This is a genomic window from Streptomyces sp. MGP-P1, from assembly GCF_057766565.1.
This window is the reverse complement of the sequence record NZ_JBYMEM010000005.1, coordinates 446,722-501,922: the sequence shown is the minus strand read 5'-3', so window position 1 is coordinate 501,922 and position 55,201 is coordinate 446,722. Positions and strand designations below refer to the sequence as shown.

At 71.6% G+C, this 55,201-nt stretch carries 51 protein-coding genes, 2 pseudogenes and 1 riboswitch (1 of these 54 cut by a window edge); of the genes and pseudogenes, 27 read left to right on the top strand and 26 right to left on the bottom strand.

All coding sequences use genetic code 11. The features are described from left to right. On the bottom strand, positions 1–618 hold the 5' portion of the coding sequence (locus AC3CH1_RS11690; protein WP_488463480.1) for a glucosyl-3-phosphoglycerate synthase. The gene continues 333 nt to the left of window position 1, outside the view; the window shows 618 of its 951 coding nt (coding positions 1–618); the start codon lies at positions 616–618; the stop codon falls past the left edge of the window. Between the two features lie 154 nt (positions 619–772). Then, positions 773–900, top strand: a riboswitch (SAM riboswitch). Positions 901–919: 19 nt separating this feature from the next. Here AC3CH1_RS11690 and thrC point away from each other — a divergent pair. From thrC to AC3CH1_RS11645, 9 genes are all read left to right on the top strand, one after another. After that, on the top strand, positions 920–2,221 hold the full coding sequence (gene thrC / locus AC3CH1_RS11685) for a threonine synthase (protein WP_488462835.1): 1,302 nt from the start codon (positions 920–922) through the stop codon (positions 2,219–2,221). Between the two features lie 29 nt (positions 2,222–2,250). Continuing rightward, the gene (locus AC3CH1_RS11680; protein WP_003967347.1) at positions 2,251–2,529 is read left to right on the top strand and encodes a MoaD/ThiS family protein; all 279 of its coding nucleotides are present in this window, start codon (positions 2,251–2,253) and stop codon (positions 2,527–2,529) included. A 442-nt stretch (positions 2,530–2,971) separates the two neighbouring features. Next, positions 2,972–3,178 carry a cold-shock protein gene (locus AC3CH1_RS11675; RefSeq protein ID WP_003967346.1) on the top strand — a complete coding sequence of 69 codons (207 nt, stop codon included), beginning with the start codon at positions 2,972–2,974 and terminating at the stop codon, positions 3,176–3,178. Between the two features lie 388 nt (positions 3,179–3,566). Next, positions 3,567–5,189 (top strand): chaperonin GroEL, encoded by a 1,623-nt coding sequence (groL, locus tag AC3CH1_RS11670; RefSeq protein ID WP_265600218.1) that lies wholly within the window; start codon positions 3,567–3,569, stop codon positions 5,187–5,189. Positions 5,190–5,865: 676 nt separating this feature from the next. After that, entirely contained in the window at positions 5,866–5,988 is a 123-nt protein-coding gene (locus AC3CH1_RS11665) for a keywimysin-related RiPP (RefSeq protein ID WP_018958807.1), read from the top strand. A 50-nt stretch (positions 5,989–6,038) separates the two neighbouring features. Further along, positions 6,039–8,006, top strand: a complete 1,968-nt coding sequence (locus AC3CH1_RS11660) for an asparagine synthase-related protein (RefSeq protein WP_488462834.1) — start codon at positions 6,039–6,041, stop codon at positions 8,004–8,006. Positions 8,007–8,024: 18 nt separating this feature from the next. Next, on the top strand, positions 8,025–8,276 hold the full coding sequence (locus AC3CH1_RS11655; RefSeq protein ID WP_488462833.1) for a lasso peptide biosynthesis PqqD family chaperone: 252 nt from the start codon (positions 8,025–8,027) through the stop codon (positions 8,274–8,276). After that, positions 8,273–8,746: a lasso peptide biosynthesis B2 protein gene (locus AC3CH1_RS11650; protein ID WP_488462832.1), complete on the top strand. Its 474-nt coding sequence runs from the start codon at positions 8,273–8,275 to the stop codon at positions 8,744–8,746. The genes AC3CH1_RS11655 and AC3CH1_RS11650 overlap by 4 nt, the downstream gene beginning before the upstream one ends. Beyond that, positions 8,697–10,664 carry an ABC transporter ATP-binding protein gene (locus AC3CH1_RS11645; RefSeq protein WP_488462831.1) on the top strand — a complete coding sequence of 656 codons (1,968 nt, stop codon included), beginning with the start codon at positions 8,697–8,699 and terminating at the stop codon, positions 10,662–10,664. The genes AC3CH1_RS11650 and AC3CH1_RS11645 overlap by 50 nt, the downstream gene beginning before the upstream one ends. Before the next feature lie 4 nt (positions 10,665–10,668). On the opposite strand, the gene AC3CH1_RS11640 is transcribed toward AC3CH1_RS11645, so the two are convergent. Together AC3CH1_RS11640 and AC3CH1_RS11635 are read right to left on the bottom strand one after the other, a co-directional pair. Beyond that, positions 10,669–11,256, bottom strand: coding sequence for a Uma2 family endonuclease (locus tag AC3CH1_RS11640; RefSeq protein WP_488462830.1), 588 nt, complete (start codon positions 11,254–11,256; stop codon positions 10,669–10,671). 56 nt (positions 11,257–11,312) lie between these two features. Continuing rightward, on the bottom strand, positions 11,313–12,131 hold the full coding sequence (locus AC3CH1_RS11635) for a hypothetical protein (protein ID WP_488463479.1): 819 nt from the start codon (positions 12,129–12,131) through the stop codon (positions 11,313–11,315). A gap of 342 nt (positions 12,132–12,473) precedes the next feature. Here AC3CH1_RS11635 and AC3CH1_RS11630 point away from each other — a divergent pair, with 342 nt between their 5' ends. From AC3CH1_RS11630 to AC3CH1_RS11615, 4 genes are all read left to right on the top strand, one after another. Beyond that, a complete protein-coding gene (locus AC3CH1_RS11630; protein WP_488462829.1) occupies positions 12,474–13,319 on the top strand; it encodes a hypothetical protein in 846 nt (281 codons plus the stop codon). 101 nt (positions 13,320–13,420) lie between these two features. Next, positions 13,421–13,921, top strand: a complete 501-nt coding sequence (locus AC3CH1_RS11625) for a SigE family RNA polymerase sigma factor (RefSeq protein ID WP_488462828.1) — start codon at positions 13,421–13,423, stop codon at positions 13,919–13,921. Further along, on the top strand, positions 13,914–14,405 hold the full coding sequence (locus AC3CH1_RS11620) for a hypothetical protein (RefSeq protein WP_488462827.1): 492 nt from the start codon (positions 13,914–13,916) through the stop codon (positions 14,403–14,405). Before AC3CH1_RS11625 ends, AC3CH1_RS11620 begins: the two co-directional genes overlap by 8 nt. A 236-nt stretch (positions 14,406–14,641) precedes the next feature. Then, positions 14,642–15,916, top strand: coding sequence for a mannosyltransferase family protein (locus AC3CH1_RS11615; protein WP_488462826.1), 1,275 nt, complete (start codon positions 14,642–14,644; stop codon positions 15,914–15,916). Positions 15,917–16,078: 162 nt separating this feature from the next. Here the strand turns inward: AC3CH1_RS11615 and AC3CH1_RS11610 are convergent, their stop codons facing one another. Further along, positions 16,079–17,008 carry an NAD(P)-dependent oxidoreductase gene (locus AC3CH1_RS11610; RefSeq protein WP_488463478.1) on the bottom strand — a complete coding sequence of 310 codons (930 nt, stop codon included), beginning with the start codon at positions 17,006–17,008 and terminating at the stop codon, positions 16,079–16,081. A 148-nt stretch (positions 17,009–17,156) separates the two neighbouring features. Between AC3CH1_RS11610 and AC3CH1_RS11605 the strand changes: the two genes are divergently transcribed. Continuing rightward, positions 17,157–17,483: a winged helix-turn-helix transcriptional regulator gene (locus tag AC3CH1_RS11605; RefSeq protein ID WP_488462825.1), complete on the top strand. Its 327-nt coding sequence runs from the start codon at positions 17,157–17,159 to the stop codon at positions 17,481–17,483. 81 nt (positions 17,484–17,564) lie between these two features. On the opposite strand, the gene AC3CH1_RS11600 is transcribed toward AC3CH1_RS11605, so the two are convergent. Continuing rightward, positions 17,565–17,951, bottom strand: a complete 387-nt coding sequence (locus AC3CH1_RS11600) for a cupin domain-containing protein (RefSeq protein ID WP_488462824.1) — start codon at positions 17,949–17,951, stop codon at positions 17,565–17,567. 70 nt (positions 17,952–18,021) lie between these two features. Between AC3CH1_RS11600 and AC3CH1_RS11595 the strand changes: the two genes are divergently transcribed. Then, positions 18,022–18,972: a GlxA family transcriptional regulator gene (locus tag AC3CH1_RS11595; RefSeq protein ID WP_488462823.1), complete on the top strand. Its 951-nt coding sequence runs from the start codon at positions 18,022–18,024 to the stop codon at positions 18,970–18,972. Between the two features lie 60 nt (positions 18,973–19,032). On the opposite strand, the gene AC3CH1_RS11590 is transcribed toward AC3CH1_RS11595, so the two are convergent. Further along, positions 19,033–19,641: a DUF6879 family protein gene (locus AC3CH1_RS11590; protein ID WP_488462822.1), complete on the bottom strand. Its 609-nt coding sequence runs from the start codon at positions 19,639–19,641 to the stop codon at positions 19,033–19,035. Further along, entirely contained in the window at positions 19,634–19,903 is a 270-nt protein-coding gene (locus AC3CH1_RS11585) for a hypothetical protein (protein ID WP_488462821.1), read from the bottom strand. Before AC3CH1_RS11585 ends, AC3CH1_RS11590 begins: the two co-directional genes overlap by 8 nt. A gap of 665 nt (positions 19,904–20,568) precedes the next feature. On the opposite strand from AC3CH1_RS11585, the gene AC3CH1_RS11580 reads away from it, so the two are divergent. From AC3CH1_RS11580 to AC3CH1_RS11570, 3 genes are all read left to right on the top strand, one after another. Further along, positions 20,569–21,222, top strand: a complete 654-nt coding sequence (locus AC3CH1_RS11580) for an ABC transporter ATP-binding protein (protein ID WP_488462820.1) — start codon at positions 20,569–20,571, stop codon at positions 21,220–21,222. Next, complete coding sequence (locus AC3CH1_RS11575) at positions 21,222–23,387, top strand: permease (protein ID WP_488462819.1); 2,166 nt, start codon at positions 21,222–21,224, stop codon at positions 23,385–23,387. The genes AC3CH1_RS11580 and AC3CH1_RS11575 overlap by 1 nt, the downstream gene beginning before the upstream one ends. A 244-nt stretch (positions 23,388–23,631) precedes the next feature. Next, entirely contained in the window at positions 23,632–25,095 is a 1,464-nt protein-coding gene (locus AC3CH1_RS11570; protein ID WP_488462818.1) for an MFS transporter, read from the top strand. 73 nt (positions 25,096–25,168) lie between these two features. Here the strand turns inward: AC3CH1_RS11570 and AC3CH1_RS11565 are convergent, their stop codons facing one another. The 5 genes from AC3CH1_RS11565 to AC3CH1_RS11545 all read right to left on the bottom strand — a co-directional run bounded on the left by AC3CH1_RS11565 (position 25,169) and on the right by AC3CH1_RS11545 (position 31,962). Then, positions 25,169–25,765: a DUF417 domain-containing protein gene (locus tag AC3CH1_RS11565; RefSeq protein ID WP_488462817.1), complete on the bottom strand. Its 597-nt coding sequence runs from the start codon at positions 25,763–25,765 to the stop codon at positions 25,169–25,171. A gap of 920 nt (positions 25,766–26,685) precedes the next feature. Continuing rightward, the gene (locus tag AC3CH1_RS11560; protein WP_488462816.1) at positions 26,686–28,110 is read right to left on the bottom strand and encodes a GH1 family beta-glucosidase; all 1,425 of its coding nucleotides are present in this window, start codon (positions 28,108–28,110) and stop codon (positions 26,686–26,688) included. 201 nt (positions 28,111–28,311) lie between these two features. Next, positions 28,312–29,229 carry a carbohydrate ABC transporter permease gene (locus tag AC3CH1_RS11555; protein ID WP_488462815.1) on the bottom strand — a complete coding sequence of 306 codons (918 nt, stop codon included), beginning with the start codon at positions 29,227–29,229 and terminating at the stop codon, positions 28,312–28,314. After that, on the bottom strand, positions 29,226–30,203 hold the full coding sequence (locus tag AC3CH1_RS11550; RefSeq protein ID WP_488462814.1) for a carbohydrate ABC transporter permease: 978 nt from the start codon (positions 30,201–30,203) through the stop codon (positions 29,226–29,228). Before AC3CH1_RS11550 ends, AC3CH1_RS11555 begins: the two co-directional genes overlap by 4 nt. Before the next feature lie 454 nt (positions 30,204–30,657). Further along, positions 30,658–31,962: an ABC transporter substrate-binding protein gene (locus AC3CH1_RS11545; protein ID WP_488462813.1), complete on the bottom strand. Its 1,305-nt coding sequence runs from the start codon at positions 31,960–31,962 to the stop codon at positions 30,658–30,660. Between the two features lie 233 nt (positions 31,963–32,195). On the opposite strand from AC3CH1_RS11545, the gene AC3CH1_RS11540 reads away from it, so the two are divergent. Next, a complete protein-coding gene (locus AC3CH1_RS11540) occupies positions 32,196–35,018 on the top strand; it encodes a glycosyl hydrolase (RefSeq protein ID WP_488462812.1) in 2,823 nt (940 codons plus the stop codon). Positions 35,019–35,238: 220 nt separating this feature from the next. On the opposite strand, the gene AC3CH1_RS11535 is transcribed toward AC3CH1_RS11540, so the two are convergent. Then, on the bottom strand, positions 35,239–36,282 hold the full coding sequence (locus AC3CH1_RS11535; protein WP_488462811.1) for a LacI family DNA-binding transcriptional regulator: 1,044 nt from the start codon (positions 36,280–36,282) through the stop codon (positions 35,239–35,241). A gap of 289 nt (positions 36,283–36,571) precedes the next feature. Next, the gene (locus AC3CH1_RS11530; protein WP_488462810.1) at positions 36,572–36,829 is read right to left on the bottom strand and encodes a hypothetical protein; all 258 of its coding nucleotides are present in this window, start codon (positions 36,827–36,829) and stop codon (positions 36,572–36,574) included. On the opposite strand from AC3CH1_RS11530, the gene AC3CH1_RS11525 reads away from it, so the two are divergent. Beyond that, positions 36,828–37,064, top strand: coding sequence for a hypothetical protein (locus AC3CH1_RS11525; RefSeq protein ID WP_488462809.1), 237 nt, complete (start codon positions 36,828–36,830; stop codon positions 37,062–37,064). The genes AC3CH1_RS11530 and AC3CH1_RS11525 overlap by 2 nt on opposite strands. Positions 37,065–37,150: 86 nt before the next feature. Here AC3CH1_RS11525 and AC3CH1_RS11520 read toward each other — a convergent pair whose 3' ends face one another. Then, positions 37,151–37,504, bottom strand: a complete 354-nt coding sequence (locus AC3CH1_RS11520) for a PRC-barrel domain-containing protein (RefSeq protein WP_488462808.1) — start codon at positions 37,502–37,504, stop codon at positions 37,151–37,153. A 192-nt stretch (positions 37,505–37,696) separates the two neighbouring features. Then, complete coding sequence (locus AC3CH1_RS11515) at positions 37,697–37,867, bottom strand: DUF5670 family protein (RefSeq protein WP_488462807.1); 171 nt, start codon at positions 37,865–37,867, stop codon at positions 37,697–37,699. A 235-nt stretch (positions 37,868–38,102) separates the two neighbouring features. Here AC3CH1_RS11515 and AC3CH1_RS11510 point away from each other — a divergent pair, with 235 nt between their 5' ends. Beyond that, positions 38,103–38,714, top strand: a complete 612-nt coding sequence (locus AC3CH1_RS11510) for a Uma2 family endonuclease (RefSeq protein WP_488462806.1) — start codon at positions 38,103–38,105, stop codon at positions 38,712–38,714. Between the two features lie 9 nt (positions 38,715–38,723). On the opposite strand, the gene AC3CH1_RS11505 is transcribed toward AC3CH1_RS11510, so the two are convergent. The 4 genes from AC3CH1_RS11505 to AC3CH1_RS11490 all read right to left on the bottom strand — a co-directional run bounded on the left by AC3CH1_RS11505 (position 38,724) and on the right by AC3CH1_RS11490 (position 43,252). Further along, entirely contained in the window at positions 38,724–39,359 is a 636-nt protein-coding gene (locus AC3CH1_RS11505; protein ID WP_488462805.1) for an NADPH-dependent F420 reductase, read from the bottom strand. Positions 39,360–39,636: 277 nt separating this feature from the next. Continuing rightward, entirely contained in the window at positions 39,637–41,226 is a 1,590-nt protein-coding gene (locus AC3CH1_RS11500; protein WP_488462804.1) for a PTS transporter subunit EIIC, read from the bottom strand. A gap of 50 nt (positions 41,227–41,276) precedes the next feature. Continuing rightward, a complete protein-coding gene (gene murQ / locus AC3CH1_RS11495; RefSeq protein WP_488462803.1) occupies positions 41,277–42,248 on the bottom strand; it encodes an N-acetylmuramic acid 6-phosphate etherase in 972 nt (323 codons plus the stop codon). 86 nt (positions 42,249–42,334) lie between these two features. Further along, positions 42,335–43,252 (bottom strand): MurR/RpiR family transcriptional regulator, encoded by a 918-nt coding sequence (locus AC3CH1_RS11490; protein WP_488462802.1) that lies wholly within the window; start codon positions 43,250–43,252, stop codon positions 42,335–42,337. Between the two features lie 158 nt (positions 43,253–43,410). Here AC3CH1_RS11490 and AC3CH1_RS11485 point away from each other — a divergent pair, with 158 nt between their 5' ends. Next, a complete protein-coding gene (locus AC3CH1_RS11485; protein ID WP_488462801.1) occupies positions 43,411–43,782 on the top strand; it encodes a hypothetical protein in 372 nt (123 codons plus the stop codon). Next, positions 43,779–44,060 (top strand): DUF4031 domain-containing protein, encoded by a 282-nt coding sequence (locus AC3CH1_RS11480; RefSeq protein ID WP_488462800.1) that lies wholly within the window; start codon positions 43,779–43,781, stop codon positions 44,058–44,060. Before AC3CH1_RS11485 ends, AC3CH1_RS11480 begins: the two co-directional genes overlap by 4 nt. Here AC3CH1_RS11480 and AC3CH1_RS11475 read toward each other — a convergent pair. The 5 genes and pseudogenes from AC3CH1_RS11475 to tnpA form a co-directional block, all read right to left on the bottom strand. Then, complete coding sequence (locus AC3CH1_RS11475) at positions 43,993–45,273, bottom strand: Cmx/CmrA family chloramphenicol efflux MFS transporter (RefSeq protein ID WP_488463477.1); 1,281 nt, start codon at positions 45,271–45,273, stop codon at positions 43,993–43,995. The two genes, AC3CH1_RS11480 and AC3CH1_RS11475, sit on opposite strands and share 68 nt — an antisense overlap. A gap of 183 nt (positions 45,274–45,456) precedes the next feature. After that, positions 45,457–46,692, bottom strand: a complete 1,236-nt coding sequence (locus AC3CH1_RS11470) for an outer membrane protein assembly factor BamB family protein (RefSeq protein WP_488462799.1) — start codon at positions 46,690–46,692, stop codon at positions 45,457–45,459. 201 nt (positions 46,693–46,893) lie between these two features. Continuing rightward, positions 46,894–47,592: an HD domain-containing protein gene (locus AC3CH1_RS11465; RefSeq protein ID WP_488462798.1), complete on the bottom strand. Its 699-nt coding sequence runs from the start codon at positions 47,590–47,592 to the stop codon at positions 46,894–46,896. A 158-nt stretch (positions 47,593–47,750) separates the two neighbouring features. Continuing rightward, positions 47,751–48,957, bottom strand: a pseudogene (locus tag AC3CH1_RS11460) (RNA-guided endonuclease InsQ/TnpB family protein); the annotation flags it as partial. Continuing rightward, positions 48,954–49,214: pseudogene (gene tnpA / locus AC3CH1_RS11455) on the bottom strand (IS200/IS605 family transposase); the annotation flags it as partial. The pseudogenes AC3CH1_RS11460 and tnpA, both read right to left, overlap by 4 nt. Before the next feature lie 156 nt (positions 49,215–49,370). On the opposite strand from tnpA, the gene AC3CH1_RS11450 reads away from it, so the two are divergent. The 3 genes from AC3CH1_RS11450 (at position 49,371) to AC3CH1_RS11440 (ending at position 51,828) form a co-directional block, all read left to right on the top strand. Next, complete coding sequence (locus AC3CH1_RS11450; protein WP_488462797.1) at positions 49,371–50,120, top strand: LamB/YcsF family protein; 750 nt, start codon at positions 49,371–49,373, stop codon at positions 50,118–50,120. Then, entirely contained in the window at positions 50,117–50,836 is a 720-nt protein-coding gene (locus AC3CH1_RS11445) for a 5-oxoprolinase subunit B family protein (RefSeq protein WP_488462796.1), read from the top strand. Before AC3CH1_RS11450 ends, AC3CH1_RS11445 begins: the two co-directional genes overlap by 4 nt. Positions 50,837–50,958: 122 nt before the next feature. Further along, positions 50,959–51,828, top strand: coding sequence for a 5-oxoprolinase subunit C family protein (locus AC3CH1_RS11440; RefSeq protein WP_488462795.1), 870 nt, complete (start codon positions 50,959–50,961; stop codon positions 51,826–51,828). A gap of 51 nt (positions 51,829–51,879) precedes the next feature. On the opposite strand, the gene AC3CH1_RS11435 is transcribed toward AC3CH1_RS11440, so the two are convergent. Continuing rightward, complete coding sequence (locus tag AC3CH1_RS11435; protein ID WP_488462794.1) at positions 51,880–54,180, bottom strand: heavy metal translocating P-type ATPase; 2,301 nt, start codon at positions 54,178–54,180, stop codon at positions 51,880–51,882. Positions 54,181–54,474: 294 nt separating this feature from the next. On the opposite strand from AC3CH1_RS11435, the gene AC3CH1_RS11430 reads away from it, so the two are divergent. Continuing rightward, complete coding sequence (locus AC3CH1_RS11430; RefSeq protein ID WP_488462793.1) at positions 54,475–55,164, top strand: copper homeostasis protein CutC; 690 nt, start codon at positions 54,475–54,477, stop codon at positions 55,162–55,164. Positions 55,165–55,201: the final 37 nt, after the last annotated feature.

The window sequence follows — 55,201 nt, the reverse complement described above, 5'->3', positions numbered from 1 at the left end:
GGACCGCCGCACCGCGTACTCGCCGCCCAGCGGCTGCACGAACCCGGCCAGCTGGGGCCAGTGCAGATTGAGCAGCGGGCGTGCCACCAGCTCGGTGACCCGACCACCCTGGCCTGCGCTGTCGCCGAGCGGGCGGTCGTACATCGCCTTGACGAACTGTAGGGACGGGTCGGTGAGCAGCGGTCCGACCGTGCCCGAGACGAAGTCCGCGGAGAAGTCCCTGAGGTCGGCGTCGATGAAGCAGACGATCTCACCGCTGGTCACCAGGAGTGACCGCCACAGCACCTCGCCCTTGCCGGGCAGGGCCGGGACGCGGGGCAGGATGGCGTCCCGGTGGACCACCCGGGCACCCGCCGCCCGGGCCACGGCGGCGGTGGCGTCGGTGGAGCCGGAGTCGATCACCACGAGTTCGTCGACGAGCCGGACCTTCTCCATCAGCTCGCGGCGGATCGTCGCCACGATGCGGCCGACCGTGGCCTCCTCGTTCAGCGCCGGCAGCACCACGCTCACGGACGTGCGGTGCGGATCGGCGTCCCGGGCGTCGGTGAGCCGGTTCAGCGGGCGGTCCCCGGACGACCAGGAACGCCTGGTCAGCCAGCGTTCCACCTCTTCGAGCACGGTCGGCACTCCCTGTGTGTGATCCATCTCGCGGTTCGGACGACTATCTCAACGGTCCGGTGCTTCGGTTACAGTCTTGAACAACGCGTATGGCCGTCGCATGTCGGGGTCGGAGCGCACATAAACGCCTGGATCGAAGATCCAGCGCCATAAGAGCTCATCCAGAGGGACTGAGGGAACGGCCCGTTGAAGTCCCGGCAACCCTCCTGCCGACCGCGAGGTCACGGTGGGGAAGGTGCCAATTCCGTCTTGCGGCGAAATGCGTCGTAGGGAAGATGAGGAGAAAGGGACCTCCGCCATCATGGCTGTTCAGACCGTTGCAGGCAGCACCGCTTCTTCCGCCCCGACCGTCGATCTCGGCCCCGCCGCGGCGCTTTCCTGCCGCGAGTGCGGCGAGCGTTTCGAGCTCGGCCCCCTTTTCGCCTGTGCGTCCTGTTTCGGGCCGCTGGAAGTGGCCTACGACCTGCCCACCGGCTCCCCGGAGGAGCTGCGCAAGCGCATCGAGGCCGGCCCGAACAACATCTGGCGCTACGCCCCGCTGCTGCCGGTGCCCGCGGACGTCGCGGAGAAGCCCAACATCAACCCCGGCTTCACCAAGCTCGTCAAGGCCGACAACCTCGCCCGTGAGCTGGGCGTCACCGGCGGCCTGTACGTGAAGGACGACTCCGGCAACCCGACGCACTCCTTCAAGGACCGCGTCGTCGCCATCGCCGTCGAGGCCGCCCGCGCCTTCGGCTTCACCACCCTCTCCTGCTCCTCCACGGGCAACCTGGCCGGAGCCGTCGGCGCCGCCGCCGCCCGGGCCGGACTGCGCTCCTGCGTGTTCATCCCGCACGACCTGGAGCAGGGCAAGGTCGTCATGGCCGCGGTGTACGGCGGTGAGCTGGTCGGCATCGAGGGCAACTACGACGACGTCAACCGCTTCTGCTCCGAGCTCATCGGCGACCCGCTCGGCGAGGGCTGGGGCTTCGTCAACGTCAACCTGCGCCCGTACTACGGCGAGGGCTCCAAGACCCTGGCGTACGAGATCTGCGAGCAGCTCGGCTGGCGGCTGCCCGACCAGATCGTCATCCCGATCGCGTCCGGCTCCCAGCTCACGAAGATCGACAAGGGGTTCCAGGAGCTGATCAAGCTCGGCCTCGTCGAGGACCGCCCGTACAAGATCTTCGGCGCCCAGGCCGAGGGCTGCTCCCCGGTCTCCGCCGCCTTCAAGGCGGGCCACGACGTGGTGCGCCCGCAGAAGCCGAACACCATCGCCAAGTCGCTGGCCATCGGCAACCCGGCGGACGGCCCGTACGTCCTGGACATCGCCCGCCGCACCGGTGGCGCGGTGGAGGACGTGACCGACGAGCAGGTCGTCGACGCGATCAAGCTGCTGGCGCGCACCGAGGGCATCTTCGGCGAGACGGCGGGCGGCGTGACGCTCGGCGTGACGAAGAAGCTCGTCGAGGCGGGCGTCCTCGACCCGACGCTCACCACCGTCGTCCTGAACACCGGCGACGGGCTCAAGACGCTGGACGCGGTCTCCGCGACCTCGCAGGCCACGGCCACCATCAAGCCGAGCCTGGACGCGTTCCGCGCCGCGGGCCTCGCCGCCGGCTGATCACCCGAGACTTCAGGAAGGCATCCACCATGAGCGTCAAGGTCCGCATCCCCACCATCCTCCGTACGTACACGGGCGGTCAGGCCGAGGTCCCGGCGGAGGGCGCCAAGCTCTCCGAGGTCATCGAGTCCCTGGAGAAGGACCACCCGGGCATCGCGGCCCGTGTCCTGGACGACCAGGGCAAGCTGCGTCGCTTCGTGAACGTGTACGTCAACGACGACGACGTGCGCTTCGAGGGCGGCCTGGACGCGGCCACGCCCGACGGCGCGGGCGTCTCGATCATCCCCGCGGTCGCCGGCGGCTGCTGAGCCGCCGAGGCCGCTCCACGGCGGCCCATCGCACCTCTGTGTGACCACAGTTGCCCCCTCCGCGAGAGAAGCGGAGGGGGCAATTCTGTATGGTTGAGCACGGTAGAGTTGGGGAAGCCCCACCCGCTGCTCGTGCCGCCCGCATATGTGAATGCGCCTGGCCCCGATAAGAAGCAGCCAAAGTACGTGAACCTCTTGCGGCATAAGTGCCCTTTGCCTGGCCCGACTTGCCCGTAAATCTCAGCAAACCCGCATATTCGCGTGTTCTGCTGTGCCCGGAATTCTCGTCCGATTGACCTGTTGCAGAGGGCAGTTGGGCGGATACATTCGGCCGCGGTCGACGCGCTGCGGCGCCGCGCACCCCCTCCTGTCGGGGGGTGAGTTCCGACCCGGGTCCGCGAAGTGCGGTCCCGTGCAAGGGCCAGTAATAGGGGAGTTAGGCATGGCTCAGGGCACCGTCAAGTGGTTCAACGCGGAGAAGGGGTACGGCTTCATCGCGGTCGACGGTGGTGCGGATGTTTTCGTCCACTACAGCGCGATCCAGATGGACGGGTACCGCACCCTCGAAGAGGGTCAGCGAGTTGAATTCGAGATCTCGCAGGGCCAGAAGGGGCCCCAGGCCGACATGGTCAAGCTCGCCGTCGGCTGAGTTCGGCGCGGTCGTCCGACGACACTACTCACGCACGTAGGGCCCGGCCCCCGGATCAGGGGACCGGGCCCTACGCGCGTCCCGGGGGCCCCGCGGAGACGCGTCGCCGCCCGCATCCGACGCGCGCCGCTGTCCCCGTCCGAAGCGCGTCGACGCCCGCCTCCGAGGCGCGCCGCTGTCCACATCCGGAGAGGGACGCTTGCACTCGCAGGGGTCGAGTGCTAATCATTGGCGTTAGCACTCTCCAGGTGAGAGTGACAGAAACTTGGACCGGGCCGGTGAGGCCCGCAGGCGCGGTGGGGCAAGGAACCACCACGCAGGCAGGCCGTCCGTCGCGGGCGCCTCTCGGTCCGGAGAAATCCACCCCTGTCCGGGAGGACCACTTCACATGGCCAAGATCATCGCGTTCGACGAGGAGGCACGGCGCGGTCTCGAGCGCGGGATGAACCAGCTCGCCGACGCCGTCAAGGTCACCCTCGGCCCCAAGGGCCGTAACGTCGTCCTCGAGAAGAAGTGGGGCGCGCCCACGATCACCAACGATGGTGTTTCCATCGCCAAGGAGATCGAGCTCGAGGACCCGTACGAGAAGATCGGTGCGGAGCTGGTCAAGGAGGTCGCCAAGAAGACGGACGACGTCGCCGGCGACGGTACGACCACCGCCACCGTTCTGGCTCAGGCTCTCGTCCGCGAGGGTCTGCGCAACGTTGCCGCAGGCGCCAACCCGATGGCCCTCAAGCGGGGCATCGAGAAGGCCGTCGAGGCCGTCTCCGCCGCTCTGCTGGAGCAGGCCAAGGACGTGGAGACCAAGGAGCAGATCGCTTCGACCGCCTCCATCTCCGCCGCCGACACCGAGATCGGCGCCAAGATCGCCGAGGCGATGGACAAGGTCGGCAAGGAAGGCGTCATCACCGTCGAGGAGTCCCAGACCTTCGGTCTGGAGCTTGAGCTCACCGAGGGTATGCGCTTCGACAAGGGCTACATCTCGGCGTACTTCGCGACCGACATGGAGCGTATGGAGGCGTCGCTCGACGACCCGTACATCCTGATCGTCAACTCGAAGATCGCCAGCGTCAAGGACCTGATCCCGCTGCTGGAGAAGGTCATGCAGTCGGGCAAGCCCCTGCTGATCATCGCCGAGGACGTCGAGGGCGAGGCGCTCTCCACCCTGGTCGTCAACAAGATCAAGGGCACGTTCAAGTCCGTCGCCGTCAAGGCTCCGGGCTTCGGCGACCGCCGCAAGGCCATGCTCGCGGACATCGCCATCCTCACCGGTGGCACCGTGATCTCCGAGGAGGTCGGTCTCAAGCTGGAGAACGCCGGCCTGGACCTGCTCGGCCGTGCCCGCAAGGTCGTCATCACCAAGGACGAGACCACGATCGTCGACGGCGCCGGTGACAGCGACCAGGTGCAGGGTCGCGTCAAGCAGATCCGTGCCGAGATCGAGAACTCCGACTCGGACTACGACCGCGAGAAGCTCCAGGAGCGTCTGGCGAAGCTGGCCGGCGGCGTGGCCGTCATCAAGGCCGGCGCCGCCACCGAGGTGGAGCTCAAGGAGCGCAAGCACCGCATCGAGGACGCGGTGCGCAACGCCAAGGCCGCCGTCGAGGAGGGCATCGTCGCCGGTGGTGGCGTGGCTCTGCTCCAGGCCTCGGCCGTCTTCGAGAAGCTCGACCTCACGGGCGACGAGGCGACCGGCGCCAACGCCGTGAAGCTCGCGCTGGAGGCCCCGCTCAAGCAGATCGCCGTCAACGGTGGTCTCGAGGGTGGCGTCGTCGTGGAGAAGGTCCGCAACCTGCCGATCGGTCACGGCCTCAACGCCGCGACCGGTGAGTACGTCGACATGATCGCCGAGGGCATCATCGACCCGGCGAAGGTCACGCGCTCCGCTCTGCAGAACGCCGCGTCCATCGCCGCGCTCTTCCTCACCACCGAGGCAGTCATCGCCGACAAGCCCGAGAAGGCCGGCGCGGCCGCCCCGGGCGGCATGCCGGGCGGTGACATGGACTTCTGATCCGCCGCGGAGTCCCCGGGCCCGCCCGGAAGCCCTCCGGCTGATCGAAGTTCGCCGTACGTCCCACAGGGGCGGTATCTCCTTCGCGGAGGTGCCGCCCCTGTGGCGTTCCCCGCCGGGCCTACGCGGGGCGATGCGGGTCGACGCGGGGCGATGCGGGGCGCCCGGTGTGCGGGCGCATGGCCGAATGACTACTTGCCGCGTCCTTCCCGGTGCGGCAGCACGCGTCGGCGCGGTGGCGCCGATCGCGGTGGCGCGCCCGCGACCCCCGAGGCAGGGCGGACGCGGAGCCGCCCGGAGGCCCGTCCCGGCTGGTTCCCCTGTGTCCCGGTGGGCCGCTCCCTCTCCTGGCAGCTCACCGCCCGGTCCGGCGACCGCAACCGATCAGTGGTCCAGTCCACCTCGCCCGCGCGCCCCGGCGGTGTGCGACTGCACACGGCGCCCGGCCGACGTTCCCGGCTTCGGCGGAGACGGCCAGGAGCGGCCCGCCCCGGACCTCGCCGCTCGCGCTATCCAGCCAACTTCGGACGGTAAGTCGGAATCATGCGTACCGGTGGAACTGCGGGACATGATGGCTCTCGTGTTCACGTGGTGAACACCAGTCGCATAGACAACTTCCGTTATGCGGAAATCGCTTGGGCATAACGGACGTCAACCGCACAGAAGGGGAGGTGTCATGAAGCTGCGGAAGAAGGCTTACGTGAAGCCGTCGCTGTTCAAGCAGGGCGATTTCTCGAAGAAGACCGCCGGTTACTTCTACGGCTCGTACAAGGAGTACTGGGTCCGTCGCATCAGCTGATCCGACCCTCGGTTTCCTGTGCGCTGTATGAGAACTTCCGGAAGGTGAACATGCCCGGCCACCCGCGTGACTACTTCCTCGTCCTGCCGGACAGCGCGGCGGGAGCGGCGGTGGCCGGGCAACTCCCGCCGGGCACGGGGCTTTCCCCGGGCACGGGCCTTCCCCCGGGCACGGGCCTTCGCCCCGGTACGGGCGGGACGCCGGTCGTCACCCACGCTTCCGGGCGGCCCTGGGTCATCGCCCGCCCGCTGGTCCGCGAGGTGAGCCATCTCCGCCGGGGCCACGACGCCCTCGTCCTCATCGGCCCGGACCGGGTCCCCGAGGCCGTGCTCGCCGGTCTCCTGGAGGGCGCCCGCGACCGGGCCGGCCTGGAACGCCGCCTCGCCCGGCTGCCCGGCCTCCACCACGTGATCGCCCGGCTCTCCGGCGAGACCTGGATCCGGGGCACCGCCTCCGGGCTGCGCCGGATCTACCACGCCCGGCACCCGGAGGCCGGAACCATCGCCTCCGACCGTCCCGCCGTCCTCGCCCGCCTGACCGGCGCGCCCCTGGACGACGGCGCGCTGGCCCTGCGCATGCTCGACTTCCTGCCGCACCCGCTGAGCCGCCGCGTCGTGTGGCGGGGCGTGTACGAGACCGGCGCCGGGTACGGCCTGGCCCTGCCCGTCGCAGCACCGGGCACGGCCGCCGCCCCGGGCCCCACGGAGCACCGCTGGTGGGAGCCGCCGCCCGCCGAACTCTCCCTGGCCGAGGGGTCCCGAAGACTCGGTGACGCCGTCGCCGCCTCCGTACGGGCCCATGTCGGCGGCCTGGACCGGATCAGCTGCGAGCTGTCCGGCGGCCTGGACTCCACCGCGCTCACGTTCGCCGCCCGTGCGACCGGGCCCGCCGAGCTGGCCCTCCTCACCGTGGCCGCCCGGGACCGCTACAGCGAGGACGAGACCTGGGCGCGGCGGGCCGTGGAGGCGGCCGGGAAGAGCGAGGCGGCGGCCGGGCGAAGCACGAACACCGCGTCCACCGCCCTGGAGCACCAGATCATCCCCGCCGACGACGCCCCCTACTTCTACGCGGATCTCGCCTCCTGCGCCGACGAGTTGAACGACGAACCGCTCCCCGTCGCCCCCGGCCGGGCCCGCGCGCACCTCCTGCTCGGCCGCGCCCACGCCACCGGATCGCGCTACCACCTCACGGGCTACGGCGGCGACGAACTCTTCCTCGGTCTGCCCCACGCCTACCAGGACCTCTTCCACGGCAACCCGTTCACCGCCTGGAGCCACCTCGGCGGGCTGCGCCACCAGCTCGGCTGGCCGCTCCTGCCCACGGTGCGGGCCCTGCTGAACCGCTCCACGTTCCCCCGTTGGCTCGCCGGGGCGGTCACCGCCGAACCCCAGCCCGTCGCCCGGACCCCGCTGCTCTCCTGGGGTGTACGGCAGTCGCTGCGGCCCTGGTTCACCGACCACGCGAACACCCTGATCACCGAGGAGTTCCGGGCCGCCGCCGAGCACGCCGAGCCGATCGACCCCTGGCGCGGACGGCACGTCGACATCGACGCCGTACGGATGGGGGCTCGGCACTTCCAGGCGATGGAGGACATCGGCATGACGATCGGACTGCCGGTCGCCGCGCCCTTCTACGACGACCGCGTCCTGGAGGCGACCCTCGCCGTCCGCCTGCCGGAGCGGATCAGCCCCTGGCGCTACAAACCGCTGCTCGTCGAGGCGATGCGCGGCGTGGTCCCGGAGACGCTCCTGACCCGGACCACGAAGGACCACATGTCCTCCGACGAATACCAGGGCCTGCGCGAACACGCCCCGGAACTGGCCGCTCTGTGGACCGGCTCCCGGCTGGCGGAACGCGGTCTGGTCGACCCCCGCCGACTGCTCCGGCTCGCCGCCGAACCCTTCTCACCGGTCCTGGTCGAGCATTCCATCAGCTCCACCGTGGCCGGGGAGACCTGGCTCCGCACGGCCGAGGACGCCTGGCCGGCCCCTCGGACACGTACGACGTCCCCCATCTGACCACCAGCGAGGCATCCGATGAAGCTCAGAAAAGGCATCGCCGTCACGACCACCGAGTACGGCGGCGTCCTTCTCGACGAGAAGGACGGCAGCTACTGGCAGTTGAACGACACCGGCGTCATCGTCGTCGACACGCTCGCCTCGGGGCACACCCCCGAGATCGCCGTGGAGCGGATCCTCGCCGACTTCGACGTCGAGCGGGCCGAGGCGGAGTCGGACGTGGCGGAGCTGACCCGACGGCTGGTCGAGGCGAGGATCCTGCACCCATGACCACCGAGATGACGATGCCGCGCCGGGGCGCGGGAGCGGGTGGGTTACGGCTGCGCACGGCCATCGCCGCCGCGTTCGTCCTGGCCCGCCTCAAGCCGGGGCGACTGCGCCGGGTGCTGGCCGGGTGCGCCCGGGGTGCGCGCCCGGCCTCGTACGCGGAGACGCTGGAGGTGTTGGAGGCGGTCGTCGCCACCAGCCGCCGCTGCGCTGGCCGTTACGGCTGCCTGCCCCGCTCGGTCGCCGTCGCCCTGGCCTGCCGGATGTCCGGTGTCTGGCCCGACTGGTGCGCGGGGGTGCGGGCGGCTCCGCCGTTCTCCCCGCATGCTTGGGTGCAGGCGGGGGGTCGTACGGTCGGCGAGCAGGCGGAACCGGCGGATCTGCGTCCCTTGATGGTGGTGACGGCAGACGGAGGAGGCCCGGGTGAGCACGGTGACGGGGACGACGGAGGCGGACGAGGGTTGCGGGCCTGAGGGGAGGCCGGTCGGGGGCGGCGGACCTGAGGGGACCGCCGGGCCGCCCGCGCGGGATCCCGAAGGGAGGCCGGCCGGGAAGCAGCCCGCCGGGAAGCAGCCCGCCGGGGACACCGCAGAGAGGTCCGTCGAGGAGCCCGTCGAGGAGCCCGCCGAGGGTTCCGTCAAGGGCGAGCCGGGTGCGGGCCCGTCTCCTCTCCGGCTCCTCCTCTCCCGGGTCCGCCCGCACCGGGGCGTCCTCGTCCGCGCGGGGCTGCTCTCGCTCGCCGGATCCGGGGCGGGCCTCGCGATGCCGCTGATGGCGAAGCACGCGGTCGACGCGTTCGCAGCGGACCGCTCGCCCGCGGGACCGCTCGTCGCGCTGACCGCGCTCGTCCTGGTGGGAGCCTGCCTCTCCGCGTACGGGCGCTATCTCATGTCCCGTACGGGAGAAGGCGTCGTGCTGCGCGCACGCGAGCAACTCGTGCGCCGCATCATGCGGTTGAAGGTCCCGGCGGTGGACCGGCTGACCCCGGGCGACCTCCAGTCACGCGTGACCAGCGACACGACCCTCCTGCGGACGGTTCTCTCCAGCGGCCTGGTCGAGTCGTTCAACAGCGTGCTGATGCTGCTGGGGACGATCGGCTTCATGGCGTACATGGACCTGACGCTGCTCGGCGTGACGCTGGTGGTGATCGTCGGCATCGGAGCCGTGACCTCGCTGCTGATGCCGCGCATCCAGCGGGCCCAGCTCCGCGCCCAGGAGGCCGTGGGCGCGATGGGCGCGGCACTGGACCGGGTGCTCCAGGCGTTCCGCACGGTCAAGGCGAGCGGGGCGGAGGAGCGGGAGACGGCGGCCGTCGCGGAGGCCGCCCGGCACGCGCACGACCGGGGCGTCTCGGTGGCGCGGTGGTCATCGGTCTCCGACGTCACGATGGCGATGTCGATCCAGCTGGCGTTCCTGGCGGTGCTGGGCGTGGGCGGCGCACGGGTCGCGTCCGGCTCGCTGGAGATCTCGTCGCTGATCGCGTTCCTGCTCTACCTCTTCTACCTGATGGGCCCGATCGGCGGTCTGGTCGAGGGCTGGACGGGCTTGCAGAGCGGGCTCGCGGCGGTCCGCAGGATCGACGAGGTCGAGTCCCTGCCCGGCGAACCGGCCGCCGTGTCCGGTGCCGTGGCGCGGGAGATTCCCGCGACCCCGCTCGGCGTCACGTTCCAGGACGTGACGTTCGGTTACGGCGACGAGCGGGCCCCCGCCCACAAGGGGGTGACGTTCGACGTCCCGACCGGCGGACTCGTCGCGCTGGTGGGCCCGTCCGGGGCGGGCAAGTCGACGGTGTTCAGCCTGCTGGAACGCTTCTACGACCACGACGGCGGCACGATCACGGTCGCCGGCCGGGACATCCGCGACTGGCCGCTGGCCGAGCTGCGGGGCTCGCTGGCGTATGTGGAACAGGACGCGCCGGTCCTGGCCGGGACGCTGCGGGAGAACCTCCTCTTCGCCGCCCCGGACGCCGAGGAGAAGGCGGTGGCTCAGGCGGTGGCCCGCACCCGGCTGGACAGCCTGGTCGACCGGCTGCCGGAAGGGCTGGACACGGCGGTGGGCCACCGCGGCGTCACCCTCTCCGGCGGCGAACGCCAGCGGATAGCCATCGCCCGGGCCCTGCTGCGCCGCCCCCGTCTGCTGCTGCTCGACGAGGTGACCTCGCAACTGGACGCGGTCAACGAGCAGGCGCTGCGTGACGTTATCCTCGAACTGGCCGAGCACACCACGGTGTTGGTCATCGCGCACCGCCTCTCCACCGTCCGGCACGCGGACCGCATCGTGGTCCTGGAGGACGGCCGGGTCCGCACAGCGGGCACGCACGAGGAGCTGATCGCCGGGGACGACCTGTACCGCGAGCTGGCGACCACGCAGCTCGCGGCGGACGCGCGATGAGGCTTCAGCGGGCGTAGTTCTTGAGCTCCTCGGTGTCCAGGGTGATGTCGACGGGGCCGGGGAGGGGGACGGCGTCGCCGTAGTCGTACGAGTGCTGCTGCCGGTAGCGCCCCTTGTCGGGCTCGCTGTGGACGACGAGGGTGTCCGACTCGCGGTCGATCAAGAGGTACACCGGGATGTTCGACGCCGCGTATCCGTCACGCTTTTCCGTGCGATCACGGCTGTCGGTGTCGTGGTCGTGCGAGGTCACCTCGACGGTCATGAGGATGCGGTCCGGGCTCGACCACTCGCCGTCACCCGCGAAGCGGCCCGCGCGGGCAAGAGTGCCGTCCGGGCGGGCGCGGCCGTTGCGGTATCCGCCGATCCGCAGTCCGCGTTCGCGGTACAGCCGCAGTTCCGGCTGCTGTCGCATGCACTGCATCGCGACCCACATGATGATCTCGTCGTGGTCCCCGTCCGGCACGGGCTTGACCTCCAGCTTTCCGTTGATGAGCTCAAGCGTCACGGTCTCGGGGGACGTGCGGGCGAGCTGCTCGAAGTCCTCGACGGACAGCTGAGCGTGCGGGACGTGATCGGCGGTGCTGGGGGTCATGGCGTCGCCTCCTCCCCTCCATCGTGCCTTGTCCGGTCTGTGGGTGAGCTGCAAGGTCATCGGTATGTCCTCTCGGATCGGGGAGTCAGACCCGCCCGGACCGCGTTCATCCGGTCGCGTACGCCAGGCGGCTGTACGGCCCCGGGCGGGCCGACCGGCGGTTGCGGGGACGGCCCCCGGCACGGCCGGCAGAGGCCGCCGAGCAGCGCTTCGGGCGCGCCGGGGGCCCCGCACTCGCCGCACTCCAGGGTGCGCAGGACCGTACGGGGAGCGGGCAGGACCCGCTCGGGCGGCAGCTTGTCGCGCAGGCGCCGTTCGACGAGGCGGGCGGCGCAGTGGACCGGCCACGGCAGCCCGCCGGTGAGCGCGTGCAGCAGCTCGGCCTCCGTGGCGCCCCGCGCGAACCACTCGCTGACCTGCGGTTCCAGCTGTACGCAGTCGGCGGCGGACAGCGTCAGCGCGGGGGCGGTCCGGCCGAGCGCCGCCAGCAGGATGAACGCCCGCGAGCGGGTGGGGCGTTGGGGTTCGTCCGGCGGGGCGTCACCCCGGGTGTAGGCGTTCCACCAGTCGTCCTCGCGTGCGGTGCGGGAGAAGAAGGTGCGGGTCACCCAGAGCATGACCTCGTCGGTGATCACGCACTCGCTGCCGCGCCGCAGGTGCCCCGCGTCCTGGAGCCGGTTGAGGGTCGTGCCCAGGGCGCACTGACCGTACGGCAGGTGCTTGGCCAGGGTCTTCACGGAGATGTCGGAGCCGTCGGGCAGCCGGTCGATGTAGGCGGCGACGGCGGCGTCGCGGGGGAGGAGGTGGGCGAAGTCCCGATCGGTGCGCGGGCGTTCGCCGGGGGCGGAGCGCTTGCCGTAGCCGGGGTTGGCCAGGGGATGGGGGCTTGCGGAGGTGCTCGTGGGCGGGGTCTCGTGCGGGGCGCGGCGGGCTTCACTAAACTGGCTGGCAGCCATGGGGATCGTGTCTTTCTGAGTGGGGCGATCTTCGGTGGTCAGACCCCTGTCGGTGTTGGAGCACCGGTGGGGGTCGACTTTTTGGTCCAGGTCCTCCGCACGCTAGAGCCTGGCGACCGTGTGTCGCAACTCGATCACAAATTGTCAACTTCGTAGCCAGGGTGGGTGGGTGGGTCATCTGACCCACCCACCCCATCCTTGTTAAGAGGGCTCGGATCTCACGGCTTGAGCTTCGGGAGGTCGAAGCGGAACGGGGGCGGTATGAAGGACACGGAGGGCGCGGGCGCAGGTGCGCATGCGAGCGCGGATGCGGGCGCGGGCGTGGGTGCGGGCGCGGGTGCGGAGCTGACGGGCCGGTTCGTCGCGGAGGTCGACTGGGCGAAGGTGGTCGACCCCTCCATCCCCAAGCCGGACGGGCAGTACGGTCCGGACCTGCTGGAGCGGCTCTGGTCCCCCGATCCGCGAACGGCCGATGACGCCCAGGTCACCCTGCACTTCGTGTGCTGCGGCGACGGCGGTTCGGTGCGTCCCGCGGCACCCGAGGTGCTTCCGTTCCTCGTCGAGGCCGTCCGGGACCCGGCCGTGCGGGTGCGTCCGCAGATCCTGGAGACGCTCGCCGTTCTCGCCCGCGCCGGGAACGAGGCCCGCGCCGCGGGGCCCGGGCCGGGGCCCGGCGGATGGTGGCGCACCGCACCCGCCGCCTGGCCCGCCGCCTGGGAGCGGGCGGTCGACGCGCTGTTGCCGCTGCTCGCCGACGACGTGGAGGAGGAAGAAGCCGTCCGGGGCGGGGTGGCCGCCGTACTCGCACGGGACACCTACCGGGCGGACGGCCTCGTCGACCGCTTCCTGGCCCGGTTCGCAGACGAGCCCCACCTGGCGGCGGCGGAGCAACTCGTGCTGGCCGTCGGCGAGCTGGCCCCTCATGCGGTGGAGCGGCGCGAGAACGCCCTCGCGTGGCTGCGGGAGCGGACGACCGACGCCGGGAAGGGCGCGGAGCCCGACATGGACGACGACATCGACGCGTGGCTCGCCTGGATGGACCAGCACGGGCACGACGTCCGGCCGACCGCGATCGTCGCGCTGCGCCGCGCCCTTCGACCGCTGTGACGCTGTGACGACCGTCACCCCCGATTCCTCCTGGGTAGTGTCGACCGGATGACCTGCGGCGGGCGTATACCCGGTGAAGCGAAAGAGTCCGGGAGCAACTTTTGACCGTCGAGGAGTTCGAAGAGTTCTACGCCCAGGCGGTCGCACGCCTCACGGGCCAGCTGTACGTGATGACCGGCGACCTCCAGGAGGCGCAGGACGTGGTGCAGGAGGCGTTCGTCAAGGCGTGGGTGCGGCGCGGCCGGCTGGACCGCGACGGCAGCCCCGAGGCGTGGATTCGTACGGTCGCCTGGCGACTGGCGGTGAGCCGTTGGCGCTTCCGGCGGCGTTCGGTGGACGCCTGGAGCCGGGGGAGCGGCACGCCCGGGCACGTGGAGCCGCCGGACCCGGGCCATGTGGTCCTGGTCGACGCGCTCCGGGAACTGCCCCCGCAGCAGCGGCGGACGCTGACCCTGCACTACCTGTGCGACCTCACGGTCGAGCAGATCGCCGGGGAGACGGGGCTTTCCGGCAGCACGATCAAGACGCATCTGGTTCGCGGACGGGCGGCGCTCGCCCACCGTCTGCGGGACCCCCGCATCGAGGAGGCCCCTGATGTCTGACCCGCGGGATCCGTTGCGGTCCCTGTTCCGGGAGGCCGGTGAGTTCGGGCAGGCCCGCTCCGACGCGGACGACGCGTCGAGCATCACGCGACGAGGAATGCGCGCGCAGCGACGCCGGATGGCCGTGGTGGCGGTGGGTGTGTGCCTGGTCGTCGGCGGGGGCGGCGCGGTCGCGGTGGGCCTGCTGCCGGTCCGGCCGCAGCCGGTCGCCCCGGCCACGGACCCGTCGCCCAGCTACCCGTCACCCGTACCGTCGGACCGGCTGTCGACGCAGCCGCCGTCCCTGCCGCCGACGCCGAGCACCACGCTGCCGGGGGGCGGGTCCACCGGGCCGGGCGGAGCGCCGACAAGCATGAGTACGGGTAGGGGTACGGGCAAGGGCACGGGTACGGGTACGAGCAGGGAGACGAGCCCGGGTACGACGCGGCTGTCGCCCACGTCCACGCCGTCGGCGACGACCGATGGGACGACGTCGATGCCCTGACACCCCGGCTGACACTCCCGCTGACGCCGCGCCGCCGCCGTACCTGATGACCCGGGCCCGTCCGGGCCCGTCCGGGTCCGTCCGGGTACGTCCTGGTCCGCCCGAGTCGGCCCGTCTCCGTTCGTCTCAGCCCGTCTCCGTCTCCGTTTCCTTCCCGCCCCGGCGACCTCACCGGGCGAACCCGTACGCCTCGACGTATCCGCGTATCCGCGAGGCACGCCCGAAAGGTGCCTCAGTTGTCCACGCTCTCCCCCGGGCTGCGGCCTCCTGCCGACCGCCCCGAACCACCCGAGCCCCGGACGCTCTCCCGCCCCGGGCACCGGATCGCCGAAGCGGCCGAGCGCCGGGCGGGGCGGCTCCGCCGGGCGGCGGCCCGCCTGACCCCTGCCGACCGGGCCGTGCTGTGGCTCTACCTCCTGACCCGAATATCCCTGTGGATCACGGCCCACTTCGCCCGCTGGCTGTTCCCGGCCCGCTCCGGCACGCGGGAGGCGACGCCCGTACTCGCGTCCTTCCAGCGGTGGGACGCGAACCACTACCTCCACATAGCGCGCGACGGCTACTTCCCCGCGGGCACGGGTCCGTGGACGAGCGGTTGGGACAACCGGGAGGCGTTCTTCCCGGGCTATCCCTTCCTGCTCCGTGCCGTGCACACGGTGGTGCCGGACTGGACGGCGGCCGGGCTGCTGATCTCGTTCGTCGCGGGGGCGGTGGCCGTACTGGCCCTGGCCCGTATCGCGCGGGCGTATCTGCCGGAGGACGCGGCGGGCCGCCGTACGGCTGTTCTCTTCCTGCTCTCGCCCTGCGCGGTGTTCCTGGCCGCCGGCTACACGGAGGCGCTGTTCCTCGCGTTCGCCCTGCCCGCCTGGCTCGCCGCCGTGCGGCACCGCTGGGCGCTCGCCGCCGTGCTGACGGCGCTGGCGACGACGGTGCGCGTCAGCGGCCTGTTCCTCGCCGCCGCCATCGCCCTGCTCTTCGTGCTGACCGCCAGGGAGAAGCGGGACCGGCGGAGCTGGCGAGCGGCCGGCTGGACGCTGCTCCCGGCGCTGCCCCCGGCCGCGTACAGCTGGTACCTGCACGCGCGGACCGGCGACTGGATGGCCTGGAAGCACGCGCAGGAACGCGGCTGGTACCGGACGTTCCACACCCCGTGGGAGGCGTGGTCGAACACGTGGAACGGGGCGTTCGGTCACACGCAGACGACCGGCTACGCGCTCATGTTCCAGGCCGAACTCGTGGCGATGCTGGTGGGGCTCGCGCTGGCGGCCGTACTTTTGTACCGCCGCCGCTGGCCCGAGGCGCTGTACGTGGCCCTCAGCCTCTGGGCCCTGGGCACCTCGTACTGGTACACGTCGATCCCGCGCGCGACGCTCCTGTGGTGGCCGCTGTGGATCGGCCTGGCGGCGCTGAGCCTGCGGAGGCCGTGGTTCAGGACGGCGTACCTGAGCGTGGCCGCGCCGGTGACGACGCTCGTCGCGCTGACGTTCCTGACGGGGAGGTGGGCGGGGTGAGCACGTCCCGCCTGCGGCACCCGCGCCGATGACGAGCCCCGCTGGGCTTGTGCGGCCCGCCGGGGCTCTATGCGGCTGCGGCCCGGCGGGGGCTCTATGCGAACCGGCGGGGCTCTATGCGGCTGCGGCCCCGGCGGGGCTCTATGCGGCCGGCGGGGGGCTCTATGCGGCTGCGGCCCGGCGGGGCTTCTTGAGGATCTCCGTCAGCGCTGCGATGCTCTGCGTCCCGTAACCGGCCTCCACCGCCCGCTCCAGCAGCTCGTGGAACGGCTTGTGCCACTCCACGTCGAGGCCCGCCTCCTTCCCGAGCTCCGCGTCGTGCGCGGCCCCGGCCACGAAGACGTTCACCGACGACAGCGGTTCGCTGTAGTCGCCGCTGTCGATCTCCCGGGCCAGCACGGGCAGCACCGAAGCGATCATCTGCAACCACTGTTCGCTGAACCGGACCATCGAAGCCGCCTCCAGGCCACGTGCCCGCAGCGCCGCCGCCCCCTGGAAGAAGCCGACGAGGGCGGGCAGCAGCGTGCCGCCCACCGCCATTTCGTACAGGGCGGCGAGGTCCGGGTCGGCGCCGAGGTACACGGTGTCCCCACCCAGCACCCGCAGTACCGGTTCGTGAGCGGTGAAGACCGTGGCATCGCCGCTGTAGTAGAGAAGTGTGTCCTCGGCGCCCACCGCCGGCGGTACGTTCTTGATCGCGCCGCCGAGATAGCGTGCGCCGTGCCCTCGCGCCCACTCCGCCGTGCGACGGGCACCGGCCGGGGACCCGCTGTTGAGAGTCACGAGATCCCGCCCCTTCAGCTCGGCGGCCGCCGGCTCCAGGGCCTCGATGGTGTCCTCGTACGTCGTCAGGCAGGTGATCACGAGCGGGCTCGCCGCGACGGCCTCCGCCACGGTCTCCGGATGCGCGGCGCCCTTGGCGACGAGCGGGGCAGCCCGCGACGCGGTTCTGTTCCACACCGTGGTCGGGTGCCCCGCCGCTATGAAGGCCGCCGCCAGTGCGCTGCCCATCGCGCCCAGGCCGACGACGGTCACGGGGGCCCGGTGCCGGCGCTGGTGGTGGTGATGGTGCTGATCGTGCTGCGCGGCCATTGTCCGCTCCTGTTCCGGGAGTTGGAGGGGGTTACGGAAGGCCCGTTGGTCCCGGGCTCCGGTGATCTCCATGCTGTGACGGCACGATAGATTGCACAAGTACCGACATTTTTGTTCGGTACCCACATTCTTGTCAGTGGGAGAGGTCATGGCGAAGTACACCTGCGGATTCGACGCCGCCATCGCCGTCATGGGCGGAAAATGGAAAGGGCTGATTCTTTTCTGGCTCGGTGAGGAAGAGCGTTTGCGCTTCGGGGAGTTGCGGCGGACGGTCACCGGAATCAGCGAGCGGATGCTGACGCTGCAACTGCGCGAGCTGGAGGCGTCCGGGCTTGTCCACCGAGAGGTGCACGAGCAGGTGCCGCCCAAGGTGGAGTACTCGCTGACCGACTTCGGCCGCTCACTGGTGGCCGCGCTGATGCCACTCGGCGAGTGGGGCGAGGAGCACATGGAGCGCCTCGAAGACCTGCCGTGACCGACCGCATCAAGCCCTCAAGCACCCAAGCACCCAGGCACCCAGGCACCCAGGCACCCAGGCACTCAGGCACTCAGGCACTCAGCCTTCGGGGTAGAAGACGAAGAGCGTGCACCCCGACGTCGTCTGCGGGATGTGCCAGGAGCCGGCGGGAGCGTGGATGAACGAGCCTGCGGGATAGTCCCGTTGGCCGTCGTTGAAGACGCCGGAGACGACGAAGACCTCTTCCGGCCCCGGTCCGTGCACGTCGATGCCCTCCCAGCAGGTGTGCGGATCCATCTCCAGCAGCTGGGCCTTCGCGCCGTTCCCGCCGCTCCACAGGGGGCGCACGCGGATGCCGGGGAAGATCTCCTGCGTGGGTGCGTCGTGCACGGCGGACCAGGCATAGCCGGGCAGCTGTCCGCCCGCCCGCGCCGAAGCGTCCTCTGCCTGCGTCTTCTGTGCCGTTCGTGGCTTCTGCTTCGTCATGGGTCAAGCCTCGTCGACCACCGACGCCTCGCCCAGTGTCTCGATTGACGTTCTCCGGTACTTTCCTGCCATGCACCGTGTAGCGGCACTCGTCCACGCACCCCAGTCGACCTTCGAACTCGCCTGTGCCGCCGAGGTGTTCGGCATCACGCGACGCGAGCTGCCCACCCGTTACAGCTTCGGCGTATGCACCGAGACCCCGGGCCCGGTCGCCACGCGCGCCGGATACGACATGCTCGTCACGGAGGGCCTTGACGCCCTGGACCGGGCGGCCACCGTGATCGTCCCCGGCTGGCTGCCCACCGGCGAACCCCCGTCGCCCGCTGTCGTACGGGCTCTGCGCCGTGCGCACGAGCGGGGCGCACGCGTGGTCAGCATCTGCTCCGGCGCCTTCGCCCTGGCCCACGCCGGTCTGCTCGACGGCCGCGTGGCGACAACTCATTGGGCGCTGGCCGACGAGTTCGCCGCGCGGTTCCCGGCCGTCCGCCTCGATCCGGACGTGCTGTACGTGGACCACGGCGACGTCGCCACGAGCGCGGGCGCCGGGGCCGGGGTCGATCTGTGCCTGCACCTGGTCCGGGCCGACCAGGGCGCCGAGTACGCGGCGCACGTCTCCCGGAACATGGTCATGCCGCCGCACCGCGAAGGGGGCCAACTGCAGTACGCCGCGCCGCCCCACCCCTCCCAGGTCGACGGCTCGCTCGCGCCGCTCGTCGAGTGGGCGACGGGCCGCCTCCACGAACCGCTGGCCGTCGAGGACCTGGCCGCACACGCCGGTTGCTCCGCTCGAACCCTGGCCCGTCGCTTCACCGAGCAGCTCGGCACCAGCCCGGGACGGTGGCTGCTCGCACAGCGGATCGTCGTGGCCCGGCAGCTCCTGGAGTCCTCGGATCTCCCGGTGGACACCGTCGCCCGCCGCGTCGGGCTCTCCTCGGCCACCAACCTCCGCAGGCGTTTCCTCGACGCCCTGGGCACGACGCCGGGCGCCTACCGCCGGGCGTTCCGGGCAGAGCCGAGATGACAGCCCGAGGGGTGCCGCCGACTGACCGCTGCTGCGGGGGACCCGGTCAACGGGCGGCGGTCAGCGGACGGTGGGCGGGCCGAGCGGGGCGATCTCCCGCTCGAAGAACTCCGGGAACCCCTCGCCCATGGCGTACAGGGCCTCGAACTCCCGGGTCGTCCGGCTGATCTGGCCGGGGTCGGTGAAGCGACGGGCCCCCGCCCCCTTCAGTTCGTCGTCGTAGATCACGGCGTACATCACCGACCGCCCGAGGACGATGATCTCGGGCACCGACGCCTCTCGTTCCAGGTCGGAGATCTTCCGGGCATCCAGCACGCGGATCTCCTCGCCCATCTCCGACCTGAGCCGGAAGACGTTCATCTCCCACTGCAGATACGGAGACACCGGGAACTCCACGACACGAACCCTGCGGAAGGCGAGGCCGCGTCGGGCGGCGTCCCGGAAGTAGGCGGCCATCGAATCCCGCTCGTTCTCGATCAGCCGGAGGGCCCCGGCCCAGTCCCCGGAGGCGAAGGCGTCCCAGCTGGGGGAGCCTTGCTCCTTGAACGTCTGGCCGCGCTCGATCTTGGCGAGCAGGTTGATGTCGCCCTGGTGGACTCGACGGAAATCGGCGAGGTAGTCGGCGCGTGTGAGGAGCTCGCCGGCACCGCTGCGGAAGCACTCAAACATCAGGGATGTCCGCCTTCGCTGCGACGAGCATCCTGCGGGGGATGACCACGAGACGCTCATCGGGGCTGATGGAGACCCCGTCGGGCAGGCGCGCCCCCAGAGAGCCGGTGAGATCGCGTCCGATCACGGCGATGTCGCCGTTGTCCAGCTCCCAGATATCCGGGCATTCGGGTCCGGTGCTGGTCGCGCGCAGCTCCAGGGCCGACTTGCCGAGGCGTCGCTTGAAGCCGGTGTCAGGATCGGCTTCCCAGGGTCTGCCCATGCTGCCGCCCTCTCTCCTGAGTGGTCCAACGTACTAGTGACGCCCAGGGCAACGACGGTGTCAAGCAGGCTATTCGGCCTGTTCGAGTGGGCTGTGAGGCACTGGAGCTCCGTCGGCACGCATCAGCACGTTGCCGGGCTGCACGTCGCGGTGCGGAATGGCCGCGCCGTGCGCGGCCCGCAGCCCGGACCGCACGCCCCGGCCCAACCCCGCCCGCCGTCCCGGTGGGCGTGCACGACCCGCGCGCTCCAGCCGGTGAACACCGGGCGGCAAAAAGCAGTGCCCGTTAAGCGTGGTCCATTTTGAGACCTATATTGCGCAACCCTGGTTGCTCGCAGATCACTTGCCTAATGTGATCACCGTGTCGCCCGAGGCCTTGGCCGCAACGCCTTCCGAGCAGATCTGCGTTTCCGGGCGGTGACTCATGACGCTCACTGTGGTGCCTGCGATTCCTATGGTCACCGCGGTTGACGCTTATGCCTTCGGGGCGGCGTCCATGCCTGTTACTACGGAAGCCCGGACGACTGCTCGGGCTGGGTCGTCCCGTAAATCTTCTCTCCCTGGCTGATGTGCCGCACCGACCCGTTTCGGGGCCGGTGCGGCACATCCACTTCTCTGACAAGAGGCACATTTCTGTGAACCGAAGCGATTCTCCGGGGCTCCGTGTGAGCGGCCTCTGCTATCGGGTCGAGGGACGGACTCTCCTCGACGATGTGAAGCTGTCCGTGGCCCCCGGCGAGTCGGTCGCGGTGACCGGCCCCAGCGGGTCCGGCAAGTCGACGCTGCTCATGTGTGTCCTCGGGCTCATCAAACCGCAGGCGGGCACTATCACCGTCGCGGACCGGGAGATCACCGGCCTCGGGCCCAGGCAGCTCGCTCGGGTACGGCGGGAAGCCCTCGGCATGGTGTTCCAGTTCGGAGAACTCCTTCCCGAGCTCAGCCCGGTGGAGAACGTCGCCCTGCCGGTCCTGCTCGACGGAGGCCGCCACCATGACGCGTACCGGCGCGCGCAGGAACTCCTCCAGGAGCTGGGTGTTCCCGCCGGCTCCACCCCGACCGGCATGCTCTCCGGCGGTGAGCGGCAGCGCACGGCGGTTGCCCGCGCCCTGATCACGGAGCCCGCCGTCCTGCTCGCTGACGAACCCACGGGCGCGCTGGACCCCGAAGCCAAGGAGGGAGTCGCCGAGCTGCTGTTCACGACGGCCCGTTCGCGGGGCTGCGCGCTGCTGGTGGTCACGCACGACCTGACGGTGGCTGCTCGGGCCGACCGCCGGCACGAACTCGTCGGCGGGACGCTGTCCGGAGTGGGAGCCTCCTGATGAAGGAAAGGGTCTGGACAGCAGGAAAGTTGTTCAGGATCGGTCTCGCCGCAGGCCGGTCCGCACCGGGCGACAGGCTGCGGTGGTGGGGTCTTTTCGGTGCCGCCGTCGCGGTCGCCTTCGTCGTCCTGGCGACCGTTGCCACGGTGGCGACGTATCACGGCCGCGAGTCCAGAGCGGACGCCAGGGGACCCGTGATCACCTTCGGCAAGGGCGCCGAACTGCTGTGCCGGGAAGGCATCGACGCCGTTGGCACCAGGCCCGTATCCGTCGTGTTCGTCCACCCGCTCACACCTGACGCGCCCCTTCCCGCCGGTGTGGCCCGCTGGCCGGAACCGGGCGAGGCGTTGCTCTCTCCCGAGCTCGTCAGGACCGGACGCGGTGAGGGGGTTCTGGAGCGGTACGGGCGGTTCGCCGGAACCATCACCAACGACGGACTGGTAACCCCCTCCGAGCGGATGGCCTACATCCGGGTGGCCGAACCACCCCCGAAGGACGATCCCCGGTGGATGGGCGTGTCCGCCTTCGGGAGCGGCGGCGGAGCGACCGGAGAGATGGTCGACCAGTCACCCGTGACCTCCACCGCCCTGGCTCTGTGGGCGTTGACCGGGCTACCCGCCCTCGCCCTGGCCGTGGTCGCCGCGCGGGTCGGCTCCCGTACCCGTGACCGGCGCAGCAGCCTGTTGCAGGCCTTGGGAGGGGCATGGTGGCACCGGGCGACCGTCAACGTCGGTGAAGCGGCGATTCCCACTGCCTTGGGGACTGTCACCGCGTTCATCCCGTATGCCGTGGCCTCCGTGACCGATATCCGTCTCGCGCCCACCGGGTACATCCTCGACCATCTCGACGTCCGGACGGCGTGGCCGGCCGCCGTCGCAGCGGCGGTGGTGTCCCTGGTGGTCGTTCTGGGGCTGGTCGTGGGCACGCACCGTGTTCACCGGGACGGCAGGTCCACCCGTCCCGCCTCCTTCTCTTCCCGGGTTCCCTCGTGGCGTCTGGCCGCCTGTGGCGTCGGCGTCGCGCTGGTCCTGACGAGTCAGTACATGCCTCAGAAGGCCCAACTCGCGGTGTTCACCTGCGGGACCGTGGTGATGTGGGCCTTTCTGTCCTCCGTCGTGGCTCTCCTCACCCGTCATCTGGGGTCCTGGCTCGCTGCCACGGGGAAGCGCTCGGGCCATGCGGGTCGCATGATCGGCGGACGGTGGACGCACGCGCATCCTGGCGTGATCGTGCGCCTCGCTCTGGCCATGGTGATCGGCATCGGTATCGTCGCCCAGATGCAGGTGTGGACCAGCAGGCTGGGAGTGCATTCGCACGCGGCAGCCGCCACACACCACCGGATCAAGGACACCGTGATCGAGGTGACCGCCGGTGGCATGACCGCGCCCCAGGCGGATCGCTTCCGCTCGTCGCTTCCGTCCGGTTCGATACTTCTGAGCCGTACTCTCCACGACCCGTCCGGCTCCGGAAACCCCTGGGTGACCATCGGAGGTTCCTGCCGGGACCTGCGTACGCTGGACCTGAGTTGCGACGGACCCGGGCCGGTCGCCGGAGGCGGCGCCGGGTCGGTCAAGGTGGCAGAGATGCGCCGCTGGTACGGCGACGTGAGGTTTGCGCAGGAGCCCCGGATCAGTGTGAAGCCCGACGGTACGCAGTCCCTTCTCGTCGTGACTCCGACACCGGGCCGGCTCGCCGCGGTGAAGCAGGCCGCCTTCACGCTCCCCAACCCTTCAGTGCAGGTGCAGGCCCTGAGCGGGAACTGGCTGGGGTCCTCGCGTTCCCGCCTGCCGAACTGGATACAGCTGTTCGGGGTCACCGGCATCCTGTTCGTCCTCGGGGCCGGTGCGGTGAGTGCGGCGGCCGAGTTCGTCCGGGTCCGCCACGCACTCGCCCCGCTCTCCGTCCTGACAGGCAACCGCCGGGTGTTCCGTTCCGTGACCGCGTGGCATCTGACCGTCCCCCTGCTCATCGCTACCGTGGTCACCGGTGCTGTGACGGCGTGGCACTCCGTGTTCTTCATCGCTCTCGTGGAGCAGGGCTCCGTCTCCTGGACGGTACTCGGCCTCGGCATCACCGCCTGTGCTGTTGTCTCCCTGATCGTCGGGTACCTCGGAGCGCGCGCGGCGGCACGGGAGTCCGACCGTTGGCACCCCACCGCGGACTGAACAGCCCCGCGATGGGCGATCACGGGGGACGACCAGAGGGGGCGGCACGACGTGGTCCTCGCCCGAACACCGCCGGTCTGTGAGACGGATCACGGGTATCCGTGGCGCGAACCGGGTCCCTGCCGGTGGTTAGGATGGATGGGCTCGGCCCCGTGGCCGAGGTGGTCGGACCCCGCCTTCCGGTGTCCGGTCCGAGGCTTGAAACCTCCGGCGCTCATCTGGACAGAACCCCGGAGGTTTCTTCATGTCTGTCCCCCTGCCTTCCCAGCCCTCCGCACCCGATCCCCGCCGATGGTGGGCGCTCGGGGTGATCGCCCTGACACAGCTGGTGGTCGTGCTCGACGCGACCATCGTCAACGTGGCCCTGCCCCAGGCCCAGCTCGAACTTGAGCTGAGCGACACCGAGCGGCAGTGGGTCATCACCGCCTACGTCCTGGCGTTCGGCGCCCTGCTGCTGCTCGGCGGACGCGTCGCCGACTACTGGGGGCGCAAGCGCAGCTACATGGTCGGGATGCTCGGGTTCGGCGCCGCCTCCGTGTGGGGCGGTCTCGCGCAGAGCGGGACCGAGCTGATCGCGGCGCGCGGCCTCCAGGGCGCCTTCGCGGCGCTGCTGGCCCCGGCCGCGCTCGCCCTGCTGACGGTCACGTTCCCGGCCGGGCGCGAGCGCGGAACGGCGTTCGCGGTCTTCGGCACCGTCGCCGGCACCGGTGCCGCGGTGGGCCTGGCGCTGGGCGGCGTCCTGACCGAGTACGCCGACTGGCGGTGGTGCCTGCTGGTCAACATCGTCTTCGCCGTCGTCGGCCTGATCGGCGCGCTGCTGTTCGTCTCCGAGAGCCGGGTCGAGGGCGACAACCGGTACGACATCTGGGGCACCCTCGCCGTCACCCTCGGCCTGGCCGCCCTCGTCTACGGGTTCACCCTGGCCGAGTCCGGATGGACCGAGCCGGACACCATCGGCTTCCTCGTCGGCGGCCTGGTACTGCTGGCGGTGTTCGTGTGGATCGAGGCCCGCGTCGCGCAGCCGCTGCTGCCGCTGCGGGTCGTGCGTGACCGTGCCCGTGCCGGAGCCTTCCTCATCCAGGCGGCCATCGGCGCCGTCTACATCGGGATGACCCTCTACCTGATGTTCCACCTCCAGATCGTGCTCGGGCTCTCCCCGCTGCTCGCCGGACTCGCCAGCCTCGCGATGACCTTCGCGACCATGATCACCGCACCCGTGGCCGCCAGGCTGCTGCCCACTCGGGGGCCGCGTGTCCTGATGACCGGTGGGCCGTTGATCGCCGCGGCGGGGATGGTGTGGCTGACCTTCGTCACGGCCGACGGGAGCTACTGGACGGAGGTGTTCGGCGGCCTCGTGGTCGTGGGCATCGGCATCGCGTTCGTGATCATCCCGGTGCAGAACGTCGCGCTCGCCGGCGTCGGTCACCACGACGCCGGCGCGGCATCGGCCCTGGTCAACTCCGCCATGCAGATCGGTGGCTGCGTGGGCCTGTCGGTGTTCACCACGATCTACCTCGGCGCCGTCGAACGGTCCGCCGCGGCCGGCTCGGGCCGGGGGGTCGCCCTCACCGAGGGCTATTCCGCGGTGTTCCTCGCCACCGCCGTCACCCTGGTGGTCGCGGCGGTCGTCGCCGCGACCATGCTCCGCGGGCCGCGCCCCTCGGTCACCCCGCAGCAGCTCGCCGAGGTGCCGGTCCACGTCGGCTGATCGTCGTTCCCGGCCCCGGCCCCGTCGCCGACACCCTGTCCTCGTTGGTGTCGGACCCGGGGCCGGGCTCCCTTCATTCCTGCGGTGTTCGGTCGGTACCGTCCGGCCGCCGTGACGACCTGGACCCGCTTCCCCACGCGTCAGCGGCCACGACCAGGCACACGGCCACCAGGACCACGTTCTTGACGACGTACTGCCCTTCCATGGTCGGCGCGGGGGAGTGGGACTGCCACATCGCGTCGGGCAGGAGGACGAGGGTCGAGAACACGCCGCCCATGTGGAGGAAGAACGCGACGAGGGCGGGGCGCAGCAGGCGGCCTCCCGCGATCAGACCGATCCCGATGACCGTCTCCAGTGCCGCGAGGGAGAGCAGCAGCACCGTCTCCGGTACGAGGCCCAGGGTCATCTTCGTGGCCGCGTCGACGGCCAGTTGCTCGGCGGGGCTGGCCGAGGGGAACAGCTTCAGCACGCCGAAGCCGAGGAAGACGATCCCGACGGTCACCCTCAGCAGGACGACGGCGCGCACGTTGACGCGGTCGGCCAGCCGTTGAAGGGTTGTTCGGGCGCCGGCTGTCGCCGCACGTTCGCGGCCGAACCCGCGTGAGCGGGAAGGGTGTTCAGGTGCACTGCCGGGCGGGGGAAGGCTCGGCTCGGCGGTGTGGCTCCTCATGTGCGATCTCCCGCTGTGTCCGTGGGGGTGGGAAAGCGTGCATGGGCGGTCCGCGCGGGTGCGCGGGCGCCTGTGGGGCGTTTGCGGGAAGCGTCGGCTCTTGTCGCTTCGGCGCACGGGGTGACGGGCCTCTCGCTGGCGCCCTGGGGTTCTTCTCCTCGGCTGGAGGATCTGGGAAATCTGGAGGATCTGTGGGATCTGTGGGATCTGGACGATTCGGAAGGTGAGGTCGAATGCGCCTGGCCGGGTGTGTGGGCGAGGCAGGGGCGGCGCGTGACCACCACCGCCGACTGCCTCTCTCTGCTTGGTCTAGACCATACGGATGGGGGTCCGAAGGTCAAGAGGCGTACGGAGCGGCCTCTGCCGGAGGCGACGCATTCGCGCCAAGTTGCATCAGGGCACGGGGCGTTGGGCGGCGGAGCGCACGGCGACCGCGGATCGGCCGCGCAGACGATCGGAGCCGACCGCGGCGATGAGGCCGCCACCCGGCTCACCGGCCCGGACGGGCCCCCGGCCCACCCCTCCGCTGAGCAGCCCCGTTCTCCCGGCTACGGGTCCCGCCGACGTTCCGGGAGCGTCGGTCGGCCGTACTCCCAGGGCCTCTTCGCGCCATGCGGGTGCTCCGCCGCCCTCCGGACCGTCTACCTACCGGCGCGGGGGACTTCACCGGTGATTCATCCGGCCGAAAGTGGTCCGGCCGATTCCGGGAGAAAACTCTCATCGCCCGTACCGTTCGGCCGGACACACCGCTTGCAGGTTCCGGGCGCCGCCCCGAGCAGCCCCCGGACACGCGTCGGGGCCCGGAGCGCATGCCGCCCCGAGCCCCTACCCAACCCGCAATCCGTACCCGTACCCGTAACCCGTGAACCCGTGACCGGGAGGCAGCAGGCGGCCGCGGGACGACCCGCCCCGCCCCTGGTTCAGCGTTGCAGGCCGCCCCGCGCGATCACCTCCGCGTACCACCGCGCGCTGTCCTTCGCCGTACGGCGCTGGGACGCGAAGTCCACGTGCACGATGCCGAACCGCTTGCTGTAGCCGTACGCCCACTCGAAGTTGTCCAGCAGCGACCACAGGAAGTACCCGCGCACGTCCACCCCGTCCGCGATCGCCCGGTGCACCGCCGCCAGGTGGGCGTCCAGGTACGCCACCCGCTCCGGGTCGTGGACCGCGCCCTCCGGGTCGGCGTAGTCGTCGTACGCCGCCCCGTTCTCCGTCACCAGCAGCGGCACGGACGGGAGTTCGTCGCGGAGCCGGGTCAGCAGCTCGTACAGGCCGTTCGCGTCGACCGGCCAGTCCATCGCGGTGCGCGGGCCTTCCGCCGGGGTGAACGCCACGTGCTGCTCCGCGCCCGCCCACGGCGACGGGGACTCCGACGTCCCCGCCGAAACCACGCTGGGGGAGTAGTAGTTGATGCCCAGCGAGTCGATCGGCGTCGACGTCACCTCCAGGTCGCCGTCCCGGACGAACGACCAGTCCGTCACCTCCGCCGTGTCCTCGACCAGGTCCTGCGGCAGCCGGCCGTGGAAGACCGGGTCCAGGAAGATCCGGTTCGCCACCGCGTCGATCCGGCGCACCGCGTCCCGGTCCGCAGCCGTGTCCGCCAGCGGGCGCAGCGCGTGGAGGTTCAGGGTGAGGGAGATCTCGGCGGTGTCCGGCAGGAGGTCGCGCAGGACGCGGGCGCCCGCGCCGTGCGCCAGGTTCAGGTGGTGGGCGGCGCGCAGGGCCGCGAGGTCGCTGGTCCGGCCGGGGGCGTGGACCCCGTTCCCGTACCCGAGGAACGCGGCGCACCAGGGCTCGTTGAGCGTCGTCCAGGTCGGCACCCGGTCGCTCAGCGCCCCGGCCACCAGGCCCGCGTACTCCGCGAACCGGTGTGCCGTGTCCCGCTCCGGCCAGCCGCCCGCGTCCTCCAGCTCCTGCGGCAGGTCCCAGTGGTAGAGCGTGGCGACCGGTCGGATCCCGGCCGCCAGCAACTCGTCCACCAGACGACGGTAGAAGTCCAGGCCGCGCTCCACGGCCGGGCCCCGGCCGGTCGGCTGGACCCGGGACCAGGAGACGGAGAACCGGTAGTCGGTGACGCCCAGCTCCTTCATCAGGCGTACGTCGTCCGGCATCCGGTGCAGATGGTCGGCGGCGATGTCACCGGTGTCGCCGTTGCGCACCTTGCCGGGCGTCCGGCTGAAGGTGTCCCAGATGGACGGCGTACGGCCGCCCTCGGTGGCTCCGCCCTCGATCTGATAGGCGGCGGTGGCGGTCCCCCAGCGGAACGCGGTGGGGAAGCGGAGTTCCGCCACGGTGTCGGGGCGGGGGCCCGCGGAGTTCGCCGGACGGGCATCGACAGCGGTCATGGACTGACACTCCAGAGGTGAGGGAGGGGCGGGGGCCCGTAGGAGGGTGGGGCCCGCGGTCGGGGCGGTGCGGGGAGGCGGGAGAGCCCGGCGGGTTGGGGCGGGGCGGGAAGGCGAGGGAGCCCGGCGGGGCGGGAAGGCGAGGGAGGCTGGCGGGGCGGGGCGGTGAGGAAGCCCGGCGGGGCGGGGCGGCGTACCGTGTCAGCCCTTGACCGCGCCCTGCATGATGCCGCCGACGATCTGCCGGCCCAGCAGGCCGAAGACCAGCAGCACGGGCAGCGTGCCCAGCAGCGTGCCGGCCATGATCACCGACTGGTCGTTGACGTATCCGCCGCCGAGCTGACGCAGCGCGACCTGCACGGTCGGCTCCTGCGAGGACAGCGCGATGATCGGCCAGAAGAAGTCGTTCCACGCCGTCATGAACGTGAGCATCCCGAGCACCGCCATCCCCGGCCGCGCGATCGGGATCACGATCGACCAGAAGATCCGGGCCGTCGACGCCCCGTCCACCCGGGCCGCCTCGATCAGCTCGTCCGGCAGCGACTGCACCAGGTACTGCCGCATGAAGAACACCCCGAACGCCGAGACCAGGCCCGGCAGGATCACCGCCTGGAGCTGGTTCACCCACTGGAGTTCGGCGATCAGCATGAAGAGCGGGATCACACCGAGCTGCGGCGGGATCATCATCGTCCCGATCGTCAGCGTCAGCAGCGCGCCCCGGCCCCGGAACCTCAGCTTGGCGAAGGCGAATCCGGCCAGGGTGCAGCACAGGACCGTGCCGATCGTGATCGAGCCGGACACGATCAGCGAGTTCAGCAGGGCCTTGCCGATGTCGGCCTCTTCGAGGACCGCGTCGAAGTTCTTGATGAGGTTCGGTCCGGGCAGCAGGCTCGGCGGCACCTGCGCCAGGTCCGCGTTGGACCTGCTGGCCGCGACGATCGTCCAGTAGAACGGGAACGCGGAGATCAGCAGCGCGACACCGAGGATGAGGTAGGAGAGCCAGCCGCCCTTCATCGTCCGGCCCGCCCCGCCACCCCCCTTGCGTAGCCGCTTGCGCGGCGGGTCCTGCGGCGGGCGGCCCTTCCCGGGCGCGGTCGGCGGTGCGGCGAGCGCGGTCATCGGCCGGCCTCCTTGGCGGCGCGGCGGCGCACGAGCAGGGCGTTGGCCCCGACGAGCACCACGATCAGGACGAACATCACCCAGGCGATGGCCGCGGCCCGGCCCAGGTGGAAGAAGCCCCAGCCCTGCTCGTACATGTACAGGCCGAGGGTCTGGTACTGGTGCGAGATGCCGCCGGAGATCGATCCTTCGAACAGCAGCGGCTCGCCGAAGAGCTGGGTCGCGCCGATCGTCGAGATGATCACCGTGAAGACGATCGTGGGACGGAGCCCGGGCAGCGTGACGTGGATGAACTGCCGCCAGCGCGACGCCCCGTCCATCTCCGCCGCCTCGTACAGCTCGTGCGGGATCGACTGCATGCCCGCCAGGTAGATCAGCGCGTTGTACCCGGTCCAGCGCCAGATCACGATGGTGGAGACCGCGATCTGCGAGGCGACCGTGCCGGTCTGCCAGTCCACCGGATCGAAGCCGACCAGCCCGATCACGTAGTTGATCAGCCCGAAGTCGCGGCCGAAGAGCTGCGCGAAGACGAGTGTGGCGGCGGCCACCGACGTGGCGTACGGGAGCAGGATCGCCGTCCGGATGAAGGTCCGGCCGCGCAGCTTGTAGTTGAGCAGGTGCGCCAGGCCGAGTGCCATCGCGAGCTGCGGGACCGTGGACAGCACGCCGATCGTGAACGTGTTGCGCAGCGAGATCCAGAAGTACTCGTCGGTGAACAGCGCCGTGTAGTTGGCGATGCCCCGCCACTCCATCTCGCCGCTCGTCTGGAGCTCGACCCGGTAGAGCGAGACGAACGCCGTGTAGAGGAGCGGGAAGAGCCCGAAGGCCAGGAACAGGGTGAAGAAGGGGGCGATATAGGCGTACGGGGAGGCCTTGCGCCAGGTGCGCCGGAGGGCGGCGGCCCGGCCGTCGTCGGGGCCGGGTCCGGTTCCGGGCGGGCGGGGCCCGGCCTTCGCGGTGGCGGTGAGGGACACGGAGCGGCCCTTCGGGATCGGGAGCGGGCTGGGGGCGGAGGGGAGGTACGGGTACGGGGGTGAGCGCCGGTCTCCGCCGTGCGCGGGCGGGATGCGTCCGGGCCCATCCGCCGTGTGCGAGCGGGAGAGGTACGGGGGTGAGCACCGGTCTCCGCCGTGCGCGGGCGGGGTGGGCCGGGCCCATCCGCCGTGCGCGGGCGGCACAGGTACGGGGGTGAGCGCCGGACTCCGCCGTGCGAGGGCGAGGAGACTCCGGGGTGCGCGGGCGAGGAGACTCCCGGGTGGCCGGGTGGCCGGGTGGCCGGGTGGCCGGGGGCCGGGGTGGCCGGTCTCCGCCGTGTGCGGGCGGGGGCGGGCGTGTGCGGGCGGGGCGGGCCCGGCCCGTCCGCCGTGTGCGCGGGTGGACGGGCCGGCCCCTGACCGACGGGGGGAGCCGGTGGGGCGGTGAGCGGCGTCAGCCGATCACGTTGTCCACGCCCTTCTTCGCCGTCTGCCACGCCTTGTCCGACGACACCCCCTTGCGCTCGACCTCGCTCAGCGCGTTCGTGATCTGCTGCATCACGTTCTGGTCGTGCACACCCAGCACCTGGACCGGGGACTCCTTGGCCGCCTCACCGAAGATCTGGCCGATCGGGGCGTTCGAGAAGTACTCGTCCTTCGCGCCCGCGATCGTCTCGATGGCGCCCGTCGAGGACGGGAAGTTCCCCTGCTTCTGGAAGACCTTCGCCTGCTGCTCGGGGGCGGTCAGCCACTCGATCAGCTGGTACGCCTCCTTCTTGTGCTTGGCCGCACGCGGGATGGAGAGGTACGAGCCGCCCCAGTTGCCCGCGCCGCCGGGGAGCTTCGCGATGTCCCACTTCCCCTTGCCCGCGTCGCCGGCCTGGCCCTTGACGTAACCGAGCATCCAGGCCGGGCACGGGATCGTCGCGAACGAACCGGCCGCGAACGCCTGGTTCCACTGCGGGGACCACTGGTCCAGCTTGGCGCTCAGACCCGCCTCGGCCGCCGCCACGGAGGTGTCCCAGGCCTCCTTGACCGCCGGGTTCTTCTCGTAGATCAGCTCGCCGGAGGCGTCGTAGTACCGCTCCTTCTCCTGGCCGATCATGATCCCGTAGAGCGAGCCGATGCTGTCCAGCCAGGCGCTCTTGGCGGGGGCCTTCTTCTTGTACTGCTTGCCCAGCTCCAGGTAGCCGTCCCACGTGGCCCACTTCGCAGCGAGCTCCTCGCGGTCCGTGGGCAGTCCGGCCTGCTCGAAGAGGTCGGTGCGGTAGCACATCGCCTCGGGGCCGACGTCCGTGCCGAGGCCGAGGATCTTGCCGTCCTCGGTGGTCGCCGCCGACCACTTGGCCTCGGCGAACTCGCCCTTGAGCTTGTCGGCGCCGAACTCCTTCAGGTCCTGGAACTTGTCGGACTGCTGCTGGGTGACCGAGGCGATGCGGCCCACCTCGACGCCCTGCACGTCGGCGAGACCGCCGCCGCCCGCCAGCCGGGTCTGGAGCGACTTCCAGTAGTCCGCCTCGTCCTGGGTGTCGCTCTGCTTGATCGTGACGTTCGGGTTGAGCTTCTGGTACTCCTCGTACAGCCCGGCCTCCTTGAAGCCGAAGGATCCGAAGAGGTCGACGTTGAGCGTGACCTTTCCGCCCGCGCTGTCGGAGGAGTCCGACGAGCCGCCGCCTCCGCAGGCGGCGAGGAGGGCGCCGGCGAGGACGACGGCGCCGAGGCGGGTGGTGGCTCTCTTGGCGGCTCGGGCGATGGGCATGGGAAGCCTCCCTTGGCTTCGGGATGAACCGAGCGCCTTGAGAGCGCTCTCAAACCTGCGTCTGGAGCGTCCCCCACCGCCCCCGCCCCGTCAAGACTCGAACGCATAACAGCTTGGGGTTACGGCCGGGGCCCATTCAACTGCCGTCTGTGTGCGTTCTCTTGACACCTACGTTTCAGGAGTTTTACGTTCCTTGGCACTTGAGAGCGCTCTCGAACGCGCTCCTCCCCCCCATGATCGAGGTGCTGCTCGTGCGAACCTCCCTCTCCAGACTGGCCCCCAAACTCGCCTCCAGACCCGCCGCGGCGACGCTCCTGGCCATCGCCGTGGCCGCCGTGGGCCTGGGCCCCGCCGCATCTCCCGCTGCCGCCGCCACCATCCCCGCCGGCGCCGGCAGCTACAGCGACTCCCGCCCCGCCGGTACCTCCGGCCCGACCACCAACACCGGCGCGCCCGTCACCCCCAAGCTCACCGCCGCCGCGCGGGACAAGCCGGTCCCGACCAACGACTGGTGGTCCTCGCTCGCCTACCAGCGCTACGGCGACAACCCGTACAGCACGCCCATGTACGGCCACCCGCTCACCTACCAGGCCAAGGTCTCCGGCCTGGAGGTCGGCTATCCGACCACGCCCGCGATCGTCGGCGACGGCCGCCAGTACGAGTACGCCCACAAGGCCGACCTCACCGTCGGCCTCAGCGGCCTGAACTCACCCGACACCAAGGCCGACGCCTGGTCCGACTGGACGGTCACGCCCTACTGGGCCGACGGCTCCCGCACCTTCCGGGCCACCATCGGCCACGGCATGCCCTTCGTGTACGCCAAGGGCTCCGGCGGCGACGCCCGCATCACCACCGCCTCCACGCCCACGGTCTTCTCCGACCAGGGCAACGTCCTCGGCATCACCGTCGCCGGGCACCACTACGCCCTTTTCGCCCCGACCGGCAGCGACTGGAACGTCTCCGGCACCGCGATCACCGCCGGTCTCGGCGGGAAGGACTACTTCTCGCTCGCCGTGCTGCCGTCCACGGACGCGCTGGCGACCTACAAGAAGTACGCCTTCAGCTTCGTCACCGGCTCCCAGGTGGCCTGGCAGTCCACCGGCGGCAACGTGCGGGCGACCTACAGCCTGACGACCGAGGCCAAGGAGGGTGCCGAACGCGGCACGCTCCAGGCCCTCTACCGCCACCAGTGGCTGCACACCACCGACGCGCTGACCCCTTACACGTACGTGTCACCGCGCGGCACGATGAAGGTGCGCGAGTCCGCCTCCTTCACCACCAGCCAGAAGAACAACGGCGTCGTGCCCGCGCTGCCCGCCTCCAGCGGCGTCGACAAGGCCCGGTTGACCGGCTATCTCAACGAGGTCGCGAACGCCTCCGACCCGTTCTCGGGGGCCGCCGACACCTACTGGACCGGCAAGGCCCTCGGCCGTCTCGCCCAGCTGGTGCCGATGGCCGACCAGATCGGCCAGACCGCCACCCGCGACAAGCTCCTCGGCCTGATGAAGGGCCGGCTCCAGGAGTGGTTCACGGCGGGCGGGGCCGCTGAGTTCAGCTACGACAAGGACTGGAAGACCCTCACCGGCTACCCGGCCTCGTACGGCAGCGACACCGAGCTCAACGACCACCACTTCCACTACAGCTACTACGTCTACGCGGCGGCGATCATCGCCCAGTACGACCAGGCCTGGGTCGCCGACTCGGCCTGGGGCACGATGATCAAGCACCTGATCCGCGACACCGCCAACGCCAGCCGCACCGACTCCGCCTACCCCTTCCTGCGCGGCTTCGACGTGTACGCGGGCCACAGCTGGGCCTCCGGGCACCAGGGCTTCGGGGCGGGCAACAACCAGGAGTCCTCCTCCGAGTCCATCAACCTCAGCGCGGGACTCGTCCTCCTCGGCGCGGCCACCGGCGACACCAACCTCCGCGACCTCGGCAGCTACCTGCTGACCACCGAGTCCGAGGCGATCACCCAGTACTGGTTCGACGCCGACCAGCAGGTCTTCCCCGCCTCCTTCGGCCACGACACGGTCGGCATGGTCTGGGGCAGCGGCGGCGCGTACGCCACCTGGTGGACCGCCAACCCGGAGGAGATCCACGGCATCAACGTCCTCCCGGTGACCGGCGGTTCACTCCACCTGGCCCGCGAGAAGGCGGCCATCAAGCGGAACATCGCCGAGATGGAGCGCGAGAACGGCGGCCCCGCCCAGGAGTGGCGCGACCTGCTCTGGGAGTTCGAGTCGCTGGCGGACCCGGCGGCCGCGAAGGCCAAGTGGGACGCGGCGAACGGGAACTACGGGCCGGAGCAGGGTGAGTCCAAGGCGCACACCTACCACTGGATCACCACCCTGAACGCGGTCGGCGCGCCCGACATGACGGTCAGCGGCGACCTGCCCACCTCCGCCGTCTTCTCGAAGGACGGCATCCGCACCTACACCGCCCACAACCACGGCTCCACCGCTCGTACGGTCACCTTCTCCGACGGCAAGACCCTCGCCGTACCGGCCCGTTCGACGGCCACGAGCACGGGCCCCGGCGGCGACCCCGGCCCGGACCCGGACCCGGACCCGCCGACCGGCAACACCTTCCGCCTCAAGTCCGGCGGCGTCCTCACCACCGCCACCACCGACCCGGCGGGCGCGGACACCGTCGTCTCGGCCGACGGCGTCAACCGGGACGGCACCCCGTACCGGCCGACCGTCTACGAGGTGAAGAAGGTCAACGGCAAGGTCGCCCCCGGCGCGGCCACCGCGTTCCGCCTCCGGGTCGACGCGGGCACGAAGGTCGGGCTCGCCTCGCAGGTCCGGGTCAGCTACGACCTCACCGGCGACGGCACGTTCGACCGGGCCGAGACCTTCCGCTACTTCGCGACCGACCCGGTCAACGGGTGGGAGGAGTACACGCAGGCGGTCGGTACGCGGGCCGTCACCGGGAGCCTGGGCGAACTGAAGAACGGCACGGTCCGCCTGGAGGTCTGGAACGCGCTCGGCAGCGGCACGTCGCAGGTGCAGACGGGCACGGACGCGGCTGTCCTGAAGATCCCGTACGTGTAGGTCGAGCGGGATCCCGTACGTGTGGGCCGCGCGGACCCGTATGCGTGGGTCGCGCGGACCCATCCGGACAGCCGGACAAGTGGCGGGATCTGTACGTGTAAGACGTGCCGGTACGGGCACGATTCGGGCGGCGGGTCTTCGGCTCCTCAGGGCGGAGGCCCGCCGCACTCCGTGTCGGGCACTTCTCGTCGAACCGCCGCCCGGACAGGGCCCGGGGCTGTCAGGCCGAGGCCCGACGCACCAGTGTCGTCGGGGTGATCACCGATTCGGGCGCCGGGCCGCTGCCCGTACGGTCCCGGTCCAGGCCGCGCAGCAGCAGGCGGGCCATCAGCCGGCCCTGCCCCTCGATGTCCTGGCTGACCGTGGTCAGCGGCGGATCGGTGGTCCCGGCCACCGAGTCCATGTCGTCGAACCCGACGATCGCCACCTGCTCCGGCACGGCCACCCCGCGCTCCCGCAGCACGCGCAACGCACCCGACGCCATCAGGTCGTTGGCGGCGAACACCGCGTCCAGGTCGGGCCGCCGCTCCAGCAGCTCCGCCATCGCCCGCGCCCCGCTCTCCACGGTGAACGCGCCCTCGGCGACGAGCGTCGGGTCCACGTCCAGCAGGACGTCCCGGTAGCCGTCGAGGCGGTCCATCGCCGAGGTCTGGTCGGGCGGTCCGCCGATGTGCGCGATCCGCTCCCGCCCGAGGTCCTTCAGATACCGCACGGCCACCCGCGCGCCGCCCCGGTTGTCCGCGTCCACATACGGGGTGGCCTGGTCCCCGGGATCGGCGGTCCAGCTGGGCCGGCCCCCGTACACCGTGGGAATCCCCGCCCGCCGGGTGATCGCGGGCAGCGGGTCGTCGGTGTGCAGCGAGAACGCGAGCGCCCCGTCGACGTGTCCGCCGGACAGATAGCGGGCGATCCGGTCGAAGTCTCCGGGCCCCTCCACCAGCAGCAGGACGAGCTGGGTGTCGTGGGCGGTCAGCTCCTTGCTGATGCCCCTGATCTGCTGGGAGAAGAAGGGGTCGGAGAAGAACCGCGTCTCCGGCTCCGCGATGACGACGGCCACCGCTCCCGTCCGCCGGGTCACCAGGGTCCTGGCCGCGTGGTTCGGGATGTAGCCCAGCTCGTCGACCGCCTGGAGCACCTTGTCCACGAGCGGCTTGCGGACTCCGTCGCCCCCGTTGACGACCCGGGAGGCGGTGGCCCGCGACACCCCCGCGCGTGCCGCGACGGCTTCCAGGGTGGGCCGGGACCCGGGGGACTGCTCGGGCAAGGCGATCGCTCCTCGTTGACGGGGGCGGCGATACGCGGGCTGGTGCGTGGGGGTGCGCGGGTGCTGTGCGCGAGCTCGGTGTCGCCGCCGGATCGTCTACAGCCTATCGCCGGGCTCCGACAGCGCTGAGAGCGCTCCCAGGCGAGCCGGGGGACGGGTGCGGGGCCGGCCTGGGTGGCAGCTCGGCGGCGGCCGCGTGAAGGTAACCGTCGGTAGTGGTGAAGCGGTTGCCCGAACTGCGCCTCTTCCGGGCCAACTGCGCGTTGGACACGCTGGGTATGCATGGCCATCACTCAGAGTGGAAGGTGTGCGGCATGGAAGCGATGGAGCGGCGCAGGGCGGCGGCGGACCGGGTGCGGGTGGCGGAGGACGCCGTGGAGCGGTTGAAGGAAGGGCTTGCGGAGTTCGGGGTGAAGCTGCCGTCCCTGCGGATCGATCCGGTCTCGTGTGCGGGTGACGAACCGGCGCCCTGGTCGACCTGGGCCGCTGCAACATCGACACCGCGTTGCGGTTGTGCGAGGTGCTGGCGGAGAAGGAGAGCGGTCATGACGGGTGACGGATGCGGGCCGGGTGCGCCGGAGGCGGGCGGGTTCGCGGTGGACGCGCGGGACGGGCGGGTCGGCCGGGTGCTGGGCCGCTCCGGGCCGAACGTGCGGCTGCGGCCGCCCGGCGGTGGGCCGGAGTGGGAATGCCCGCCGGAGGCGGTACGGCCGGCGTCACCGGGAGTGGTGCTGCGGGCCCGGGTGACGGAGATCAACAGGGAGGGGCAGTTGCCCCGTTGAGGGCGCGCGGGGCGCCATGCGCGAGGCGGCGGGGCCGACCCCTCCTCGGGGCCGGGCCCGCCGCCGTTCAGGGGGCGTACGCCGGGTCACATAATGCGGTACGCCAGGTAGTACGCGGACAGTTGCTCGTGGTAGCCCGGGTCGTCCGCCTGCCGGTGGCGGTCGAACTCCGGCGATTCCTTGACCTGTTCCTTGGTGAGGTCGACGTAGACCTTCCGGTCCTCGGTGTCGATGCGCTGCACCGTGCCCGCGGGCAGCAGGACGTCCTTGCCGAAGATCCAGACTCCGGTGTCGACGAGCAGATAGGCCGAACCCACCTCGTCGGAGTACTTGTCGACCTTTCCGATGCTGCCGTCGGTGGCCTCGACCGCATAGCCGGTCAGGTCGGCGCCCACGGTGTGACCGCTCGACGGCTGATAGCCCCAGAGGGAGTCGCTCATTGTGGCTCCTTTCGCGAAGGTCGCCCAGCGCATTCATGTCTGACGGCATGTCTGGCGAAATGTCTGGTGGATCGAAAATGCACTTCTGATTGATCCACCGAATGATATTTCCGCTGAACTTCGTGTGCCCGGGGAGGGGCGGCGTACACCTGGGCGGTGCCGCATATCAGCGGCGGATGCTGGGAGAGGCGACTACCAGCGGTACCACCGGCCCCGTCGGCCGCCACTCGCGGCGGGACGGACGAAGAACCCCACGAGCCACAGCACCAGGACGATCACGGCTATCCACCAGAGGGCCTTGACCGCGAAACCGATACCGAAGAGAACCAGGGCGAGCAGAAGAACGAGAAGCAGGGGAACCATGATGATCAACCTCCGGAAATTCAGGTTCCCGCTTATGTTTTTCCTACACGTGGAGCGCGCCAAGGGATCTCCCCGGGCCCGGAAAGGGGGAAGGGTGGGCAATCGCCCACCAGCGGTGGTTGCCGCGCGTTCTCCTGTACGGGCCACTCGTTCGTGGGACGTGGGAGGAACGGCGGGCAGCCGTGAAAGCCCCGATCTAGCCTCGTCGGCAAGGCCACGGAAGAAGGGACCCGCGATGACCGCAGCGTTCGTCGAGAACGGCCAGGCTTCGGATGGGCGCGCGTGGGACTACCTGCTGCAGACATGGCGTGAACTGGACGTGCCCGAGGGGTGGCGCGCCGAGATCGCCGAGGGGCAGATCGTCTTGGTACCACCGCCGCACGCGCACCACAACGGCATCGCCGCCAAGGTGCGGCGCAGGCTCTACGCGACGCTGCCCGAGGACCTGGAGATCTACCAGACCCTCGGCGTCCACGTCGCCCCGCTCGGCAAGCTGTACGTCCCCGATCTGGTCGTCATGCCGACCGAGCTGATCGCGGCGGCCGATCCGGAGATCAGCGATCCGATGGACGCCTCGGAGGCGTTGCTCGTCGTCGAGATCACCTCGCGGGGCAACGCGCGGGAGGACCGCACCAAGAAGTACCGCGCGTATGCCCGCGCGGGAGTCCCGATGTACCTGCTGATCGACCGGTTCGACACCCGGGGGCCGATGGTCACGCTGTTCACCCAACCGAACGAGGACGGCACGTACAAGCACACGGACGCGGTGCCGTTCGGCAAGCCGCTGACCGTGCCGCCCCCGTTCGACGTGCAGTTGATGACGGGGGAGTTTGACGACAGGGCCTAGGCCCGTCTTCTAGAGCGTTTCCGCCGACGGGCGGGTGACCACCTTGATGTTGAAGGTGTGGGACCCCACCCCGCCCGCGATCCCCATGAAGAGGAACGCGAAGTGCTCCTGGCCGCGCGCCGTGGTGATGCCGCCGATGTCGAGCTGGGAGGACTCCGGCCACCCGAGGTCCGTGAGCAGGCGGCCGGTGGTGCGCTTGGCCTCGGCGTCGTCGCCGGAGAGGAAGACCGTGCCCGGCTCGGTGAGTTCGCCCGGGGCGGTCATGGTGGTGGAGTCCATCGTGCAGAGCGTCTTGACGACGGGAGTCAGGGGGAACGCCTCCTGGATCAGTTCGCCCAGGCTGCTGTTGGGGTGGGTGAGCGCGCTGAAGTCGTCGGAGAGGCCGACGCCGACGTCGATCAGCGGTGTGCCGGCCAGCGCCGGCGCCCCGATGGAGTGCAGCAGGTCCACGGAGACCCCGCCAGGAGTGGCGTTGACCAGCACCTCCGCGTGGGCGGCCGTCTCGTCGAGGCCGGCGACGGGCAGTCCGAGGCCGGTGCGTTCTTCGGGCCGACGTGATCCGAGGAGGACGTCGTGTCCTGCGGCGCGCCAGCCGTGGGCCAGGGCGCGGGCGACATTTCCGGTACCGAGAAGTCCTATACGCATGGGGGAGACGCTAGCCAGCGGGGCCCCGGGGCGTATCGGGCTGGAGACCGGGGCGGGGCGGCACCTGAGGCCTAGGCCGACAGGGCCTAGTCCGCAGGACGCCCCTGTGCGTGAGGCGGTCCCGGGGCCCGCCCGCACCGGTCACGTCCGTCGTCTCTCTGCGGTAACCGGCCGCCGTAGGCGTACGGGCGGCGGCGCAGGACGCCCCCGGCTCGCCCGCCGGGACAGGCGGGAGAACCGGAGGCGTGCCGGGCAGACCAAGGGCCGGGGGGCGGGGTCAGACTCCCGCCGGGGCCTTGGCCGGGGAGGTGCCGGGGTCCGTGCCGTCGGAGGCGGAGCCGGAGCCCGTGCCGGCGGGGGCGGCCGGAGCGGTGGCCGGGTGGGTGTTGCCCGTGGCGGCGACCGTGGACGGGGCCGGTTCCTGGGAGACATTGAACTCGGCCAGCAGGTCCTTGCCGAAGCCGAAGAAGTACGTCGCGACGAACCCGGCGACATAGCCGACGAGCAGGCCGCCCGCGTAGATCGCGATCGTCGAGCCCAGGCCGTGGTTGCCGTCGAGGAGGGGGAACAGGGCCCAGCCGGACGGGCCGATGGCCGTCGAGCCGACCGTGTCGCCGAGCTGGTTGAACAGGCCGACGAAGCCCGCGCCGAACGCGCCGCCGACGCACGCCGTGACGAACGGGCGGCCGAGCGGGAGCGAGACGCCGTAGATGAGGGGCTCGCCCACGCCCAGCAGGCCGGCCGGGAGCGCGGACTTGATGGTGCGGCGGATCGACTCGTTGCGGGGGAGGCGGAAGTAGACGGCCACGGCCGCGCCCACCTGGCCCGCACCGGCCATCGCGAGGATCGGGAGCAGGACCGTGTAACCCTGCTGCTCGATGAGCGTGGTGTGGATCGGGATCAGCGCCTGGTGCAGGCCCAGCATCACCAGGGGCAGGAACAGGCCGCCGAGCACGAAGCCCGCGCCCGCGCCGCCGTTGGACAGCAGCCAGTCGGCGAACGTGCCGATCGCGGAGGAGACCTCACCCGCCACGTACATCAGGCCGAAGATCGTCACCAGGCCGGAGATCAGCACCGTCAGGGTCGGGGTGACCAGGACGTCCAGCGCCTCCGGCACCCAGCGGCGGCACCACTTCTCCACGTACACGGCGAGGACCGCCGCGCCCAGCGCGCCGAGCACACCGCCCTGGCCCGGGGAGAGCGTCTGGCCGAAGGCGTCGATGTTCGCGACGCCCGGGAAGACGATGATCGCCGCCACCGCACCGCCCAGGATCGGCGTACCGCCGAACTCCTTCGCCGTGTTGTAGCCGACGAACACCGCGATCAGCGCCATGAAGCCGGACGCCATCGCCGCCAGTGCGGGTGTCACGGCGGGCAGCCACTGGAGGTTCACCAGCAGGCCGTTGAGGCCCGCGATGATCCCGCAGCCGATGAGCGCCGGGATCAGCGGCACGAAGATGTTGGCGATCTTGCGCAGGAACAGCTTGAACGGGGTGGCGTTCCTCGCCTTCCGCTGGGCCTTGATCGCCGCGCCCTGGGCCGCCAGCTCCTCGGCGGAGACGGGGGCCGTACCGGGCTCGGGGGCCGGTTCGGGCGCGGCCTCGCGGGCCTCGGCGACCAGCCGCTCGAACTCCGGGGTGACCCGGGCGACGGTGCCCGGGCCCAGCACGATCTGGTACGTGTCGTCCTCGACGACGCCCATCACGGCGGGCAGGGCCTTCAGCGCCTCGTCGTCGACGAGGGACCGGTCGTGCAGCCCGAGGCGGAGCCGGGTCATGCAGTGGGCGATGGAGGCGACGTTCGCCCCGCCGCCGACGAGCGGCAGGATCGCGGCGGCGGTGGCGCGGTTCTTGTCTTCTGTGGCCATGGTGCTCGGTGCCTTGCTGTGCGGGGGGTGGGGCGGGGTACCCGGGTGGGTCAGGTGGTGCGTACGGCCGTGAGTGCGGCGCGGAGGTGGCCGTCCGCCTCGGTGAGGCGGGTGGCGGCGGTGGGTCCGTCGACCTGGCCGAGGATGACCAGGATCGCGTTCTTGACCTCGCCGTCGGTGGCGGCGAGCGCGGCCTCGATCTCGGCGTCGGACGCGCCGGTGGCCAGGGAGACGATGTGCCGGGAGCGGGCCCGCAGCTTCTCGTTGGAGGCGCGGACGTCGACCATGAGATTCCCGTACGTCTTGCCGAGCCGGATCATCGTGATCGTCGAGATCATGTTGAGGACGAGCTTCTGGGCCGTGCCCGCCTTCAGCCGGGTCGAGCCGGTGAGCAGCTCGGGGCCGACGACGACCTCCAGGCCGTGTTCGGCGGCGGCGCCGAGCGCGGAGCCGGCGTTGCAGGAGAGCCCGATGGTCAGGGCGCCCTGAGCACGGGCGTGCTCGACGGCGCCGATCGCGTACGGCGTGCGGCCGGAGGCGGAGATGCCGACCACCGTGTCGTCGGCGGTCAGCTTCAGCCCGTCGAGGTCGGCGGCGGCCAGCTCCTTGCTGTCCTCCGCGCCCTCGACGGCCGTGACCATGGCGGAGGGGCCGCCCGCGATCAGGCCGATGACCTCGGAGGGGTCGGTGTTGAAGGTGGGCGGGCACTCGCTGGCGTCCAGCACTCCGAGGCGGCCCGCGGTGCCCGCGCCCGCGTAGATCAGCCGGCCGCCGCGGGCCATGCGCTCGGCGGTGGCGTCGATGGCCGCGGCGATCTGCGGCAGCCGCTCGGCGACGGCGGCCGGGACGGTGGCGTCCTCGCCGTTCATGATGCGGGCGATCTCCCGCGTGGACTGCCGGTCGATCTCGGCCAGCTCGGGGCGGAACGCCTCGGTGGTGAGGGTGGCCAGCTGGGCGCGGAGTTCGCCGTAGGTCCCGGAGGCCGCGGCGGTGTCGGTGTTCGCGTCGGTGGTGGAGGTCATGAGGTGCGGCTCAGCTTTCTCGGTGTTCTCGGTCTCGTACGCGTACGGGTGGTGCGGGGCCCCGGCAGTGGTCGTGGCCGGGGCGGTCAGCGGGTGCGCGGGTTGTGGCGGTGGGCGAGCGCCTCGTAGGAGGCGGCCAGGGCGGGCGCGGCGGTCTCGTACGTCCGCTGCGCGACGCCTATGAACAGACAGTCCACGACGAGCAGCTGGCTGGTGCGGCTCGACATGGCGGCGGGGCGCAGCTCGCTCTCGCGCGCGGTGGACGTGGTCAGCACGTGGTCCGCGTACTGCGTCACGGGCCCGTCGGGCCGTCCGGTGATCGCGATCGTCGTCGCCCCGCGGTCGAAGGCGACCCGCAGCGGCTCGATGACGTCGCCGGTGGAGCCGGAGTGCGTGATCGCGATGGCCACGTCGCCGGCGCGCAGCTGCACGGCGTTGGTCACCGCGAGGTGCGGGTCCATGTGGGCGTGGGCGATCAGCCCGATCCGGAGGAGCTTCTGTGCCAGGTCCTGGCCGACGAGGGAGGACGCGCCGATGCCGTAGACGTCGATGCGGCGGGCGGTCGACGCGGCGGCGACGGCGGCCCCCAGCTGTACGGTGTCGAGCCCGGCGGCGGTGTCGGCGAGGGTCTGCTGCTCGTCGTAGGCGAGCTTGGCGACCACGTCGGCGATCGGGTCGTCCACCGCGATGTCGGCGGTGACGGCGGGGGCCCGGCCGGACTCCTGGTGCGCTGCGAGGCCGGCCAGCGCCAGGCGCAGATCCCGGTAGCCGGGGTAGCCGAGGAGCCGCGCGGTGCGGACGACGGTGGCTTCACTGGTGCCGGTGAGCTCGGCGAGACCGGTGACGGTGAGGGCGGCGCATCCTGCCGGGTCGCCCGCCACGGCTTCGGCGACCAGCTGCATCGAGCGGGTCATGGAGGGGACGAGGGTCCGGACCTTCGCGGCGAGGGCCGCGGGGGCGGGCGGGGAGTCGCCGCTGAAAATTTCCTTCACGTCACTGGTCACATCTGAAAGATATTTTCAACCGGGGTGTCCGTCAACCCCTCTTTGGTCCCTACCTCTGACAGCCGCCACCGGCGCCCCCGGACCGGGGCCGGGACCGCCCGGGCACCCCCGGTACTGCCGGGGGCGGGCCCTTTCGCGCGCGGGCGCACAATGGGGGCATGCTGTTGAACCCCCTGGAGCAGGCCCTGCACACCGCCCGCGCGCTCGTCATGGCCGACCTGGCGGCGGGCGGCGTCGCCGAGGCGGACATCGTCTCGCTGGTCGAGGACGCGGTGACGCACCGCCGCTGGTGGGTGGAGCAGTGGCCGGAGGGGGCGGAGTTCGTGGCCGGTCTGATCGCCCAGGACGTGCAGGACGCGCTGCTGGAGCGGTACGGGCGGTGGCCGCTGTGCCCCGCGTGCTCGGCGGAGGAGGAGCCGCACGCGCTGGACGTGGAGCCGGAGCTCGGGCCCGACCCGCACTGGGTGTGCACCAAAGCGGCCGTGGCGGTGGCGCCGGTGGGGGCGCTGGGCGAGGTGCTGCGGCGGTGACGCTCTACATCGACCCGCCCACCTGGCCCGGACACGGCCGCCTCTGGTCGCACCTGGTCAGCGATGTGTCGTTCGAGGAGCTGCACGCCTTCGCCGCCGCGATCGGCTGCCCGCCGCGCGCCTTCGAACGCGACCACTACGACGTGCCTCAGGCGCACTACACGGACGCGGTGCGGGCCGGGGCGCGGGAGATCGGCTCGAAGGAGCTGGTCAGGCGCCTGACGGACGCGGGACTGAGGAGGCCGAAGGGGAGGCCGGCGCCGGGCGGCCGTCCTTAGGGCCTTCCGCCCCGGGAGCCGTCGTGCTCTTCGCGATCAGCCGTGACCGCGACCGGCCGCTCCGGCCGCCGCCGCGCTGGAGGTGCAGCGCCACCCCCACCGCAGCCAGGGCCAGGGCCGTCATCGCGGCGCCCGCCCACGCCGTGGACGCGAAGCCGAAGTCCAGGTCGATCACCGTGCCGCCGAGCCAGGGCCCACTCGTGTTGCCCAGGTTGAACGCCGCCGTCGTGGTGGCCCCGGCCAGCGTCGGGGCGGCTCCGGCCACGTTGAACATCCGGGCGTTCAGCGCGGGGGCCGTGAAGAAGGCGGACAGGCCCAGCAGGAACGCCAGCGCGACGACCGCGACCTGGCTGGAGGCGAAGAGGGCCAGCGCCACCAGGAACACCGTGGACGCCGTGATGCCGCTCAGCAGCACCCCGAAGAGGTGCGCGTCCGCGACCCGGCCGCCGATCATGGTGCCGATCAGCGCGCCCGCACCGAACAGGCCGAGGATCCACGGCACCCAGCCCGAGCCGAGGCCCGCCACGTCCGTGAGCAGCGGCGCCAGGTAGCTGAACGCGCAGAACACCCCGCCCGCCGCCAGCGCGGTGATCACGATGGCCAGCCAGACCTGCCGGTCCCGGTAGATCGCCAGCTCCCGCTTGAGCTCGGGCCTCTTCTCGGGCAGCGGGATGTGCGGGATGCGCGTGGCGACGCCGACCAGGGCCACCGCCGAGGCCGCGCCGACCGCCCAGAACGCCGAACGCCAGCCGAAGTGCTCGCCGAGGAAGGCCCCCAGCGGCACGCCCAGCACGTTCGCGACGGACAGGCCGCCGATCATCACGGCCATGGCCCGCGCCCGCTGGTTCACGGGGACCATCGCGATGGCCACGGCCGCGCCGACCGCCCAGAAGCCCGCGCAGGCGAGCGCGCTCAGGACCCGGGAGACGAAGAGGATCTCGTACGTCGGCGCCAGCGCACCGGCGATCTGGCCGAGGCCGAACACCGAGATCAGCGCGATCAGCGTGGTGCGGCGCGGTAGCCGGAGCGTGGCGACGGCCAGCAGCGGGGCGCCGACCACCATGCCGATCGCGAACGCGGATATGAGGAGCCCGGCCTGCGGGATCGACACGTTCATGTCCTCGGCGATGGGCGGGAGCAGGCCCGACAGCATGAACTCGCTGGTGCCGAGTGCGAAGACCGAGAGGCCGAGAATGTATACGGCCAGCGGCATGGGGGAGCGGCGGGAGGGAGAGTCGGGCATGACTCGTCCCAACGCCGGAGAACGTTTTCGCATTCCCGGCGCCGGACGAGATCGGGCCTGTTCACCCGTGCTTCACACCCGCGTCACGCGGGGTGGCTTCATACCCGCGTCACGCGGGAAGGGCGTGCGGTCCACGCGGAAAGGGCGTGCGGCTCACGCGGGAAGGGCGTGCAGCTTCTTGCCGTGCAGGGCGAAGACGCGCTTGCCGTCGGTGGCCACCAGCCAGGCGTGGTAGTCGCCGGACCTGTCGTTGAACGTCCAGCGCAGGCCGCCCGCCTTGGCGTCGAAGGCGTGGACGCCGCCCTGCTTGTCGAGGTCGGTGGCCCCGTAGAGAGTGCCGCCCACCTTGACGAACTGCCGGGGCACCTGCCCGCCCGCGTCCTTGAGGGCCGTGGACTGCCAGATCTTCTTGCCGGTCCCCGGCTCGACGGCCCACAGCGTCCGGCCGCTGTCCGCGATGTAGAGCACGTCCTCCAGAAGGGTCGGCTCCCGGAAGGTGGTGAACTCCTCGGCCCGCACGGACCACTTCTCGGACCCGTCGGACAGCGCGAAGGCCTGGAGCCGCTGCCCCTGCGGGACGATCACCAGATCCTGGTGGACGACGAACGGCCCGTAGCTCGTCTTCGTCGTCTTCTGTGTCCACACCTGCTTGCCGGTGGCGGTGTCGCGGACCGTGAGGTTGTTCTTGAAGTCGGTGTAGACGAGATAGCGGCCCTGTACGGCGGCGTGGACGCCGTTCTGCTGGGTGCCGAGGTCGCGCTGTTCCTTCCAGGCGACCTTGCCCGTGCCGCTGTTCAGCGCGGCGATCACATTGGTGCGGGACGAACCGTCGGCCTCCAGGATCTCGGCGATGACGTACACCTGCTCCGCGTCCACCGCGACCGGCCTCGGCTGCCGGTACTCCTTGCCGAGGCGGCTGCGCCAGGTCTCCTTGCCGGACCCCGGGACGTAGCCGGCGACGCTGCCGTCGTACTTGCCGCTCTCCAGGTACAGGGTGCCGTCGCCGAGCAGCAGCGGCGCCCCGGGCACCGCGCCGCCCGGCAGCGACCACCGCTCCTCGCCGGTCGCGCCGTCGAAGGCGGTCAGCGGATCGCCGCTCGCGATCACCACGCCGTCCACGGCCACGAGCTCGTCGTTGTCCCCGTAGGTCTGCGCCGACGTCGACTTCGTCCACAGCGGCTCGGGGGCCTTGCCGTCCTCGGACGCCTTCCCGTCCTCGGGGGAGGCGCCGCGCGGCGACGGCGTGCTGCCTTCGCCGCCCGTCGCGAGCTCGTCCTCGCAGCCGGTCAGCCCGGCTCCGAGCGCTGCCATCGTGATCCCGCCGCCGGCCAGCCGCAGTACGCGCCGCCGGGAAGATCTGCCGACCGTCGTGCCGAGTCCCTTGGACATGTCGCTGTACCCCCGTGGAGTTGTGTGTGCATCTGCGATGCGAGACGTTAGCGGTCGCCGGGGTTCACCGGTCGGGCCAGGGCGCGACCGGGACGACACCGTGAACGAACCGGAACATTCACCGGGCGGTCGTCACCGGGCGGTGGTCGCCGGGCGGTCGTCACCGGCCGGCGGTCACCGGCCGGTGGGGCGGACCCATGGTCAGCCGGCGCCGGACGTCGTCAGCAGCTCCAGCTCCGTCCCCAGGTTGTGCCGGGCCCGCGCCTCCCACGCGGCGGCGCCGTGCGGGGTACGGAACAGTCGCGGCAGGTCGAGGAGTTGCCGCAGCACCGCCGCCCGGCCCTCCCGGAACGCCCCGTCCGGGACGAAGCCGTACTCCTCCCGGACCCGGGCCGCGTACGCCCCGTACTCCTGCGGGCCGCCCGCCAGGACCGCGAGGTCGGCGTCGCACAGCGCCTCGCCGTTGCGGTCGCCGTCCGCCGGGTCGTGCGTGACGGTGAGGCGGACCAGCCGGGCGACCTCCGCGACCACCGCCTCCGGCACCCCCGCCTCGGCCAGCGCCCGCTCGGCGAGGGCGGCGCTGCGCTCCTCGTTCTCCGTTCGGTCGGGCCGGTACACCGCGTCGTGGAACCAGGCGGCGAGGCGTACCGCGTGCACGTCATCGGCGTGCCCGGCGAGGGTGTCGACGCCGTCCAGGACGGCGGCCAGGTGGGCCGTGGTGTGGTAGCGGCGCTGCGGCTCGGCCCAGCGGGCGAGGAGGTTCTCGGCGTAGGGCAGCGGATCGGGGCCGTACGCCCCGGCGCGCGCGGCCACCAGCGTGTCGTGCCAGCGGTCCCGGAGGCCGGCCTCGGTGTCGCGGTCGGAGCCCTGGGGCGGGTGGGGGCTGTGGTGGTCCGTCATGGGGGCGACTTTAGGACGTACGGGTTCGGGGGAGGGGGTACGAGGGGTTCCGCCCACCGGACCGGCCCTTGTCGCTTGGCCGGGAACCGCTCTACCGTGCGCCCGTGATGGTGACTCCACCCACGCGTAAATGCGCGGGCTTCCTGCGTCGGTGGCCAGGCCGCCGCGTAGAGGACCAGCCCGGCCCTGCTGAGGACGTTCGTCGCGCCGACGTGGTCCGCGTTCGCCGTGAACCCGCACGCCGTGCATGCGAACTTCGCTTGGGTGACGCGGTTCCCCTTCGCGGCATGCCCGCATTCGGTGCACGTGCGGGAGGTGTTGCGCGCGTCCACCGGGACCACCAGGCGACCGGCACTCTCAGCCTTGTTCGCCAGGATTCCGATGAACTGCGCCCAACCCGCGTCGAGGATACTGCGGTTGAGTCCGGCCTTCGCGGCAGCACCGTTCGGCAGGAAGCCGCCGAGCCGGTCGGGGTCGGGCTTGGGGGCGGGGCTCTTGGTCATGCCCGCTGTGTTCAGCCGTTCATGCGCGATCACGTCGTGCTCACGAACCAGCGTGCGCGCGGTCTTGTGGTGGGAGTCGGCGCGCTGCCTCCGGATTCTGTCGTGCAGCTCGGCGACCTTCCGGGCGGCGGCCCGGTGTGCTGTGGTGCGCTGCCGTGTCCGCTTGGGCAACGTCGCGAGGTGCCGCTGCGCTTCGGCCAGTTCGTCGGCCATCGCTCGGAGGAAGCGCGGGTTGCCGACGTGTTCGCCGTCCGAGGTGGTCAGGAAGTGTGCGACGCCCATGTCGATACCGACGATTGCCCCGGTGGGCGGCAGCTCCTCGGCGGGCACCTCATCACAGGCGAGGACGACGTACCAGCGGGTTCCCTCGCGCTTCACGCTGATCGTCTTGACGCGGCCCTGCACGGGCCGGTGCTGGTGCACCCGGACGTGCCCCACGCCTTGGAGGCGGACGCGGGTCTGCCGGTCGTGCGGAGTGGAGTCCCAGCGACAGCCGTCCCCGTCCTTGGGGAAGGTGACGGTGTCGAAGTGGCCGACGCCCTTGAAGCGTGGGTAGCCCGGTGTCCGACCGGCCTTGACGCGGCGGAAGAACGCCTGAAATGCCTTGTCGAGGCGGCGCAGGGTGGCCTGCTGCGAGGAGAACGACCAGCGCCCTTGACGCTCGGGGTCGAACGCGCGGACCTCCTTGAGCTGCGCGGACTGGTCCCCGGTACTTAACGCTCGTCTTCGAGGTGTGGCGGTAGGCGTCGCGCCGCTCTTGCAGGGCGCCGTTGTACAGCGAGCAGTGATCACGCAGTATGTCGCCCAGTGCGACCGCCTGACGGGCCGTGGGGCGCAGGAGGAACTTGTACGCGCGAATCACGAGCCGTCCCCCTTCTTCCACGGGCGTTCCCACTGGGTGTCGATGTACTTCTCGACCGTCGCCGCCGAGACGGCGCCGACCGATGCCGCGAAGTACGACGACGACCACAAGGTGGGCATCCGTGACTTCAGGTGCGGGAACTCCTCGCGCAGTACACGGGAGGTGAAGCCCTTGAACTGGTTGGCCACGTACGAGGTCGACGACTTCGGGTCGTGCTTCACGAACAGGTGGACCTGGTCGGGCATCACCTCAAGGGCGTCACAAGAGCACTATGCACACACCACATGTCTAGTGTGGCAGAAAGGTCGACCCAGGTGAACAGCGCGGATCCATGCACACAGCCGATGACAGAACAGAGCTCAGAACCCATTCCCCACCCTGCTGAAGCGGGGCGCCCCCTGGCTAGGTTGTTGATGGATCTCAACGCCGACCTCGGCGAGGGCTTCGGCAACTGGACCCTGACCGACGACGACGCGCTCCTCGCCTGTGTCACGAGCGCCAACGTGGCCTGCGGTTTCCACGCGGGCGACGCCTCCGTGATGCGGCGGGTCTGCGACGCGGCGGCGGCCGGCGGGGTACGGATCGGGGCGCAGGTCTCCTACCGGGACCTGGCCGGCTTCGGGCGCCGGTCGATGGACGTGCCGCCCGCCGAGCTGACCGCCGAGATCGCGTACCAGATCGGCGCGCTGCGGGTCTTCGCGGAGGCCGCCGGGTCCACCGTCTCGTACGTCAAACCGCACGGCGCGCTCTACAACCGGGCGGTCTGGGACGACGACCAGGCCGCCGCCGTCGTCGCGGGCGTCCGGCTCGCGGGCGGAGACCTGGCCGTGCTCGGACTGCCCGGATCGCGGCTGCTCGACCGTGCGGCCGAGGCCGGACTGCCCGCCGTCCAGGAGGCCTTCGCCGACCGCGCGTACACCCCGCGGGGCACCCTCGTCCCGCGCGGCGAGCCGGGCGCGGTGATGCACGACCCGGACGACGTCGTACGCCGGAGCGTCGGCATGGCCGTCGAGCGGGCGGTGACCGGTGTGGACGGCACCCGGATCCCCGTCTCGGCGCGCTCGCTCTGCGTCCACGGGGACACCCCGGGCGCGGCGGCCCTCGCCCGCCGGGTGCGGGCGGCGCTGGAGGAAGCGGGCGTCGCGGTACGGGCGTTCACGTGAGCGCCCGTGCGGTCGGCCCCGCTCCGGCGCGGGCGCTTCCGGGCGAGGTGCGTGTCCTTCCCGCCGGGCCGCACGCGCTTCTCGTCGAGCTGGCCGACGGCGAGCACGCCGAGGCCTTCCACGCCGAGCTGCTCCGCCGCCGCGAGCGCGGTGAACTCCCCGCCGTACGCGAGATCGTCCCGGCCGCTCGCACCGTCCTGATCGACGGGATCCTCGACGGGAGCGCGGGCGGGGTTGGGAGGCGCGCGCCCAGCGCGCGGGACCGGTTCGCCCGGGACCTCGCCTCGTGGCGGGTGGAGCCGCCGCGGCGCGAGGGGCTCGACCCGGTGGAGATCCCCGTCGTCTACGACGGCCCCGACCTCGACGAGGTCGCCGCGCTCTGGGGCGTCCCGGCCGGGGAGGTGGCCGCCCTGCACTCCCGTACCGCGTTCCGGGTGGCGTTCTGCGGGTTCGCCCCCGGGTTCGGCTATCTCACCGGGCTGCCGGAGCCGTTGCACGTGCCCCGGCGCACGACCCCGCGCACCCGGGTCCCGGCCGGGGCGGTGGCCCTCGCCGGGCCCTACACCGGGGTGTACCCGCGCCCCTCGCCCGGCGGCTGGCAGCTCGTCGGGCGGATGCCGGACCCGGGGGCCCTGTGGGACCCGGCCCGGGAACCGGCGGCGCTGCTCGCGCCGGGGACGCCGGTCAGATTCGTGCCGGTGGGGTCGGGCGCGTGACGCCGCCCGCCGGCCTCCGGCTGTACAGGTCGGGCGCGTGATGCCGCCCGTCGGCCTCCGGCTGTACGGGGCGGGCGCGTGACGCCGCTCGCCGGCTTCCGGCTGTACGGGGCGGGCGTGTGATGCCGCCCGTCGGCCTCCGGCTGTACGTCGTCCGGGCCGGGGCGCTGACCACCGTGCAGGACGCGGGCCGCCCCGGCTGGGCGCACCTCGGGGTCGGGCGCGCCGGGGCGCTGGACGCGCCCGCCGCCCGGCTGGCCAACCGGCTGGTGGGCAATCCGCCGGACGCCGCCGTCCTGGAGACCACCCTCACCGGGTGCGCGGTCCGCCCGGACCGGCCGGTGGTGGCCGTGGTCGGCGGGGCGGGCTGCGGGGTGACGGTCGACGGGCGGCCGGTGGCGTGGGGAGCGCCGGTGCGGGTGCCGGCGGGCGCGGTGCTGGACGCGGGCCCTGCCGTCGACGGTCTGCGCGGCTACCTGGCGTTCGCGGGCGGGCTGGTGCCGGAACCGGTGCTGGGCAGCCGCTCGGCGGACCTCCTCTCGGGGCTCGGGCCCGCCCCGCTGAGCGCGGGCGACGTGCTCCCGCTGGGCGATCCGGCGTCGGGCGGTCCGCCGCCCGCCGGCCCCGTTCCCTGGCCCGGGGCCCCCGCCGAGCTGGTGCTCCCGGTCCACCCCGGGCCCCGCCACGACTGGTTCACCGGGGCCGCGCTCCGTACGTTCCTCACCGCCTCCTACCGGGTCTCCCCGCACACCAACCGCATCGGCCTGCGCACGGAGGGCCCGGCGCTGGAGCGGTCCCGCACGGGGGAGCTGCCGAGCGAGGGCATGGTCCTGGGCGCGGTCCAGGTGCCGCCGGACGGCCGGCCCGTCGTCTTCCTCAACGACCATCCGACGACCGGCGGCTACCCGGTCGTCGGCGTCGTCCCCGAGCGGGCCCTCGCCGCGGCGGCGCAGGCGGTGCCGGGGACCCGGCTGCGTTTCGTCCGCGCGTGAGCGCGGGGGGACCGAAAGGTCCCCCCGCGCTCAGGTGCCGTGCTTGGGGCCTCACGCGCCCTTGAAGGTGCGCAGTCGCAGGGAGTTGCCGACCACGAAGACGGAGGAGAAGGCCATCGCCGCTCCGGCGAGCATCGGGTTGAGGAGCCCGGCGGCGGCCAGCGGGAGAGCGCCGACGTTGTAGGCGAACGCCCAGAACAGGTTGGTGCGGATGGTGGAGAGGGTGCGGCGGGCGAGGCGGATCGCGTCGGCGGCGGCGTTGAGGTCGCCGCGGACGAGGGTGAGGTCGCCGGCCTCGATGGCGGCGTCGGTCCCGGTGCCCATCGCGAGGCCGAGGTCTGCCTGGGCGAGGGCCGCGGCGTCATTGACCCCGTCCCCGACCATCGCGACCGAACGGCCCTCGGCCTGAAGGCGCTTGACCACGTCGACCTTGTCCTGCGGCATGACCTCCGCGTACACCTCGTCGATGCCGACCTCGGCCGCGACCGACTCCGCCACGGCCCGGTTGTCGCCGGTGAGGAGGATCGGGGTCAGACCGAGGGCGCGGAGCCGGCGGATGGCCTCGGCGCTGGTGTCCTTCACCGCGTCGGCGACCTCCAGCACCGCGCGCGCCTCGCCGTCCCAGGCGACGGTGATCGCGGTGCGACCGGCGGCCTCCGCGGCCTTCTTCGCCTCGGCGAGGTGGTCGGGGAGACGGATCTCCCACTCGGCCAGGAGCTGTTCGCGCCCGACGAGGACGGCGTGGCCCTCGACGATGCCCTGGACGCCGAGTCCGGGGACGTTCTGGAAGTCCTCGGGGGTGGGGAGGGGACCCGTGGCGTCGGCGGCCGCGATGGCGACGGCCTGGGCGATGGGGTGCTCGGAGGCGTTCTCCAGCGCTCCGGCGAGCCGCAGGACTTCGGCTTCGGTGGTGGTGCCGGTGGCGTGGGTGGTCTGGAGGGTCATGCGGCCCGTGGTGACGGTGCCGGTCTTGTCGAGGACGATGGTGTCGACGCGGCGGGTGGTCTCCAGGACTTCGGGGCCCTTGATGAGGATGCCGAGCTGGGCGCCGCGGCCGGTGCCGACCATGAGGGCGGTGGGCGTGGCGAGGCCGAGGGCGCAGGGGCAGGCGATGATGAGGACGGCGACGGCCGCGGTGAAGGCGGCGGTGAGTCCGGCGTCGTTGCCGAGCCAGAAGCCGAGGGTTCCCAGGGCGAGGGCGATGACGATGGGGACGAAGACGGCGGAGATGCGGTCGGCGAGGCGCTGTGCGGAGGCTTTGCCGTTCTGGGCGTCCTCGACGAGGCGGGCCATACGGGCGAGCTGGGTGTCGGAGCCGACGCGGGTGGCTTCGACGACGAGGCGGCCTCCGGCGTTGAGGGTGGCTCCGGTGACGGTGTCGCCGACGGTGACCTCGACGGGCACGGACTCACCCGTCAGCATCGAGGCGTCCACGGCGGACGCGCCCTCGACCACGGTCCCGTCCGTCGCGATCTTCTCCCCGGGACGGACCAGGAAACGGTCCCCGACCTGCAACGAGGCGGTCGGGATCGTCGTCTCGACGCCGTCGCTCAGGATCGTGACCTCCTTCGCCCCCAGCTCCATGAGCGCCTTCAGCGCCGCCCCGGCCTTCCGCTTCGAGCGTGCCTCGAAATAGCGCCCGGCGAGGATGAACGCCGTCACCCCGGCCGCGGCCTCCAGGTAGATGTTCGCGGCGCCGTCGCTGCGGGCGATGGTCAGCTCGAAGGGGTGCGTCATCCCGACCATGCCCGCGGTCCCGAAGAACAGCGCCCACAACGACCACAGGAACGCGGCCGACGTGCCGATGGAGATCAGCGTGTCCATCGTGGCCGCGCCGTGCTTCGCGTTGGTCCAGGCGGCACGGTGGAAGGGCCAGGCGGCGTAGACGACGACCGGGGCCGTCAGCGTCAGGGAGAGCCACTGCCAGTAGTCGAACTGGAGGGCCGGGATCATCGCCATCGCGATCACCGGCACGGCGAGGAGGACGGCGGTGACCAGGCGCTGGCGCAGGGAGGTGAGCCCGTCGTCCTCGGCCTCCGCCGCCGGGTCCGTACCCTTGCTCCCGGGGGAGGCGGTGGACGCGGGCGGTGCGGGTGGCCGGGCGGTGTAGCCGGTGGCCTCGACGGTCGCGATCAGGTCCTCGACGGACACGTCGGCGCCCAGGTACGTGACCTTCGCCTTCTCGGTGGCGTAGTTCACCGTGGCCTCGACGCCGTCCATCCGGTTGAGCTTCTTCTCGATACGGGCCGCGCACGAGGCGCAGGTCATCCCGCCGATCGCGAGCTCGACCGCGGCGGTGTCGGCGCCGGAGCCGGCAGCGGTGGGGGCGGTGGTGACGGAGTGCGCGGACACGGGGTCCTCCCTGAAGCTGTCCGAATACCCCTAGGGGGTATCTATTTCTCTCCTCATGTATACCCCCCGCCCCTATGAAGTGCAAGGGCTGGGCGCGGCGAATACGCCCGTTCCGCGCCGGTGTGCGCCCGTTCCGCACCGGCGGGCGCGACGGCGCGCGTCACTCGTTTGCGGGGTCGGCTCGCGCGTCGTCGCGGTCGTGCGTTGAGATAGAGGGCTGCGCTGCCCGTCTACCGACCCGTAGGCTGGCCATTGGACTAGACCTATAGCTGCGTATCGGAGGAATGGGGACCCATGAGCAACCGTGCAGTCCTGGAGGTGATCGCTCTCGACGCGGAGGACGCGGTCGCTGCCCAGGCCGGTGGTGCAGACCGCCTCGAACTGGTCACCGACATGGCCGCCGACGGTCTGACCCCGTCGCGGGAGACCTTCGCGGCGATCAGGTCCGCCGTGGACATCCCGCTGCGCGTGATGCTCAGGGTGGCGGACGGCTTCGCCGCCGGTGACATCGACGTACTGGTCGGCAAGGCCCGCGAGATGCGGGAGGCGGGAGCCGACGAGTTCGTGTTCGGCTTCCTCGACGGGGAGGGCCACGCCGACCTCGTCGCCGTCGAGCGGCTCGTCGCCGAGCTGGACGGCTGCCGGTGGACGTTCCACCGGGCCATCGACCGGGCCACCGACCGCGACGCCCTGCGCAAGCAGCTCGCGGAACTGCCGGGCCTCGACACGTTCCTCACGGCGGGCTCGCCGGACGGGGTGGACGCCGGAATCCCGGTCCTCCTGGCCGAGGCGGCCCGTACCGGCGAGCCGGGATACCAGGCGAAGGTCCTGGTCGGCGGCGGCCTCCACCTGCGGCACCTGCCCCGACTGCTGGCCGCGGGGATCGACGCCGTCCACATCGGCGGCGCCGCCCGGCCCGGCGGCTGGTCGGCCCCGGTGGAAGCGGCAGCCGTACGGGAGTGGCGCGAGGCGCTGGACGCCTGAGCCGCGAGTCGGTGGGGCGGGAACGGCAAGGGTCCCG

What these genes read in the sequence shown, in the direction of transcription:
- thrC (WP_488462835.1), top strand. Translation starts at nt 920, where the DNA reads ATGGCTGTTCAGACCGTTGCAGGCAGCACCGCTTCTTCCGCCCCGACC.
- AC3CH1_RS11680 (WP_003967347.1), top strand. Translation starts at nt 2,251, where the DNA reads ATGAGCGTCAAGGTCCGCATCCCCACCATCCTCCGTACGTACACGGGC.
- AC3CH1_RS11675 (WP_003967346.1), top strand. Translation starts at nt 2,972, where the DNA reads ATGGCTCAGGGCACCGTCAAGTGGTTCAACGCGGAGAAGGGGTACGGC.
- groL (WP_265600218.1), top strand. Translation starts at nt 3,567, where the DNA reads ATGGCCAAGATCATCGCGTTCGACGAGGAGGCACGGCGCGGTCTCGAG.
- AC3CH1_RS11665 (WP_018958807.1), top strand. Translation starts at nt 5,866, where the DNA reads ATGAAGCTGCGGAAGAAGGCTTACGTGAAGCCGTCGCTGTTCAAGCAG.
- AC3CH1_RS11660 (WP_488462834.1), top strand. Translation starts at nt 6,039, where the DNA reads ATGCCCGGCCACCCGCGTGACTACTTCCTCGTCCTGCCGGACAGCGCG.
- AC3CH1_RS11655 (WP_488462833.1), top strand. Translation starts at nt 8,025, where the DNA reads ATGAAGCTCAGAAAAGGCATCGCCGTCACGACCACCGAGTACGGCGGC.
- AC3CH1_RS11650 (WP_488462832.1), top strand. Translation starts at nt 8,273, where the DNA reads ATGACCACCGAGATGACGATGCCGCGCCGGGGCGCGGGAGCGGGTGGG.
- AC3CH1_RS11640 (WP_488462830.1), bottom strand. Translation starts at nt 11,256, where the DNA reads ATGACCCCCAGCACCGCCGATCACGTCCCGCACGCTCAGCTGTCCGTC.
- AC3CH1_RS11630 (WP_488462829.1), top strand. Translation starts at nt 12,474, where the DNA reads ATGAAGGACACGGAGGGCGCGGGCGCAGGTGCGCATGCGAGCGCGGAT.
- AC3CH1_RS11620 (WP_488462827.1), top strand. Translation starts at nt 13,914, where the DNA reads ATGTCTGACCCGCGGGATCCGTTGCGGTCCCTGTTCCGGGAGGCCGGT.
- AC3CH1_RS11610 (WP_488463478.1), bottom strand. Translation starts at nt 17,008, where the DNA reads ATGGCCGCGCAGCACGATCAGCACCATCACCACCACCAGCGCCGGCAC.
- AC3CH1_RS11605 (WP_488462825.1), top strand. Translation starts at nt 17,157, where the DNA reads ATGGCGAAGTACACCTGCGGATTCGACGCCGCCATCGCCGTCATGGGC.
- AC3CH1_RS11600 (WP_488462824.1), bottom strand. Translation starts at nt 17,951, where the DNA reads ATGACGAAGCAGAAGCCACGAACGGCACAGAAGACGCAGGCAGAGGAC.
- AC3CH1_RS11595 (WP_488462823.1), top strand. Translation starts at nt 18,022, where the DNA reads ATGCACCGTGTAGCGGCACTCGTCCACGCACCCCAGTCGACCTTCGAA.
- AC3CH1_RS11590 (WP_488462822.1), bottom strand. Translation starts at nt 19,641, where the DNA reads ATGTTTGAGTGCTTCCGCAGCGGTGCCGGCGAGCTCCTCACACGCGCC.
- AC3CH1_RS11585 (WP_488462821.1), bottom strand. Translation starts at nt 19,903, where the DNA reads ATGGGCAGACCCTGGGAAGCCGATCCTGACACCGGCTTCAAGCGACGC.
- AC3CH1_RS11575 (WP_488462819.1), top strand. Translation starts at nt 21,222, where the DNA reads ATGAAGGAAAGGGTCTGGACAGCAGGAAAGTTGTTCAGGATCGGTCTC.
- AC3CH1_RS11570 (WP_488462818.1), top strand. Translation starts at nt 23,632, where the DNA reads ATGTCTGTCCCCCTGCCTTCCCAGCCCTCCGCACCCGATCCCCGCCGA.
- AC3CH1_RS11565 (WP_488462817.1), bottom strand. Translation starts at nt 25,765, where the DNA reads ATGAGGAGCCACACCGCCGAGCCGAGCCTTCCCCCGCCCGGCAGTGCA.
- AC3CH1_RS11560 (WP_488462816.1), bottom strand. Translation starts at nt 28,110, where the DNA reads ATGACCGCTGTCGATGCCCGTCCGGCGAACTCCGCGGGCCCCCGCCCC.
- AC3CH1_RS11555 (WP_488462815.1), bottom strand. Translation starts at nt 29,229, where the DNA reads ATGACCGCGCTCGCCGCACCGCCGACCGCGCCCGGGAAGGGCCGCCCG.
- AC3CH1_RS11545 (WP_488462813.1), bottom strand. Translation starts at nt 31,962, where the DNA reads ATGCCCATCGCCCGAGCCGCCAAGAGAGCCACCACCCGCCTCGGCGCC.
- AC3CH1_RS11540 (WP_488462812.1), top strand. Translation starts at nt 32,196, where the DNA reads ATGATCGAGGTGCTGCTCGTGCGAACCTCCCTCTCCAGACTGGCCCCC.
- AC3CH1_RS11525 (WP_488462809.1), top strand. Translation starts at nt 36,828, where the DNA reads ATGACGGGTGACGGATGCGGGCCGGGTGCGCCGGAGGCGGGCGGGTTC.
- AC3CH1_RS11530 (WP_488462810.1), bottom strand. Translation starts at nt 36,829, where the DNA reads ATGACCGCTCTCCTTCTCCGCCAGCACCTCGCACAACCGCAACGCGGT.
- AC3CH1_RS11520 (WP_488462808.1), bottom strand. Translation starts at nt 37,504, where the DNA reads ATGAGCGACTCCCTCTGGGGCTATCAGCCGTCGAGCGGTCACACCGTG.
- AC3CH1_RS11515 (WP_488462807.1), bottom strand. Translation starts at nt 37,867, where the DNA reads ATGGTTCCCCTGCTTCTCGTTCTTCTGCTCGCCCTGGTTCTCTTCGGT.
- AC3CH1_RS11510 (WP_488462806.1), top strand. Translation starts at nt 38,103, where the DNA reads ATGACCGCAGCGTTCGTCGAGAACGGCCAGGCTTCGGATGGGCGCGCG.
- AC3CH1_RS11505 (WP_488462805.1), bottom strand. Translation starts at nt 39,359, where the DNA reads ATGCGTATAGGACTTCTCGGTACCGGAAATGTCGCCCGCGCCCTGGCC.
- AC3CH1_RS11500 (WP_488462804.1), bottom strand. Translation starts at nt 41,226, where the DNA reads ATGGCCACAGAAGACAAGAACCGCGCCACCGCCGCCGCGATCCTGCCG.
- murQ (WP_488462803.1), bottom strand. Translation starts at nt 42,248, where the DNA reads ATGACCTCCACCACCGACGCGAACACCGACACCGCCGCGGCCTCCGGG.
- AC3CH1_RS11485 (WP_488462801.1), top strand. Translation starts at nt 43,411, where the DNA reads ATGCTGTTGAACCCCCTGGAGCAGGCCCTGCACACCGCCCGCGCGCTC.
- AC3CH1_RS11475 (WP_488463477.1), bottom strand. Translation starts at nt 45,273, where the DNA reads ATGCCGCTGGCCGTATACATTCTCGGCCTCTCGGTCTTCGCACTCGGC.
- AC3CH1_RS11470 (WP_488462799.1), bottom strand. Translation starts at nt 46,692, where the DNA reads ATGTCCAAGGGACTCGGCACGACGGTCGGCAGATCTTCCCGGCGGCGC.
- AC3CH1_RS11465 (WP_488462798.1), bottom strand. Translation starts at nt 47,592, where the DNA reads ATGACGGACCACCACAGCCCCCACCCGCCCCAGGGCTCCGACCGCGAC.
- AC3CH1_RS11450 (WP_488462797.1), top strand. Translation starts at nt 49,371, where the DNA reads ATGGATCTCAACGCCGACCTCGGCGAGGGCTTCGGCAACTGGACCCTG.
- AC3CH1_RS11440 (WP_488462795.1), top strand. Translation starts at nt 50,959, where the DNA reads ATGCCGCCCGTCGGCCTCCGGCTGTACGTCGTCCGGGCCGGGGCGCTG.
- AC3CH1_RS11430 (WP_488462793.1), top strand. Translation starts at nt 54,475, where the DNA reads ATGAGCAACCGTGCAGTCCTGGAGGTGATCGCTCTCGACGCGGAGGAC.